Origin of the sequence: Streptomyces sp. NBC_00239, assembly GCF_036194065.1 — a bacterium.
GTDB lineage: Bacteria > Actinomycetota > Actinomycetes > Streptomycetales > Streptomycetaceae > Streptomyces.
In genome coordinates this window covers 3,267,211-3,323,021 of sequence record NZ_CP108095.1, presented here as the reverse complement: position 1 = coordinate 3,323,021, position 55,811 = coordinate 3,267,211, and the positions used below count along the sequence as shown (strand labels likewise).

Sequence of the window (55,811 nt, the reverse complement as noted above, 5' to 3'; positions counted from 1 at the left end):
GTCCGCCGGCACGGCGACGAGGGCCACGTCGCCGAGCTGGTCCTCGACCGCCCGAAGGCCATGAACGCGGTCTCCACCGCGATGGCGCGTTCCATCGGGGAGGCCTGCGCGGCGCTCTCCGCCGATTCCCTGACCCGGGTCGTGGTCGTCACCTCGACCCACGAGCGGGCCTTCTGCGTGGGCGCGGACCTCAAGGAGCGCAACTCCTTCAGCGACGCCGACCTGGTCCGCCAGCGCCCCACCGCGCGCGCCGCGTACACCGGGGTGCTGGAGCTCCCGATGCCCTCGATCGCGGCCGTCGGCGGCTTCGCGCTGGGCGGCGGCTTCGAGCTCGCGCTCTCCTGCGACCTGATCGTGGCCGACGAGAACGCCCTGGTGGGTCTGCCCGAGGTGTCCGTGGGCGTGATCCCGGGCGGCGGCGGTACGCAGCTGCTGCCGCGCCGGGTCGGTGCCGCGCGGGCCGCCGAGCTGATCTTCTCGGCGCGCCGGGTGGCGGCGGCCGAGGCGCTGTCGCTGGGGCTGGTGGACTCGCTGGTGGCGGCGGGCGGGGCGCGCGGGGCGGCGCTGGAGCTGGCGGGGTCGATCGCGGGCAATTCGCCGGTGGGCCTGCGGGCCGCCAAGAAGGCGCTGCGGCTCGGGCACGGGCTGGACCTGCGGGCGGGCCTGGAGGTCGAGGACGCGGCCTGGCGCTCGGTGGCCTTCTCGGGGGACCGGGCGGAGGGCGTCGCGGCCTTCAACGAGAAGCGCAAGCCGAACTGGCCGGGGGAGTGATCCCCGCTCCGCGCTCCTCTGCCTCCCGCTCCTGCGCGCTTTGGTGACCCGGGGTGACGTTTCTGCGACTGAATGTCGCAGAAACGTCACCAAATCGGACAAGGTTGCGTAACCTTGGGTGATGGGAGTTGACGGGCGGCTGCGGGCCGTGGTGGGTCTGGCGCAGGCCATGGCGGCGGCGCACACCCCGCGGGACAGCGTGCGGGCGGCCGCGCGCGGCGCGCGGCTGGCGATGGGCGGCTCCTTCGCCGCCATCTCGGCCTGGGAGCGCGAGCGCGGCCGGCTGAGGGTGCTGGTGAACGAGGGCGAGCGCCGGGCGGCCGAGGAGGAGTTCCCCGCCGACGAGTCGTACCCGGTGCACGACTTCCCCGAGATCACCGAGTTCCTGCACGAGCGCTGGGTGGGCGGCGGCGGGCCGCACGCCTGGGTCGAGACCGCCGCCGGCCGCGGCCACCGCTCGGGCGGGCTGCTGCGGCGTGGCCGGAGCAGCTGCGTGGTCGCCCCGGTGGTCCTGCACGGCCGGGCCTGGGGCGAGCTGTACGTGGCCCGCGAGGCGGGCGCGCCGGCGTTCGACGAGGACGACGCGGAGTTCGCCACCGTACTGGCCGCCGTGGTGGCGGCGGGGCTCGCGCAGAACGAACGGCTGGAGGAGGCCCGCCGGCTGGCCTTCACGGACCCGCTCACCGGCCTCGCCAACCGCCGGGCGGTGGACGTGTCCCTCGACGAGGCGCTGGAGCGGCACCGCGCGGAGGGGGCCGTGGTCAGCCTCGTCGTCTGCGACCTCAACGGGCTCAAGCGGGTCAACGACACCCTCGGGCACGCCACGGGCGACCGGCTGCTGGAACGATTCGGCTCGGTGCTGAGCCTGTGCGGCGCCAAACTGCCCGGCGCGCTGGCCGCCCGCCTCGGCGGCGACGAGTTCTGCCTGGTCTCGGTCGGCCCGGGCGCCGACGCCGTGGTGGCGGTCGCCGAGGAGCTGTGCGCCCGCGCCGCCGGTCTGGAGCTGGGCGAGGGGGTCGCCTGCGGGGTGGCCTCCACCGGCGATCCGATCGGACAGGTGCGCTCCTCGCGGCGGCTCTTCCGGCTGGCGGACGCGGCCCAGTACCAGGCCAAGGCCGCCCGCTCGGCGAAGCCGGTGGTCGCGGGGCGCGACCGCGCGGTGGTCCGGCTCGCCGACTCCGCACCCCCCGGAACGGCCGAACGGCGCCGGTTCCGCGGCCGCGAATGAGCCCCGGGCGGGCGTAAGGGTCAGTCACAGAACTCGCTAGTGACATGTTGGGATTCAGTCCGTAGGGTGCTGAATATGGATATGCACACTGTCGTGGTGGGGACGTCCGGGACCACTGCCGAGGACGTCATCGCCGTCGCGCGCGGCAACGCTCGGATCGAGCTGTCCGCCGAGGCCCTGGACGCGCTCGCCCGCGCCCGCGAGATCGTGGACGCCCTGGCCGCCAAGCCCGAACCCGTCTACGGGGTGTCGACCGGCTTCGGCGCTCTCGCCAGCCGCCACATCAGCCCCGAACTGCGCGCCCAGCTGCAGCGGAACATCGTCCGCAGCCACGCCGCCGGCATGGGCCCGCGCGTCGAGCGCGAGGTCGTGCGCGCGCTGATGTTCCTGCGCCTCAAGACGGTCGCCTCCGGCCACACCGGCGTGCGCCCCGAGGTCGCCCAGACCATGGCCGACGTACTCAACGCCGGAATCACCCCGGTCGTCCACGAGTACGGCTCCCTGGGCTGCTCCGGCGACCTGGCGCCGCTCTCGCACTGCGCGCTCACGCTCATGGGCGAAGGCGACGCCGAGGGTCCCGACGGCACCGTGCGCCCCGCCGGCGAGCTGCTCGCCGAGCACGGCATCGCCCCCGTCGAGCTCAGGGAGAAGGAGGGCCTCGCCCTCCTCAACGGCACCGACGGCATGCTCGGCATGCTCGTCATGGCCATCGCCGACCTGAAGAAGCTCTACACCTCCGCCGACATCACCGCGGCCCTCACCCTGGAGGCCCTGCTCGGCACCGCCAAGGTGCTCGCGCCGGAGCTGCACGCGATCCGCCCGCACCCCGGCCAGGGCGCCTCCGCCGCCAACATGGCCGCCGTCCTGGAGGGTTCCGGGCTCACCGGCCACTTCCAGGAGGAGTCCGCGCCCCGCGTGCAGGACGCGTACTCGGTGCGCTGCGCCCCGCAGGTCGCGGGCGCCGGCCGGGACACGATCGCGCACGCGGCCCTGGTCGCCTCCCGAGAGCTGGCCGCCGCCGTCGACAACCCGGTGGTGCTGCCCGACGGCCGCGTCGAGTCCAACGGCAACTTCCACGGCGCGCCCGTCGCGTACGTGCTGGACTTCCTCGCCATCGCCGCCGCCGACCTCGGCTCGATCGCCGAGCGCCGCACCGACCGGCTCCTCGACAAGAACCGCTCGCACGGCCTGCCGGCCTTCCTCGCCGACGACGCCGGCGTGGACTCGGGCCTGATGATCGCCCAGTACACGCAGGCCGCGCTGGTCAGCGAGATGAAGCGGCTCGCCGTGCCGGCCTCGGCCGACTCGATCCCGTCCTCCGCGATGCAGGAGGACCACGTGTCGATGGGCTGGTCCGCCGCCCGCAAGCTGCGCACCGCGGTCGACAACCTGACCCGCATCATCGCCATCGAGATGTACGCGGCCACCCGCGCGATCGAGCTGCGGACCGGTCTCACACCGGCCCCGGCCAGCCGGGCGGCGATCGAGGCGGCCCGCGCCGCCGGTGTCGAGGGCCCCGGCCCCGACCGCTTCCTGGCGCCCGACCTGGCCGCCGCGGACGCCTTCGTGCGCTCCGGCGGGCTGCTCGCGGCCGTCGAGCCGGTCACCGGACCGCTGGCCTAAGTCGCCGAAGCGGAAGCTGATCGGAATCAGGACAGCAGTGGCGTGAAAACGTGAACGGAAGGGGGCCGCCGCCGGGAGAACCCGGGGGCGGCCCCCTTCCGCAGGTCCGGTCACAGCATTAGCGACCCCGCGAGCGGCGGACCGAGAACGTGACGAATCCGGCCCCGATCCCCAGGCACAGCGTGCCGCCCAGGAGGTACGGCGTGGTGTCCGGGCTGCCGCTGTCGGCCAGCGCGAGCGCCGTTGCGGAACCGGCGGCAGGCGTGACGGGCGCGGCGGAGACGGCCTCGTGGGCCGTACCGGAATGCGAGGTCTCGGCATTGGCCGAGGGGACGAACCACAGAGCGGCGAGGAGAGTCCCCGCACCGATGGCGGTGAGCAGCGGGCGACGTGCGGACACGGTTCGATCCCCCTTGTGGCAGCAGCGAATTGGCCGTGTGCGCCGATGCTAATGAATAGGGGCGGGTCGTGGGAAAGCCAGGGGGTCCCGAGCCTTAGTCTCCGTCGTATGAGCACTTCAGAGTCATCACGGTACGTACGGCTTCGGGTGGATTTGGTGCTGGAGGTGATCGAGCCGGAGGCGCTGACCGGGGCCGCGATCGAGCACATCACGGCGGACGAGTTCATGCCGGACGAAGAACGCGGGCACGCCGAGTCGGCGGTACGGGAAGACGAAGCGGAAGCCCTCGCCTACCTCATCGACCCCTTCGACCTGGTCTCCGAGGTGCCCGGGGTGGAGCTCGCGCAGGCCTCCTGGAGCACCGAGCCGGTGGAATACGACCCCGAGTCCATGGAGTGGGACCTGGACGAGGAAGATGGAGCCTTCGCAGACAGCGAAGGCGACGCGGACGGCAGCACGGACGGCGGCGCGGGACCGGGACCCGATACGGGCCGGTAGCCCGCAGAAGGCCGTGGGATGGACCACATCCGAATCGGAGGTGGAACCGGTCCCGCACGTGGGAGCGTTGTCACAACGAGGCAGGGAGGTCCCTCGGGACCGCCCTGCCCGGGGATTCTCGGGGTTTCGGCAACGATGGAGATGCGTGTGAGGACGGACAGCAAGCGGCGGCGCAGGGCCCTGGCGGCGGCTTCCGCACTGCTCGGCGGCGTACTGGTGCTGACCGCGTGCAGCGGGGACGACAGCGCGGGCGGCGGGGAGCCGACGAAGAAGTCGCAGGCCGACGCCGACGCGGCGGCCGCCGCGGCCGCCTCCAAGGCCCGAATAGAGATCGCGCCCAAGGACGGTGCGACCAACGTCGGGATCAACAGCTCCACCACCGTCACCGTCGCCGACGGCACGCTGACCCTGGTCGAGATGAAGACCGCCGAGGGCGCGGCGGTCGCCGGCAAGATCTCCGCCGACGGCAAGAGCTGGAAGCCCGACGCCAAGCTCAAGCGCGCCACGAAGTACACGCTGGCCGCCACCGCGAAGGACGCCGACGGCCGCGAGGCCCACGAGAACACCTCCTTCACCACCGTCTCGCAGGACAACAGCTTCGTCGGCTCCTTCACTCCCGAGGACGGCTCGAAGGTCGGCGTCGGCATGCCGGTCTCGATCACCTTCGACAAGCCGATCAAGGACCGCAAGGCCGTCCAGTCCGCGATCACCGTGAACTCCAGCAGCGGCCAGGAGGTCGTCGGGCACTGGTTCAGCTCCCAGCGCCTGGACTTCCGCCCCGAGGAGTACTGGAAGGCCAACTCCACCGTCACGCTGAAGATGGCCCTGGACGGCGTCGAGGGCGCCCCCGGCATCTACGGCGTGCAGGAGCGCACCGCCACCTTCAACATCGGCCGCAGCCAGGTCTCCGTCGTCGACGCGAAGACCAAGCAGATGACGGTCAAGCGGGACGGACAGGTCGTCAAGACCATCCCGATCTCCGCGGGCTCCCCGGAGAACCCGACGTACAACGGTCAGATGGTGATCTCCGAGAAGTTCAAGGAGACCCGGATGAACGGCGCCACCGTCGGCTTCAAGGGCGAGGACGGCAAGGGCGAGTACGACATCAAGGACGTCCCGCACGCCATGCGGCTGTCGACCTCCGGCACCTTCATCCACGGCAACTACTGGGGCGCCGACTCCGTCTTCGGCAGCGCCAACACCAGCCACGGCTGCGTCGGCCTGAACGACACCCAGGGCGCCAACGACCCCAACACGCCCGCCGCCTGGTTCTACGACAGCTCGCTCATCGGCGACGTCGTGACCGTCGTGAACTCCCCCGACAAGGAGATCAAGCCGGACAACGGCCTCAACGGCTGGAACCTCGGCTGGGCCGACTGGAAGGCCGGCTCGGCGGTCTGATCCCGCCCGCACGGGACCACGGCAGACGCGGACGGCGGGGAACCCCGGAAGGGGTTCCCCGCCGTCCGCGTTTCCCGCCGCCGGGCGCGCGCCGCGGCCGGTGCGTCGGCGCGCCGCCGCGATCGGCCCGGCGGGAACTCGCGGGCGACGGGCCGTACGGCGTGCGTAGGGTCGCGGTATGAAGAACCCGAAGATCATCACGCTCGGAGCGCCGCCCACCGACGCCGAGGTGGACGCCTGGTACGGGCTCCTCGCCGCCGGCCACGCCCACGACCTCCCCGGGATCCCCGGCCCCAGCCGCACCGAGACCGCCGGACGCCTCCAGGTCGCCCCGGCCCGCGGCCGCGCCGTCTGCCTCGCGGTGCCCGGCGCCGACGGGTCCTTCGACGCGGTGGCCGCCCTCCTCCTGTACAGCGACCCCGGCAACGCCCACGCCGCTTTCCTCGACCTGCTCGCCGTACGCCCGCAGGCGCGCCGCCAGGGCACCGGAACCGCCCTGTGGGAGCGGGTCCGCGCGGAGCTCGCCGCCGACGGGCGCACCTCGGTCAGCACCGTCGTCGACCTCGGCGGTCCCGGCGAAGCGTTCGCCCGCGCGCTCGGCTTCGACAACGCCCTGCCGATGGCCTGGTACGTGCAGCAGGTCGACGAGGCCAAGGAGGAGCCGGCGCTCCCCGACGGCTACCGCCTGGTCTTCTGGCGCGGCATCGTGCCCGACGAGTACGCCACCGCCGCCGCGGTCGCCCACGCGGCCATGGAGGACGCGCCCAGCGGAGACCTCGACGAGCAGACCCCGCAGTGGGACGCCGAGAAGCTGCGCAGCGCCGAACGGCTGGTCCTGGACCGCGGCGGCCGGATCCTCACGGTGGCCGCGGTCGACGCGGCGGGCGACGTGGCCGCGTACACCGAGCTGGTGCTGACCGACCCGGAGACCGTACGGGCCGTCCAGTACGACACCGTGGTCGTCCCCGCCCACCGGGGCCGCGGGCTCGGCCGCGCCGTGAAGCTGGCCATGCTCGCCGAGCTGCGCGAACTGCACCCGGGGGTCCGGGAGATCGCGACGACCGTCGCCGACGACAACCTCCCCATGCGCACCGTCAACGAGCAGCTCGGCTACCGGCGCGAGCGGGCCTGCGGCTACTTCCAGCTGGGCCTGTGACGGGCGGACGGGAGCGGGGGCGCGCGCCCCGCCCCCGCCCCGTTCCCGGGTGGTGCCGTGCCGCTACGGCTGCCAGACGTAGCGGACGTCCGGCTCCTGCTCCTCGTTCGTCGCGCCGTCCGTGCGCTGGGCCGCCGTGAAGCCGTGCCGCTCGTAGAAGCGGTGCGCGGCCTCGTTGACCTGGAAGGTCCACAGCTCCAGGCCCGAGGGGGAGTGCTCCTTCGCGAGGGCCACGAACCGGTCTCCGAGCCCCTGTCCGCGCCGCTCCGGCGCCAGGTACAGCTGCTCGATCACCCCGTCCTCCAGCACCATCATCCCGGCCGCCGCGCCGTCCTCGTCGCGGGCGATCCACGTCCGTCCCGCCGGCACGATCACGTACGTGAACCAGCCGCGCACCTCGTCGTCGGTGTGCGCCCGCCGCACGGACGGCAACGCCGCGTCGTACGACCGCAGCCACACCTCCGCCACGTCGGCGGCGTCCTGCTCCAGGGCGGTGCTGAGGGTGAAGCTCATAGGCTGGCGGCCTCCGTGTCGACGCCCCACGACGCGAGCAGCCGCAGGGCGTCCGCCGAGGGCGAGCCCGGTTCGGCGTGGTAGACGACCAGAGACTGCTCCGCGTTGTCGGGCAGGGTGAGTGTCTCGAAGGACAAGGAGATCTCACCTACCAGGGGGTGACGCAACCGCTTTACGCCGTGCCCCTTGTCCGCGACCGTGTGCGCCGCCCACAGCGTCCTGAACTCCTCGTTCTTCACGGAGAGTTCGCCGACCAGCCGGGAGAGCTGCGGGTCGTCGGGGTGACAGCCCGCGTACAGCCGCAGATTGCTCACGACCTCGCACGCCCGGCACTCCCAGTCCGCGAACAGGTCGATGGTGCCCGGATCGAGGAACACCAGCCGGGCGAGGTTGCGCTGCTCGACGGGCATCGCGGCGAAATCACCGAAGACGGCCCGCGCCAGCCGGTTCCACCCGACGACGTCGAGCCGCCGCCCCACGATGTACGCCGGGACGCCCTCCATGGCGTCCAGCAGCGTCAGCAGCTCCGGCCGCACCTGTTCGGGCCGGCCGCTCGTCCGCTTGCGGCGGGCCGTGGGCTTGGCGAGGTGGGTCAGGTGGGCCCGCTCGGTGTCGTCCAGGCGCAGCGCCCGCGCGATCGCGTCCAGCACCTCCATGGACACGTTCTGGCCGTTGCCCTGTTCGAGGCGGGTGTAGTACGCCACCGACACCCCGGCGAGCAGGGCCAGCTCCTCGCGGCGCAGGCCCGGCACCCGCCGGTGCCGGCCGTGGTCGGGCAGGCCCACGTCGGCGGGGCGCAGCCGCCCGCGGCGGGAACGCAGGAACTCACCCAGTTCGGCTCGCTGATCCATGCCTCCAGTATCGCGGTGCGGCCGGGCGGACGAGGGGGCCATCCTGACCCTGCCAGGGGTAGGACCGGTGGTCGTAGGCAGAACAGGGGGCTGGGTGCCGGCCCGCGGCTGGTGCATCGTTTCGGCCATGTCCGTCACCTCAGTAGCCGCATACGCAGCCCCCGCCCCGAAGGCACCGCTGGAGCGCACCACCGTGCCCCGCCGCGCCCTGGGCGCCCACGACATCCTGATCGAGATCAAGTACGCCGGCATCTGCCACTCCGACATCCACCAGGTCCGCGACGGCTGGGGCGAGGGCATCTACCCCATGGTCCCCGGCCACGAGATCGCCGGCGTGGTCACCGAGGTCGGCCCGGCCGTGACCCGCTTCGCGGTCGGCGACCGGGCGGGCGTGGGCTGCTTCGTCGACTCCTGCCGGGAGTGCGCGTACTGCCTCGACGGCCAGGAGCAGTTCTGCACCCAGGGGATGACCGGCACGTACAACGCCCGCGGCAAGGACGGCGAGCCGACGTACGGCGGCTACTCCACGCACCTCGTGGTCGACGAGCACTACAGCGTCCGCATCCCCGACGCCCTCGGGCTGGACGTGGCCGCGCCGCTGCTGTGCGCCGGCATCACCCTGTACTCCCCGCTGCGGCACTGGCAGGCGGGCCCCGGCAAGAAGGTCGCCATCGTGGGCCTGGGCGGCCTCGGCCACATGGGCGTGAAGATCGCGGCGGCCCTCGGAGCCGAGGTCACCGTGCTGTCCCAGTCGCTGCGCAAGCAGGAGGACGGGCTGCGGCTGGGTGCCTCCCACTACTACGCCACCAGTGACGAGGCCACCTTCAGCGAGCTGGCGGGCACCTTCGACCTGGTCGTCTCGACGGTCTCGGCGCCCCTGGACCTGGACGCGTACCTGGGCCTGTTGAAGGTCGACGGCGCACTGGTGAACGTGGGCGCCCCCGAGGAGCCGGTGTCCCTGAACCTGTTCTCCGTCATCGGCGGCCGCAAGACGCTGGCCGGCTCGATGATCGGCGGCATCGCGGAGACCCAGGAGATGCTGGACTTCTGCGCGGAGCACGGGCTCGGCTCGGAGATCGAGGTGATCCGCGCCGACCAGATCAACGAGGCGTACGAGCGGGTGGTGTCGAGCGACGTCCGCTACCGCTTCGTCATCGACACCTCGACGATCTGACCGCTCGCGGCGTCGCCGGCCGGGCTGCGGGCTCAGGGCCGGGGGGTCAGGGCCGAGGGGTGCCGTCGAGGTGGTGGGCCACGTCGGCGGCGCCGCGCAGCGCGATGTCGCGCATGTCGCAGAAGTGCTCGGCCTTGTCCCCGGCCATGTACCGCCACGGCAGCGCGCCGATGTGGCCGTCGACCAGCCGGAAGTTCTCGGCGGCCTCCGTCACCCGGCCCTGCAGGAGGCAGAAGTACGCGAGCAGGTGGCGCAGTTCGGCGAGCCGCGGGTGGGCCGGGTCGGCGGCGGCGACGTCCCGCAGCGCGTCGTCGACCCGGCGGCGCATCGCCTCGGAGTCCACGTCCTCGGGCTCGCCGGCGCCGTGGCCGTCGACGTCCTCGTCCTCGTGCTCGTAAAAGGCGATCAGCGGGAACGCGGTGAGCAGGCTGCCCGCCGGGGCCGAGGCGGCCGCCCGCTCCGCGAACGACACGGCCAGCGTGCGCGAGCCGCGCCACTTCGCGCACCAGTACTGGAGCGCGGAGAAGTGCGCCTCGTAGTGGTGCGGGGCGCGGGCCGTGACCTCCGCCCAGATGCGGTCCATCTCGGCGCGCGGCGCGCCCAGGCCCAGCGCGACCCAGATGGCCGCGATGTGCGGGGTGGGGTCGGCGGGGTTCAGCTTCGCGGCCCGCTCGATGTCCGTCCGCGACTGCTCCAGCACCCGGTGGAAGCCGGCGAACTGCTCGCGGGAGGTGTGCCGGGCCCGCTTGCCGCCGCGGACCCGCCACGCCAGCACCACCGTGCTGCGGGCCCGCACCACGGCGGCGTCGGGGCAGTCCCGCCGGGTCTGCTCCCAGGACGTCAGCCAGCCGTCGTCCTCCGCGGCCCGCTCGGCCAGCAGGTAGGCGAACCAGGAGCGGCGCTCCCAGTCCTGCCCGATGGCGGCCAGCAGCGCGGCGGCGGGCTCCCAGCGCCCCTCGCGCACCGCCTCCAGCGCGGCCCGCTCGGCGGCGGGCAGCGGCGCCGCCGGCCCGGTGTCCTGGGCCCCGGCGGGCACCGACCCGGCCAGCGCCGCATCGTGGCGGTCCCCGCCCCGGGAGACCCGTACGAACTCCTTGACGAAGACCCCGCCGAGCCAGAAGAGGAAGGCGAGGGTGGGTATCGCCAGGACGGTGAGCACGATCATGAGCATGCGGAGATCGTAGAACGGCCGAAACCCGCCGTTCACCGCCCGCTCAGCGGACGCCCGCGACGGTGGCCGGGGCGGCCGCGGCGACCGGGCGGCGAAGGCGCGCCGCCTTCAGCGGACGACGAGGCCCGGGACGAACGCGGCGAGGCCGGACAGCAGGCTGCCGACACCGGCCAGCGTGACCACGGCGGCCTTGCCGTCGGAGAACAGCCCCGCGCAGAACGCGCGCAGCTGGCGGCGCAGGACGAGCATCTTCAGCTTCTGCCAGCGGTGCTGGCGGATGTGACAGCCCAGCAGCAGCCCGGACGCGTTGTTCCGGCAGCCGTCCGCCCGCCCGCGCACCGGAGCGCCGCACGACACGGGGGCCTGGAACAGGCACCACCCCAGGGTGCCCGCCGACAGCGCGATCACGACGGCCGGTCCGGCCGTGCGGTTGACCCATGCCGCGATCAGCAGCAGCCCGGCCAGCACGCCCCACCACTGGCCCAGGCCGCCGAGCGCCTTGACCTTCACCCCCGAAGTCGCCATGGGGAGGATTGTGGCCGCCGGCCGGGCCCGCCGCCATGCCGCCGTGATCACGAACTGGCCTGATCACAGCGGTCGGAAGGCGCGGGGGGCCGCCGGCGCGTCGCGTGGGACCTTCGGGATGCCCCGGGGGGTCACGTCATCACGGCGTCACGGCGTCACGGCGTCGGACAGTCGCCGGGCGGGCGGCTGCGGCCGGACCTCGGCGAGTACTACGGGGCCTCGGCGAGGCCGACGGGGCAGCTGACGCCGGTGCCGCCGATGCCGCAGTAGCCGCCGGGGTTCTTGTCGAGGTACTGCTGGTGGTGGGGTTCGGCGGGCCAGAAGGGGCGGTCGGCGGCCGGGAGGACGGACGTGGTGACGGTGCCGTGGCCGGAGGCCGTCAGGGCGCGCTGGTAGGCGTCGCGGGAGGCCTCGGCGGTCTGCTGCTGGGCGTCGGAGTGGGTGTAGACCGCCGAGCGGTACTGGGTGCCGACGTCGTTGCCCTGGCGGAAGCCCTGGGTCGGGTCGTGTGCCTCCCAGAAGACCTTCAGGAGGGTCGCGTACGGGACCACCGACGGGTCGAAGACCACCCGGACGACCTCCGTGTGGCCGGTCAGGCCCGAACAGACCTCTTCGTACGAGGGGTTCCGGGTGTAGCCGCCCTGGTAGCCGGCCAGCGTGGTCCACACGCCGGGGGTCTGCCAGAACTTGCGCTCCGCGCCCCAGAAGCAGCCGAGCCCGAAGTCCGCGACCTCCAGGTGCGCGGGGTACGGGCCGGACAGCGGGTTGCCGAGGACGGTGTGCACGGCCGGGACCGTGAACTCGGGCTCCGGGCGGCCCTTCAGGGCCTGCTCGGGGGTGGGCAGCTCGGGGGTGCGGCGGCCGTACAGCATGCGGGGCTCCTCGGGGCTCCTGGGCACAGGGGGCGGCACGTCGTACAACGTACGGCGCCGCCCCCCGATTCCCGCGGGCCGGCCGGGTCACGGCACTAGCCCGCCTGTTCCACCTGTTCCGCGGTGTAGTCGCGGACGCCGGTGTAGCGGTCCACCGGGTCGCCCGAGTACGTCCACGGGGCCTGGCCGATCCAGCCGTCGACGTGGCGGAACTGGGTGAGCGCCTCCGGGTAGCGGTCCTGCCAGTACAGGAGCCACGCCAGCAGGTGCCGGACCCGGACCACCCGCCGGTCGTCCGCGTCGCAGGCCGCGATGTCGGCGAGGGCCAGGTCGACGGCGGCGACGATCTCCGGCTTCTTGTAGAAGACGTCCGGGTCCAGGCCGCCCTCCTGCTGTTCCTGCTCGAAGTACGCGTACAGCGGGACGAAGGACAGCAGTTCGCCGGGCGCGCCCTCGCCGGCGGCCTCCTTCGCGAAGGTCAGGGCCAGCTCGTGCGAGCCGTGCCACTTGCGGCACCAGTACTGCAGGGCGCTCGTGTACGAGGTCAGCACCCGCGCGTCGCGGCGGGTGATCTCCGTCCACAGGGCGCGGTAGCGCTCGTGGCCGTAGCCCAGGCCCATCGCGACGGCCTGCTCGGCCATGTACGGGACCGGGTCGGCGGCGGGCGCCAGCCGCTGGGCGTCGTGGCAGGCGTCCGCCGCCTCGGCCAGCAGCTTGTGGAAGATCCGGAACTGCTCCTGCGTCGTCGCGGAGGCCCGCTTCGAGCCGCGCACGTCCCAGGCCACGTTGACGGAGGCGTCCGCGTGCACGAGCGCGGCGGCCGGGTCCTCGGGGGACGCCTGGCGCCAGGCCAGCAGCCACCCGTCCTCCTTCGCGGCCTCCTCCGCCAGCAGCCGCACCCGGCCCCAGCGCTCCTCCCAGTCGGTCCCGGCCGCCTCCAGCCAGGTCGCGGCCGCGCGCCAGTCGCCGTCGCGGACGGCCGCCCGTACGGCTTCCCCGGCCGGATCGGGGCGGCTGCCGTTCTCGGTGTCGAGGCGGTCGGGTGGCAGGAAGCCCAGGCGGGCGGCGGCGGCCGCCCGGGCCGCCTTGTGGTCCGGTCCGGCGCCGGCGGCCGACGTCCGCTGCTCGTTCCGCCGGCGCAGGTAGCGGTAGAGGGCGAGGGCGGCCGTCACGCCCGCCACGATGGTGAAGAGCATCAGCTTTCCTTCGTCAGGGCGGAAGAAGCGGCGGAAGAAGCGGCGGAAGAAGCGGGGGAAGGAGCAGGGGAAGGCACAGGCGTGCGGGGGGCAGCACGGGCCAGCAGGTCGCGCAGCGGGCCGGTGTCCGGGCGGTCGCCGACGGCCGCGTCCAGCGCCGGCCCGAGCCGGTCGTCGAAGCCGTCGGGCAGCCGCAGCTCGGCCTCGTCGGACCAGGACAGCAGCCAGCGGGCCGCGCCGCGGTCCGCCAGTTCCAGCACGACCAGCTGCCGCAGACCGCGGTGCAGGGCGGGGCGGACGAACTCGCGGGCCGCCCGGCCGCTCGCCGCCCGTGCCTCCTCGGACTTCGGCAGCTGCTCGGCGATCCGCCACAGCGCGCCCGCGTCGATCGCGTCGAGCATCGCGGCGGCCGTGCCCTCGCCGCCGCACTCGGCCGCCACGGCGGTGCGCAGCGTCTCGCCGGCGCGTGCCGTGTACGTGCGCATGCTCTCGTGCACCAGGTCCGGCCAGTCCACCCGGCGCAGCCCGAGGGCCTGCGGGGTGAGCACGTACTTCTCGATCTCGGCGAGCCGGGCCCCGGCGTCCGCGAGCAGCCCCAGCGCGGGACCGGCGGTCTCCGCGCCGCGGCCGTCGTAGGGCAGGGCCTCGATCCGCGCGACCCGCTCCGCGATCGGCGGGTGCGTGTCGTACGGGCCGGCGGTCTCGGTCGGCAGCGAGGTGCTCGCCTCGGCGAGGGCGTCCGGGCGCGCCTCGATCATGTGGCGCAGCCCGCCGAACACCTCGCCGGGGCGGGGCAGCAGGCCCGCGTCCACGCCGAGGGTGGCGTACGCGTCCATGTAGAAGTCGTGCGCGGCGTCCAGGGCGGGGGTGGCGCGCAGGGCGCCGGCGGTCGCGTCGCGGCCCGTGATCCGGGCGGCGGCGAGGTCGGCCGCGAACTCCTGGCGGCGGGCGTCGGAGCGGGTCGCGCGGACGTACAGCTTCGCGTACCCGGTGTAGATCTTCGCCATGGTCCGGTACGTGATTCCGGAGCCGGTGGTGTCGACGGCCTTGGCCTTCTTGCCGCGGGCGGTGCGCTTGTCGGCGCGCTTCTCCTGCCGGGCCCGCTCCTTGGCGACCGTGCTGTCGGCCTTCTCCTCGAAGTGGCCGATGGTGCGCAGGAGCCGGGCCTGGCCGCGGCCGACGAGGGCGCCGAGGCGGGTGTCGGCGTGCACGAAGTGGCCGAGCTCGTGGGCGATCACCGAGCGCAGCCGGTTCTCGTCGAGGCCGGCCATCAGGGACAGGCCGAGGTACATGCGGCGCGGACCGGGCAACAGGCCGCCCAGCCGGGCGTCCTCGGTGACGGCCGCGTTGACGCCGGCGACGAGCACGATCTCGTCGGGGGCGCGGGTGCCGACCTGTTCGGCGAGCTCGCGCACGGTCTGCCACAGGCGCGGCTCCTGTGCCTCGGTGACGCTCGGGCCGGGCGCGCCGTCGGGGTCCTTCGGCGTGCGCAGCATGAACATGCCGCGCACGATCGGGACCGCGAGCAGCACCGAGACGATGACGACCTTGACGTAGACGGGGCCCGAGGTCCACGTGACGGCGGCCCAGTCGACGGCGCCGAGGAGCGCGAGCATGAGGAGGCCGAGCAGGTGGAAGCCGGAGAGCAGGGCGAGGGCGCGCAGGGCGCGGAGCGTGGGGTTCATCAGTGGGCACCGGGCTTTCCGGCGGCTCCGGTCGCGGTTCCGGTTCCGCTTCCGCCCGGGCCCGCGGCGCCGACTCCGGCGGGCGCGGCGGGCCGGGCGGTGGCGCCGGGGCCCTTGGTGACCATCCAGGCCGCGTAGCCGCGGGCCTTGTGGAACTCCTCGACCGGGTTCTTGTCCTTGTGCCGCCACGGGTAGGCGCCGCACCACGGCCCGATCAGCCGGAACTGGTCGAGCGCGGCCTCGTACAGGCCGGCCTTGCCGAGGAAGTGGGCGAGCAGGTGGCGCAGCCGCGGCAGGTCCTCGTGCTCCTGCGGAGCCTCGTCGAGGGCGCGGGCGACCTGCGTGAGCAACTCCTTGCCCGCGTCCTTCGACACGACGGACAGGGCGCTGCCGTTGCGGGTTTCGAGCTCGTGCAGGGCGTGCAGGTACAGGCCCGCGAGCAGGCTGCCGGAGGGCGCGTACCGGACGGCCGAGGCGGCGAAGTCGAGCATGGTGTCGTCCGAGCCGTACCACTTGGCGCACCAGTACTGCATGGCCTGCCAGTGGGCGGCCGCGTGGTGCGGGGCGCGGGCGCACAGCTCCTGCCAGATCTGCTGGAACTCCCCGGCGGAGTACTGGATCCCGCGGGCGGCCGTCGTCATCACGATCCACGGGCCGGGGTGCGCGGGGTCGAGGGCGGCGGCGTCCTGCGCGACCTTCACCGCCGCCGGCAGCAGGGTGTGGAACTGCGCCATGTCCGCGTCCGGCACCTTGTGTGCGTAGGCGCTGCCCCGTACCGCCCAGGCCCGGTGGACCAGCAGGCTCGCGTGCAGGGTCGCGGCGTCGCAGCTGTCGGGCCGTTCGGCGCGCCACCGGGTCAGCCACGCGTCGTCCTCGGCGGCGATGTGCTGGAGGACTTCGAGTCGGTCCCAGCGGGCGTCCCAGTCGGTGCCGGGGGCCTCGGCGTACGCGGCGGCGGCCCGCCAGTCGCCCGACCAGGCGGCGTCGGCGACGGCCTGGCGCTCCTTGACCAGGTAGCCGGGGGCCGGCGGGCCGGAGCGCGACGGGTCGAGGGCGTCGAGCGGGGGGAGTCCGTGGGCGGCGGGGTCGAATTCTTCGCGGATCCAGGTGAACCGGCGGCCGTGGCGGACGCCTTGCGCGATCACGTAGGCCAGGAGCGCGGCGGGGATGAGGAGCAGGTACAGGAGCACGGCCGGATCCTCCCCGGCCGTGATCACTCAGCGCAACATTTTTAGCTAACGATCTGACCGGTGACCTGCACCGTCATCCCCGGGCCCGTGCCCCTTCACCCCCGGGCCGCCGACGCGCCGTCTGCCATCCGCCGTTCCCGCCGTTCCCGTCCACGCGCCGTCCGCCGTTCCCGCGCCCGGCGGCGCCGCGTCAGTGCGGGAGCGTGGCCGGGGAGCCGCCGTTCGCCTCGTAGCCCGCGACGGCCAGCGCCCGGTAGACCGCGTACTCCGCGGCCGGGTCCGCGCTGTGCGACCAGGGCAGCGCGCCCACGCACCCGTCGACGTGCCGCAGCTGCTCCATCGCCTCGGCCCAGCGCTCCGCCCGGACCAGGAAGAACAGCAGCAGGTGCCGGACGTGCGCGAGCATCGGGTCGTCCGGGCGGGCGGAGTTCACCGCGTACAGCGCCCCGTCCATCGCCCGGCTGACCACGGCGCTCTGGTAGAAGCTCTGCGAGAGCGTGATCTCGGGCAGGTGCTCGAAGACGGCGAAGAGCGGGAGCGCGGCCAGCAGCGAGCCGTGCGGGGCGCGGGCCGCGGCGGCGTGGCTGAACGCGTCCGCCTGCCGGCGGGAGCCGTGCCACTTCTCGCACCAGTAGTGAAGGGCGGCCAGGTGCGCGCCCATGTGCTGCGGGGCCCGGTCCAGGACCTTGGCCCACAGCTCGTCGAACTCCGGTTCGCCGTAGCCGAGTCCGCGCGCGACGGCGAGCTCCGTGAGGTACGGGACCGGGTCCCCGGGAGCGGGCAGCGCCGCCTCGCCGCAGGCCGTACGGGCCTCCTCCAGGATGATCCGGTGGTCGTCGGAACCGACGCCGCCCGACGCCCGCCACGCCTGCTGGACCAGGAACTCGGCGTGCACCTGCGCGCCGCCCGCGTCCTTCGGGGACTCCAGGCGCCAGGCGCGCAGCCAGGCAGCCCCGGTGCCGGGCTGCCGGGACAGCTCCAGCGCCGCCGCGCCCGCGAAGGCCTGCACCCGCTGCCAGCGGACCTCGCCCTCCTTGGGGGTGCCGGCCAGCAGCTGCGAGGCCGCCCGCCAGTCCTGTCCGCGCTGCACCACGCCGAGCACGTCCATCAGGTCCTGGTCCGGTCCCGGCACCCGGATGTCCAGCAGTTCCTGCCGTACGAAGCCGTAGTCCGCGGGGTCGGCGGCGTCCGGCGCCCCGGGGGCGACCAGGCGCAGGCCGCCGCGCCGGCGGCGCGCGTACGGTACGACGACGGCCGCCAGCATGGCCATCGCGAGCAGGAACCAGAGAATCGACATACCTCCAGCGTTCCACATCGCCGGCCGGTGCCCCCTTTCAGGCCTTAACGGGGGAATTCCCGCGCACGGCGCCGTGCAGCATCGTTTCCGCGCGCTGCCACGGCCCTAGCCTCGACCCCGCCGTCAGAGGACCCCAAACCCGTAAAAAGGGAGCATTTGCCATGCGTATGCGAAACGCTGTGACCGCCGCCGTCGGAGCCCTGGTGATCGCGGCCGCGCTGTCCGGCCCGGCATCCGCCGCGGAAGGCACCTTCACCTACCTCTACCCGGGCGGCGCGGACGACGTCGCGGTGGCCATCGAGAACCCGGCGGACGAGCGCTGTTACAACTTCGAGAAGCTTCCGGAGGGGCAGCTGCCCGTCATGGTCGCCAACGACACCACCATGATCGCCCTCGTGTACGCGGGAGAGAACTGCACGGGCGAGGCCGTCGAGCTCGCCCCCGGCGACTCCCAGGACGACGACGCGCTCGTCGCCAAGTCGGTGGTCTTCGTGATGGAGGCGCCCGTGTCCGAGCCCGCCGGGCCCGCGAAGCCCGCCCAGCCGGCCCAGCCCGCCGAGCCCGTGGACGAGGCACAGCCGGGCCAGGAGGCGGAAAACGGCCTCGAAGCCGAGGACGGCCAGGAGGCGGAGGAGGGCCAGGAGGCCGAGGACGGCCAGGGCGCCCACGACAGCCAGGACAGCCAGGAAGCCCAGGGGTCGCAGGACGCGCAGGAAGGCCGGGAGGACGAGGCCGAGGCCGAGGTGCTCCCGGCCGACGGTGACCGCGCCGCCGTCCCTGCCGCCGCCGACGTCGACGGCTTCGTGCAGGACTTCGTCCGCGCCTGGGGCTGATCCGAAGCGCTCCGCTGCTCGTGGCCGCATAGGCTCTGCCCATGAGCCACGAGCAGCAGAGTTTCGAGACCCGCGCCATTCACGCGGGCAATACGGCGGACCCGCTCACCGGCGCGGTCGTGCCCCCGATCTACCAGGTCTCCACGTACAAGCAGGACGGTGTCGGGGGGCTCCGCGGCGGCTACGAGTACAGCCGCAGCGCCAACCCGACCCGTACCGCGCTGGAGGAGAACCTGGCGGCGCTGGAGGGCGGCCGGCGCGGCCTCGCCTTCGCATCGGGCCTCGCCGCGGAGGACTGCCTCCTGCGCACGCTCCTCGCCCCCGGCGACCACGTGGTCATTCCGAACGACGCCTACGGCGGCACCTTCCGGCTGTTCGCCAAGGTGGTCTCGCGCTGGGGCGTCGAGTGGTCGGTCGCCGACACCTCGGACCCGGCCTCCGTGCGGGCGGCGCTCACCGACCGCACCAAGGCCATCTGGGTGGAGACCCCCTCCAACCCGCTCCTGGGCATCACGGACATCGCGGCGGTCGCGGACATCGCCCGCACCGCCGGCGTGAAGCTGGTCGTCGACAACACCTTCGCCTCGCCCTACCTCCAGCAGCCCCTCGCGCTGGGCGCGGACGTGGTGGTGCACTCGCTGACCAAGTACATGGGCGGCCACTCGGACGTGGTCGGCGGCGCGCTGGTGACGGCGGACGCGGCCCTCGGCGAGGAGCTCGCCTACCACCAGAACGCGATGGGCGCCGTGGCCGGTCCCTTCGACTCCTGGATCGTGCTGCGCGGCATCAAGACGCTCGCCGTGCGCATGGACCGCCACAGCGAGAACGCGACGCGGGTGGCCGACATGCTGACCCGCCACCCGAAGGTGTCCCGGGTCCTCTACCCGGGCCTGCCCGAGCACCCGGGCCACGAGGTCGCCGCGAAGCAGATGCGTTCCTTCGGCGGCATGATCTCCTTCCAGGTCGCCGGCGGCGAGGAGGCGGCGGTCGAGGTCTGCAACCGCGCGCAGCTCTTCACCCTGGGCGAGTCCCTGGGCGGCGTCGAGTCCCTGATCGAGCACCCGGGCCGGATGACCCACGCCTCGGTGGTGGGCTCCCCGCTGGAGGTCCCCGCGGACCTGGTCCGCCTGTCGGTGGGCATCGAGAACGTGGACGACCTCATCGCCGACCTGACCCAGGCGCTGGGCTGATCGTTCGGGCTGATTTTCCGCTCACCCGACCATCCGGACGGGACAGGGAGCACGCAGGGCCGTGACGCACTTCTTACGGCTTGCGTGCTCCCCCTTTTCTTCCCGAATTGTTAGGCTCGTGGTTTCGCCCACCCCAGGTGGGTCTGTATTCCCATGTACCGACGAGGAGCACCTGTGACCCAGACCAGCGAGAGCGTCACCTGGCTGACCCAGGACGCCTACGACCAGCTCAAGGCCGAGCTGGAGTACCTGTCTGGACCCGCGCGCACCGAGATCGCGGCCAAGATCGCCGCGGCTCGCGAAGAGGGCGATCTGCGGGAGAACGGCGGGTACCACGCGGCCAAGGAGGAGCAGGGCAAGCAGGAGCTCCGGGTCCGCCAGCTCACCCAGCTCCTGGAGGTCGCGCGGGTCGGCGAGGCGCCGGCCTCCGACGGCACGGTGGCCCCCGGCACCGTCGTCACCATCGCCTTCGACGGCGACCCGGACGACACGGTGACCTTCCTGCTCGCCTCGCGCGAGTACGCGTCCTCGGACATCGAGACGTACTCCCCGCAGTCCCCGCTGGGACGCGGCGTGGCCGGCAAGAAGATCGGCGACGACGCCGAGTACGAGCTGCCGAACGGCAAGAAGGCCGCCGTCAAGATCCTCGACGTCAAGCCGTACTCCGGCTGATCACCCGGCGGCTCCGGCCGACCGGCCGATCGCCCGGCGACGACACGCCCGTGCCCCCGACCGCTTCGCGCGGTCGGGGGCACGTGGATTTTGCGGGCCCGACGGTGCCCGACGGGGTCTGATGGGCCCGACGGGGTCAGGCGGTGGCCGAGCGGTACTTGCGGACCGACAGGGTCCGGAAGACCACGACGATGATCACCGACCAGAGCACGGACGCGATCACCGGGTGCTGCATCGGCCAGGCCGCCGGCGCCTCGTAGCCGGGCGGCAGATTGCCGAACAGCTCGCGCGCCGCCTGCACGGTCGCGCTGAAGGGGTTCCACTCCGCGATGTGCCGCAGGAAGGTCGGCATGTTGTCGGAGGGGACGAACGCGTTCGAGATGAACGTCAGCGGGAACAGCCAGATCAGACCGCCCGAGGTGGCCGCCTCCGGGGTCCGTACGGACAGCCCGATCAGCGCGCCGATCCAGGAGAACGCGTACCCGAGCAGGAGCAGCAGCGCGAAGCCCGCCAGGACCTCGCCAACGCTCGTGTGGGTGCGCCAACCGACCAGCAGCGCGACGATCGCGAGGACCACCAGGGTCAGCGTGGTCTGCACGAGGTCCGCGAGGGTACGGCCGGTGAGGACCGCGCCGCGGGCCATCGGCAGCGAGCGGAACCGGTCGATCAGGCCCTTGTGCATGTCGTCGGCGATGCCCGCGCCCGCCCCGGCGGTCGCGAAGGTGACCGTCTGGGCGAAGATGCCGGCCATCAGGAACTCGCGGTACGCGGCCGGCGAGGTGTTGCCGTCGACGCTGATCGAGCCGCCGAAGACGTAGCTGAACAGGACGACGAACATCACCGGCTGGATCACGCCGAAGATGATCATCTCGGGGATCCGGGACATCCGGATCAGGTTCCGCTTGGCGATGACCAGGGAGTCGCTGACGGACTGGACGACGCTGCCGCGCGGGCGCGGGGCGACGTGCCCGGTCCCGGCGCCGCCGCCGGTGCCGAGGGTGGAGGTGTCGGCGGTCACGTGGCGTCCTCCGTCCGTGCCTTGCGGCCCTTGTGTCCCTTGTCCGCCTTGTCGGCGGGCGCGCTCTCGCCGTTCTCCTCCTCCGCCACGGCCACGTGGCCGGTCAGGGAGATGAAGACGTCGTCGAGGGTCGGGCGGCGCAGGCCGATGTCGTCGATCTCGATGCCGCGCGAGTCCAGCTCGCGGATCACCTCGGCGAGCAGCTTGGCGCCGCCGGTGACCGGGACGGTGAGCTTGCGGGTGTGGTCCTCGACCGCGGTCTCGCCCTTGCCGAAGGCCGAGAGGACCTCGCGGGCGGTGGCGATGTGCTCGCGCTCGTGCACGACGACCTCGACGCGCTCGCCGCCCGTCTGGGCCTTGAGCTGGTCGGAGGTGCCGCGGGCGATGACGCGGCCGTGGTCGACCACGCAGATGTCGTGCGCCAGGTGGTCGGCCTCCTCCAGGTACTGGGTGGTGAGCAGCAGGGTGGTGCCGCCCGCGACCAGCTCCTGGATCACGTCCCACAGGCCCTGCCGGTTGCGGGGGTCGAGGCCGGTGGTCGGCTCGTCCATGAACATCACGGGCGGCCGTACGACCAGTGCGGCCGCGAGGTCGAGGCGGCGGCGCATGCCGCCGGAGTAGGTCTTGGCGGTGCGGTCGGCCGCGTCCGCCAGGTTGAAGCGCTCCAGCAGCTCGTCCGCGCGGGCCTTCGCGGCCTTGGCGTTCATCTGGTAGAGCCGGCCGACCATCTGGAGGTTCTCGCGGCCGGTCAGGTATTCGTCGACGGCGGCGAACTGGCCGGACAGGCCGATGCTGCGCCGCACTTCGTTGGGGTGCTTGAGCACGTCGATGCCGGCGACGACGGCCCGGCCGCTGTCGGGCTGGAGGAGGGTGGTCAGGACGCGCACGGTCGTGGTCTTGCCCGCGCCGTTGGGGCCTAGCAGGCCCAGCACGGTGCCCTCGGGAACATCGAGGTCCACACCGTCCAGGGCCCGTACATCACCGAAGGTCTTCACCAGACCTTCGGCGTAGATCGCGCCTGGCATAGGGGTTCTCCCTGTACATCAATCGGGTAAATCGAGTGAATCGGGTGTTTCCTACGCAAATCGTATGAGTGGAGCCGGCCTCCCGCCCGGCCGGACGGGTGAACCGGGCTGCACGGTATCGCCTCATGTCGTGCCGGACCACGGCTTTTCGGAGAGGCGGGTCGGAGGGGGCGGCGGCGCCGGCGGGCGGCGGCGGGCGGCGCCGGGGGGCCGCGATCAGCTCATGACCCGGTAGCCGGCCGCGTGCAGGGAGCGGGCGACCTCCGCGCAGTGCTCGGGCCCCTTCGTCTCCAGGTGCAGCTCCACCTCGACCTCGGTGAGTCCGAGCCGCGGGTCGGTCCGCACGTGGCTGACGTCCAGGACGTTCGCGTCCACCGTCGACAGCACCCCGAGCAGCCCGGCCAGCGCCCCCGGCCGGTCCGCCACGCGCAGCCGCAGCGACAGGTAGCGGCCCGCGGAGGCCATGCCGTGCCGCAGGATCCGCTGGAGCAGCAGCGGGTCCACGTTCCCGCCCGACAGCACGGCCACCACCGGGCCGTCCCCGTACCGCTCCGGCTCGCTGAGCAGCGCCGCGACCGTGCTGCACCCGGCCGGCTCGACCAGCAGCTTGGCCCGCTCCAGGCAGAGCAGCAGCGCCGTGGACAGCGCCTCCTCGGACACGGTCCGTACGTCGTCCAGCAGTTCGCCGATGATCCGGAACGGGACGTCGCCGGGGCGGCCCACCTTGATGCCGTCGGCCATCGTGTTCGGCGCGTCGACCGAGACCGGGTGGCCCACGGCCAGCGAGGGCGGGTACGCGGCCGCGCCCGCCGCCTGCACGCCGATGATCCGCACGTCCGGGCGCAGCGCCTTCACCGCGACCGCGATCCCGGCGGCCAGCCCGCCGCCGCCGATCCCGACCAGGATCGTGCGGACCTCCGGGCACTGCTCCAGGATCTCCAGGCCGACCGTGCCCTGCCCGGCGATGATGTCGTGGTGGTCGAAGGGGTGGATGAAGACCGCCCCGGTGCGTTCCGCGTACTCCTCGGCGGCGGCCAGCGACTCGTCGACCACCTGCCCGTGCAGGACCACCTCGGCGCCGTAGTCGCGGGTCGCCGCGACCTTCGGCAGAGGTGCGCCGACCGGCATGAACACGGTGGACCGCACGCCGAGCAGCGAGGACGCGAGGGCGACGCCCTGCGCGTGGTTGCCGGCGCTGGCCGCGACCACGCCGGCGGCGCGCTGCACCGGTGACAGGCCGGCGATCCGCACGTACGCGCCGCGCAGCTTGAAGGAGCCCGTCCGCTGGAGGTTCTCGCACTTCAGGTGCACCGGGGCCGCCACCAGTGAGGACAGGTACCGGCTGCCCTCCATCGCGGTGACCCGCGCGACGCCGGACAGCATCTTCTGGGCGCCGCGGACGTCGTCGATGATGACCGGCGCGATGGGGATCGGCAGTCCGTAACTCATACCGCCAGTCTCCCAGCCCCCCGCCCCCACGGCGCGGCCCGATCCCCTGCCCCTGCCCGGGCGGCGACATCCAGCCTCGCCGGCGTTTGAGGCGCGGGTCCGGGCGGAGCCCGGTGCCCGGCGGAGCCGGGTTGCTCTTGGGGCTCCGCCCCAAACCCCGCGCCTCAATCGCCGGCGGGGCTGGGGGTGGCGGCCCAGGGCGTCGGCGGGGCTGGGGGTGGCGGCCCAGGACGCCGGCGAGGCTGGAGGTTGCGCCGCAGGGCGTAGGCGTGAACTCCGGCGTGGTGGGGAGGGGTCGGGCCGCTGTGGGGATTGCGTCGCGGGATTGCGCACGCACGGTACGGGCCGCACCCGGGCGGCGTACTCTGTCCCCCATCCCTGTCGCCCCCTTGCATGAAGAGAGCCCCTGGCCATGCCCTCCTCCCCGGCCCATCCTGACGTGCCGGCCGACTCCGCCGCCGGCCTCCTCGACGCCCTCCAGCACCAGGTGGCGGTCTTCGCACGCCGTGCCGAGCAGACCCGGCTGGGCGGGGTCGGACAGGCCCGCAACTCGATGGACCGCGCCGCGTACCTGCTGCTCAACCGGCTGGACCTGGAAGGCCCGATGGGCGTCAAGGCGCTGGCCGCGGGCATGGGCATCGACTCGTCGACCGTGACCCGGCAGGTCGCACCGCTCGTCGACACCGGTCTGGTGAAGCGCACCTCGCACCCCGAGGACGGCCGCGCGGTGGTCCTCGCGCTGTCGCCGCGCGGCCTGGCCCGCCTGGAGGACGTACGCTCCTCGCGCCGCGAGCTGATGGCCCAGGTGACCGAGGGCTGGAGCGAGGACGAGCGGGAATCCTTCACCACGCTCCTGACCCGCTTCAACATCTCCCTCTCGGAGCGGATGGCGGCCGCGGGCGCCGACGCGACGGAGCCCGCGCAGACCTCTTGACCACGACGGCCCCGCTGCCCCCTTATGGGAAGGGTGACGGTCGGGCCGGATGATCAATCCCCGTGCTGGGACCGGGAGTTCGAGGCGTTCGTCGCCGGAGCCGCCGGTCGGCTGCTGCATGCCGCGACCCTGCTGACCACCGAGCCCGACGACGCCAACCCCGCCGCCCGCGAACTCCTCGCGGGCGCCCTGGCCCGTACGTACGCCCACTGGGACCGGCTCCGCGGCGACGATCCGTACGCCCACGCCCGCCGCGAACTGTGTGCCGCCTTCGCCCGCGCCGCCTGGCGCCACCGCCGCGGCCGGGGCGGCGTCCTCACCCGCCTCACCCCGCGGCTGCGCCTGGTACTGGTCCTGCGGCTCTACGAAGGCATGGCCGAGGAACAGATCGGCGCCCTCCTGGGCCTGCCCCCGGACCGCGTCCGGGCCCTGGCAGCCCGCGCCGCCACCCTGCTGAACCCGCGCCCGGCGACGAGGAGGGAAACGGCCCGATGACCGCCTCGAACCACCGCGAGACCGAGATCCGCCGCCTCCTGGAGGGCCCCCGGCCGCCGGTCCCGTCCGGCCTGGCGGCCCTCGCGGCCGGCCGCGGCCTGCGCCTGCTGCGCCGCCGCCGGGCACTGCACCGCGCCGGCTGGCTGCTCCTGATCGCGGCCGTCGCGGCCTTCACCGTCTGGGCCTCGATCACCCACCCGTGGGTGGTCCCGCCGTCCACGACCGCCCCGACCTTCGAGGCGCCGTGACGTGAGGGGCGCCCTGACCGGGGCCGTTCCCGTGCTGCGGGCCACGGGCCGCGGCGGGCCGGGTCAGCGGGCCTGGCAGGAGACGAGTTCGGCGGAGGTGGCGCGGGAGGTGGTCTTGAGGACGACGGTCTCGTCGAGGCGGGTCTGCTTCGCGTCGAAGGAGAAGTCCGCGCGGCCGACATCGGCGTGGTCGCGGTCCTGGGCGTTGACCGTGCACACGGCCTCGATCGCCGCGGTGTCCTTGTGGATCTCCAGCTGGATGCGGACCTCGGAGTCCGAGACCACCCGGAACGTGATGACCTGGCCGCTGACCGTCTGGCCGCCGACGTAGTCGTAGCCGATCCAGCCGACCAGGCCGAGCAGGCCGACGCCCAGCAGCGAGCCGACGATCTTGAGCTTGCGGTCGGCGCGTTCGTCCTCGGAGCGGCCGTAGCGGCCCTCGGGAAGGCTTTCGCGTACCGCGCTCATCGACCGATCCTTTCGCAGGGGCTCTTTTGTCGTGCGGACCGTGGGCCCGCGGAATTTTCCGTCCCCCGATTCGGTCACTATAGAAGCCGTCCACCCCGCCCCATCACCGAGGGATCGAGTCTTGACTGAGCAGCTTCGACTGATGGCCGTGCACGCCCACCCCGACGACGAGTCGAGCAAGGGCGCGGCCACCATGGCCAAGTACGTGTCCGAGGGGGTGGACGTGCTGGTCGTGACCTGCACGGGTGGCGAGCGCGGCTCGATCCTCAACCCCAAGCTCCAGGGCGACAAGTACATCGAGGAGAACATCCACGAGGTGCGCCGCAAGGAGATGGACGAGGCCCGGGAGATCCTGGGCGTCAAGCAGGAGTGGCTGGGATACGTCGACTCGGGCCTGCCCGAGGGCGACCCGCTGCCGCCGCTGCCCGAGGGCTGCTTCGCGCTGGAGGAGGTCGACGCGGCCGCCGGGCGGCTCGTCGCCAAGATCCGCGCGTTCCGACCGCACGTCGTCACGACGTACGACGAGAACGGCGGCTACCCGCACCCCGACCACATCATGACCCACAAGATCACGATGGTGGCCTTCGACGGTGCGGCCGACACCGAGAAGTACCCCGAGGCCGAGTTCGGGCCCGCGTACCAGCCGCAGAAGGTCTACTACAACCAGGGCTTCAACAAGCCGCGCACCCTCGCCCTGCACAACGGGCTGCTGGAGCGCGGCATGGAGTCGCCGTACGGGGAGTGGATCGAGCGCTGGAAGGAGTTCGAGCGCACCGAGCGGACGCTGACCACGTACGTGCCGTGCGGCGAGTTCTTCGAGATCCGCGACAAGGCCCTCATCGCGCACGCCACGCAGATCGACCCGGACGGCGGCTGGTTCCGGGTGCCGCTGGACATCCAGCGGGAGATCTGGCCGACCGAGGAGTACGAGCTCGCGAAGTCGCTCGTGCCGACATCCCTCCCCGAGGACGACCTCTTCGCGGGCATCCGGGAGAATGCGTAGCTATGAGCGCTACGCAGGCAGCACTGACCCAGCTCGTTCCGCTGGCCGACAGCTTCGACAAGAACAAGGTGACGCCGGGCATCCTCGGCTTCCTCGTGTTCGCGGCGCTGGCCGTCGGCGTGTGGGCCCTGATGAAGTCCATGAACCGGCACATGGGGCGCGTCGACTTCGACGAGGCGGCGACCGAGTCCGGCGCCGCCGGCCCCGCCTCGCCGGCCGCAGGCCCCCACCAGGCCTGACCCCGCCGCGCCGCCGCCCCGACCCGGGACACCCCGGGCCCCGGGGCGGCCCGGCACGCCCGCACCCCGGTCCTCAATCGCCGGACGGGCCGGATCCCGGCTCAGCACGGCATTCGGCTCAGCACGGCGGAATCCAGCCTCGCCGGCGTGTGAGGACCGGGGTGCGGGGCGGAGACCCGCGGGTCAGGCGGGGACGCCCATGATTTCCCGGGCGTGCCGGTCGGGGGTGAGGTTCAGGCGCCACGCCTGCCATCCCGCGGCCGGGTCGACCCCGCGGTCCAGGGCGACCGCATACGCGTCGAGCGCCTCGGACAACCGCCCGTCACGCAACCCGTGCGGCCGCGCCGCAAGCGCCGCGATCTCCGCCACGGCCGCCGCCACCCCCGCGTCAGGATCCGCGTACGGCAACAACGTGCAGCGCAGGAACCGCGCCCAGTCCCCGCCCCGCGCGTCGCCGTACGAGTCGAACAGCGCCACCGCCTCCTCGCACAACCCCAACGCCTGGGCGATCCGCGCGTTCCCCGCGTCGACCACCACCAGCTCCAGGCACGTCCACGCCTCGCCGTGGGCCAGCCCGATGCGGCGGAAGTCCGCCCGCGCGTCCGCCAGCAGCTGCCGCGCGAAACCCGAATTGCGCAGGCCGCCGGTCTGCACGGCCCGCACGTCGCGGGTGACCCGCCCCGAGTGGTGACGCGCGCAGGCCAGCCCGTACACGTCCCGCATCCGCGAGAACATCGTCCGGGCCCGCTCCAGCTCCCGTACCGCCTGGTCCGCGTCGCCGCGCTCCTCCAGCGCCTGCCCCAGGTAGTACAACGTCCAGGCCTCGCCGCGCGCGTCCTCCGACTCCCGGTGCCGCGACAGCGCCTCCCGCAGCCCGTCGACGGCCGCACCCGGCTCCCCGGCCACCAGCCGGGCCCGCGCCAGCTCCGTCAGCGCCCACGCCTCGGCCCGCCCGTCGCGGGTCCGCCCCGCCAGGTCCAGGGCCCGCCGCAGCTCCCGCTCCGCCCCCGGGACGTCACCGCCGCGCAGGTGCACCTGGCCCAGCTGGAAATGCGCCCAGCCCTGCCCGTGCAGCGATTCGCTCTCCTCGTGCAGCGCCAGCGACAGGGCCAGCAGCGACCGCGCCTCGGCCAGGTTCGCCCGGTCCCGCTCCACCGCCGCCAGCGCGTGCAGCGTCCACGCCCGGTCGGCCGCCAGCTCCTCCCCGGACTGCACCTCCAGCGCCTCGCGCAGCTTCGCCGCCGCCTCCGTCAGCTGACCCTGGTGGTGCAGGGTGATGCCCAGCGAGCACAGCGCCCGCGCCGCGCCCGCCGTGTGCTGCGCCTCGAAGTACAGGTCGACCACCGACGTCAGCGTCGAACGCGCCGTGTCCAGCTCGCCGAGCTGGCGGGCCGCGATGCCGGTGCGCCACTGCACCGACCGGGCCAGCAGCCCCTGCCCGCCGCCGCCCTCGCCATCGCCGCCGGCCGCCCGGCCCGCCTCCACCGCCTGGATCAGCTCGTTGATCTCGCCCAGCCGGTACAGGTCGCCGCGCAGCAGGCAGTAGTCGCACAGCGCGCCCAGCAGGTCCAGCACGGCCCGCTGGTCCACGCCCTCGGTGTGCCGCAGCGCCGCCGTGATGAAGCTCGACTCCTCGTCCAGCCAGGCCAGCGCCGCGTCCAGCGAGGCGAAGCCGTGCCCGCCGAACCGGTCCGCGCGCGTCGACGTCTTCCCGTCGACCATCCGGATCACCGCGTCCGCCAGCTGCGCGTACGTCCGGATCAGCCGCTCCTGCGCCGCCGCGATGTCGTCCCGGTCCTCCTCCGCGAGCAGCTTCGCGGCCGCGTACGAGCGCACCGAGTCGTGCAGCCGGTACCGCTCCCCGCGCACGTGGTCGACGAGCCCGGCCCGGGCCAGCCCCGCCAGCAGCCGCAGCGCGTCCCCCTCCGACCCCTCGGCCAGCGCGGCCGCGGCGGCCGCCCCCACCGACACCCGGCCGGCCAGCGACAGCCGCCGCAGCAGCTGCCGGGCGGGCTCCTGGAGGTGCGCGTACGACAGGTCCAGCGCCCGGTCCGTCACGTCGAGTGAACCCAGCCGCTCGGCGAGGTGCACCTCGAACCGGCGCGCCGTGTGCGTCCCCAGCAGCGGGCCCGTCAGGCGCAGCGCCAGCGGCAGCCCGCCGGTGAACCGGAAGATCGCCTCCAGCGCCTGCTCGTCGTACACCGACGTCTGCGCGTCCTCGACCGCCGTACGCAGCACCGCCTCGGCATCCGCGGCCGCCAGCGGCGCCACCTCCAGGTGGTGGACCCGGGCCGGGACGTCCGCGGGGAGCTCCAGCCGCTCCCGGGCCGTCACCAGCACCAGGCTGTCGGAGCGCTCCGGCAGCAGCAACCGCACCTGCTCCGCGTCCACCGCGTCGTCGAGGACCACCGTGACCGGCACGCCGCGCACGTGCTCGTGGTACAGCTCCACCAGCCGCCGCATCTGCTGCGCGGCCGACGACCGGTCGCGGAACAGCAGCTGCTCGCGGGGCGCGCCCAGCCGGTTCAGGAGGTGCAGCAGCGCCTCCCGGGTCGGCAGCGGGGTCTCGCCGCTGAGCGAGCCGCCGCGCAGGTCGACCACGCAGGCGCCCCGGTACTGGTCCCGGACCTCGTGCGCCGCCCGCACCGCGAGGGAGGTGCGGCCCGCACCGGGATCCCCGTGCAGCACCACGACCACCGGCAGGGTCTCCGTACCGGCGCGGGCCGCCTGCACCCACTGCACGATGCGGGCCAGCTCCGCCCGCCGTCCCAGGAACACCCCGTCACCGGACGGGAGTTGCCCGAAGGACTGCTCCAGCGCGCTGCGCCGGCGGGCGGCCGCGCTGCGGTCCGTGCCGCGCAGCTGCGGCCCGGTCCCGGACGGCCGGTCCGCACGCGCCGCAGGCCGCGCCGCGCCCGCCGCCCGCTGCCGGTCGAGGAACGGCCGGATCCCGCGCACCTCCAGGGCGGACAGCCACTGGAGCCGCAGCTGCTCGGTGCCGCCGGGCTGGCTCAGGGCGCCCGCCCGGCGGTGCGCGGCGGGCAGGTGGACCGCCGTCACCTTCGCCACGGTGGCCGCCGCCCCGGCGACGGCGACGACGGCCCCCGCGCCGAACGAGGACGCCGCGTCCAGGCCGAGGCAGAGGTCCGCGGCGACCGCGGCCGCCGCCGCAACGCCCGTCACCAGTACGGCCGTCGCGTTGTTCGAGCTGCGGAAGGCCGCGCCGAGCGACTGCTCGGTGGCCGCGTCCGCGTCCAGGGCCCGCGTCCAGGCCTCGTACTCCGGCCCGGCCGTCGCCGCCATCGCCTCCAGCGACGGCAGCGCGCGTGCCATCAGCGCCCCCTGCTCCACCCGGCCGCCGGACCGTCGGACCTCCTCCTCGACCGCCCGCGCGAGCGCCCGCTCCGCCTCGCCCCGATGCACGTCCCGCATCTGCATCCGCATCCCCTCCGCCGCGCCGGCCGTCCGGAGCCACCAGTTTCCTGCGGGATGCATGCAAACGCGAGGGAATCCCCCGCACGCCGGCGGGAGTTGAGCGAATTCAGAGCTTTCCGTCCCACCCGAGCGCCGTGCGCGCCTCAGCGTGAGCGGGCCGTCTCCAGCTTCGCCGGCGTTTGAGGCGCGGGGTCTGGGGCGGAGCCCCAGGACTGCAACCCGGCTGACGCCGGGAACCGGGCTCCGCCCGGACCCGCGCCTCAAACGCCGGCGAGGCTGGAAGTTGCACCCCCGGGCGTCGGCGAGGCTGGAAGTTGCGCCCCCGGGCGTCGGTGGGGCTGGAGGTTGCGCTCAGGGTGTCGGTGGGGCTGGAAGTTGCGCCCCCGGGCGTCGGTGGGGCTGGGGGTTGCACCCCCGGGCGTCGGTGGGGCTGGGGGTTGCGCTCAGGGTGTCGGTGGGGCTGGGGGTTGCGCTCAGGGTGTCGGTGGGGCTGGAGGTCGGGCACCCGGGCGTCGGTGGGGCGGTGTTGCGCCCGGGGTGTCGGCGGGGCGGACGGCTTAGATTGTCGGTATGCCGAATCGCCTCGCTGACGAGACCTCCCCGTATCTGCTCCAGCACGCGGACAACCCGGTCGACTGGTGGCCCTGGTCACCCGAGGCGTTCGCGAAGGCACGGGAGCGCGGCGTTCCGGTGCTGCTCAGCGTCGGCTATTCGAGCTGCCACTGGTGCCACGTCATGGCGCACGAGTCGTTCGAGGACGAGCGGACCGCCGCGTACATGAACGAGCACTTCGTCAACGTCAAGGTGGACCGCGAGGAGCGGCCCGACGTCGACGCCGTCTACATGGAGGCCGTGCAGGCCGCCACCGGCCAGGGCGGCTGGCCGATGACCGTCTTCCTGACCGCGGACGCCGAGCCGTTCTACTTCGGCACCTACTTCCCGCCCGAGCCCCGCCACGGCATGGCCTCCTTCCCGCAGGTGCTCGAAGGCGTGCACACCGCCTGGACCGGCCGCCGCGAGGAGGTCGCCGAGGTCGCGCAGAAGATCGTGCGGGACCTCGCCGGCCGGCAGCTCGACTACGGCAAGGCCGGGGCGCCCGGACCCGAGGAGCTGGCGCAGGCGCTGCTCGGGCTGACCCGCGACTACGACGCGGCCCGCGGCGGATTCGGCGGCGCGCCCAAGTTCCCGCCGTCCATGGCGATCGAGTTCCTGCTGCGCCACTACGCGCGCACCGGCGCCGAGGGCGCCCTCCAGATGGCCGCCGACACCTGCGAGGCGATGGCCCGCGGCGGGATCTACGACCAGCTCGGCGGCGGCTTCGCGCGCTACTCCGTGGACCGCGACTGGATCGTCCCGCACTTCGAGAAGATGCTGTACGACAACGCGCTGCTGTGCCGGGTGTACGCGCACCTGTGGCGCACCACCGGCTCCGCGCTGGCCCGCCGGGTCGCGCTGGAGACCGCCGACTTCATGGTCCGAGAACTGCGCACCCGGGAGGGCGGTTTCGCCTCTGCGCTCGACGCCGACAGCGAGGACCCGGACACCGGCGAGCACGTGGAGGGCGCCTACTACGCCTGGACCCCGGCGCAGCTGCGCGAGGTGCTCGGGGACGCCGACGGGGAGCTGGCGGCGGCCTGCTTCGGGGTGACCGAGGAGGGCACCTTCGAGCACGGCACGTCGGTGCTCCGGCTGCCGCAGGACGGGCCGGCCGCCGACGCCGCACGGCTCGACGGCATCAGGGCGCGGCTGCTCGCGGCCCGGGACGCGCGGCCCGCGCCCGGCCGCGACGACAAGATCGTGGCCGCCTGGAACGGGCTCGCGATCGCCGCGCTCGCCGAGTGCGGCGCCTACTTCGACCGCCCCGACCTGGTCGAACGCGCCACCGAGGCCGCCGACCTGCTGGTCCGCGTGCACTTCGACGCCACCGCCGGCCGCGCCCGGCTGGCCCGTACCAGCAAGGACGGCCGGGCCGGCGCCAACGCCGGCGTGCTGGAGGACTACGCGGACGTGGCCGAGGGCTTCCTCGCGCTGGCGGGCGTGACCGGGGAGGGGGTCTGGCTGGAGTTCGCCGGCTTCCTCACCGACCTGATCCTCGACCGGTTCACGGCCGAGGACGGCACGCTCTACGACACCGCGCACGATGCCGAACAGCTGATCCGCCGCCCCCAGGACCCGACCGACACCGCCGCGCCCTCCGGGTGGACGGCCGCGGCGGGCGCACTGCTCTCGTACGCGGCGCACACCGGCTCGCAGGCGCACCGCACGGCGGCCGAACGGGCGCTCGGCGTGGTGCACGCGCTGGGCCCGCGCGCCCCCCGCTTCATCGGCTGGGGGCTCGCCGTCACCGAGGCGATGCTCGACGGGCCGCGGGAGATCGCGGTGGTCGGCCACCCTGACGACCCGGCGACGGCCGCGCTGCACCGCACCGCGCTGCTCGGGCCGGCGCCCGGGGCCGTGGTGGCGGTGGGGCTGCCGGACCAGAAGGCGGGGCCGGAGGCGGAGTTCCCGCTGCTGTCCGAGCGCACGCTGGTGGACGGCAGTCCGACGGCCTACGTCTGCCGGCACTTCGTCTGCGCCCTGCCCACCACCGACCCGGCCGAACTCGCGGAGCAGCTGGGGCCGGCCCGCCCCTGAACACGCGGTACGGGTGGGCGCCGGGTCGGTCGGCCCGGCGCCCACCCGACGCGGAAGGGCCCGCTCAGTGCGAGTAGGCCGCCATCGAGATCCCCACGTAGTGCGCCACGAAGGCCGCCAGGGTCAGCGAGTGGAACACCTCGTGGAAACCGAAGAAGCGCGGCGAGGGGTCGGGGCGCTTCAGCCCGTAGATGACCCCTCCCGCGCTGTACAGCAGGCCGCCGACGATCACCAGGACGAGCACCGCGATGCCGCCGGTGCGCATGAAGTCGGGCAGGAAGAAGACCGCCGCCCAGCCCATCGCGATGTAGCAGGGCGTGTACAGCCAGCGCGGCGCGCCGACCCAGAAGACCCGGAAGGCGATGCCCGCGGCGGCCGCGATCCACACCGCCCACAGGAGGGTCCGTCCGGTGGACGGCGGCAGCAGGAGGACGGTCAGCGGGGTATAGGTCCCTGCGATGATCAGGAAAATGTTGGCGTGGTCGAGTCGACGCAGTACGGCCTCGCCGCGCGGCCCCCAGGTGCCCCGGTGGTAGATCGCGCTGACGCCGAAGAGCAGGCACGCCGTGAGGATGTAGACGCCGCACGCCACCCGTGCCCGCGTCGAGTCGGTCAACGCCATCAGGACGAGGCCTGCGACCAGCACCGCGGGGAACATCCCGGCATGCAGCCAGCCGCGCATCACCGGCTTCACGAGGGCATCTGAAGTCATGCGCTCATGCTACCTACGGGTCCGTAACTTTCGGTCTGCCTGCCGAACGTCCGCTTTACAGAAGATTGACTGGAGTGGCGATGCTCACGTGAGAGGCCCCCTGGACATATGCGCACACGCACCGGATGATCAGATGAGTGCGGTCGGCACCGGATGAGCGGAGCGCGAAGCGTCCGGGTCGCAGCCCCCACGGGGCATACACCAAACAAACCCCTCAACAAGGAGCAATCGTGGCGCGCGACAACGCGGCTCCCACCACCGTCCCGACCCAGCACCAGGAGCTCACCTCCTGGGTGAACGAGATCGCAGCCATCACCGAGCCCGACCGGATCGTCTGGTGTGACGGTTCCGAGGCCGAGTACGAGCGCCTGTGCGAGGAGCTCGTCGAGAAGGGCACCTTCAAGAAGCTGGACCCGGTCAAGCGCCCGAACTCGTACTACGCCGCCTCCGACCCCTCCGACGTCGCGCGCGTCGAGGACCGGACCTTCATCTGCTCCGAGAAGGAGGAGGACGCGGGCCCGACCAACCACTGGAAGGCCCCTTCCGAGATGAAGGAGCTCTTCGCCGGGCAGGAAGGTATCTTCCGCGGCTCCATGAAGGGCCGCACGATGTACGTCGTGCCCTTCTGCATGGGCCCCCTCGGCTCCGAGCTCTCCGCGATCGGCGTCGAGATCACCGACTCCGCCTACGTCGCGGTCGCGATGCGCACCATGACCCGCATGGGACAGCCGGTCCTGGACGAGCTCGGCACCGACGGCTTCTTCGTCAAGGCGGTCCACACCCTCGGCGCTCCGCTCGCCGAGGGCCAGGCCGACGTGCCGTGGCCGTGCAACACCACCAAGTACATCTCGCACTTCCCCGAGACCCGCGAGATCTGGTCGTACGGCTCGGGCTACGGCGGCAACGCCCTGCTCGGCAAGAAGTGCTACGCCCTGCGCATCGCGTCCGTCATGGCCCGCGACGAGGGCTGGCTCGCCGAGCACATGCTGATCCTCAAGCTCACCCCGCCGCAGGGCGAGAGCAAGTACGTCGCCGCCGCGTTCCCGTCCGCCTGTGGCAAGACCAACCTCGCCATGCTGGAGCCCACGATCTCCGGCTGGACGGTCGAGACCATCGGCGACGACATCGCCTGGATGCGCTTCGGCGAGGACGGCCGCCTCTACGCGATCAACCCCGAGGCCGGCTTCTTCGGCGTCGCCCCCGGCACCGGCGAGCACACCAACGCCAACGCCATGAAGACGATGTACGCGAACACCGTCTTCACCAACGTCGCGCTCACCGACGACGGCGACGTCTGGTGGGAGGGCATGACCGAAGAGGCGCCCGCCCACCTGATCGACTGGAAGGGCAACGACTGGACTCCGGCCTCGGAGACCCCGGCCGCCCACCCCAACGCCCGCTTCGCCGTCCCGGCCTCGCAGTGCCCGACGATCGCCCCCGAGTGGGAGGACCCCAAGGGCGTCCCGATCTCCGCGATCCTCTTCGGCGGCCGCCGCGCCTCCGCCGTGCCGCTGGTCACCGAGTCCTTCGACTGGAACCACGGCGTCTTCATCGGCTCGAACATCGCCTCCGAGAAGACCGCCGCCGCCGAGGGCAAGGTCGGCGAGCTGCGCCGCGACCCCTTCGCCATGCTGCCGTTCTGCGGCTACAACATGGGCGACTACATGGGCCACTGGGTCGACGTCGCCAAGGGCAAGGACCAGTCCAAGCTCCCGAAGATCTACTACGTGAACTGGTTCCGCAAGAACGACGCGGGCAAGTTCGTGTGGCCCGGCTTCGGCGAGAACAGCCGCGTCCTGAAGTGGATCGTCGGCCGCCTCGACGGCACCGCCGAGGGCGTCGAGACCCCCATCGGCATCCTGCCGACCGTCGCGTCCCTGGACACCGACGGCCTGGACCTGCCCGCCGCGGACCTGGACTTCCTCCTCAGCGTCGACAAGGAGGTGTGGCGCGAGGAGGCCGCCCTGGTCCCCGAGCACCTCAACACCTACGGCGACCACACTCCCAAGGAGCTGTGGGACCAGTACCACGCCCTGGTGGAGCGGCTCGGCTGACCGAGCCGCCCGTACCGGGCGAATAAGTGTGGGAGCCCCCGACCAAGCGGCCCCCACCGCTGTGGGAGCCCCCGACCAAGCGGTTCCCACCGCAGCACACGACCACCTGTCGCGTCTGTCAGGAGCGTCCGCGCTCCTCCAGATAGGTCGTGTGCGTCTGCTGACGGCGGGCCTCCCTGTCCTGGAGGCCCGCCGTCAGGCCTTCCACCTCCTCGTACAGCACCGTCAGCTGCCGCTCCAGGTGCCGTTCGGGAGCCTCCGTGCCCGGCTGCAGCCGGGTCCACCAGCGGGTCCGGTGGTACGTGTCCACGCATTCGGGCACGTCCTGGCGGATCGCCCGCGACAGCACGTGCACCGACTCCGGGTCCGTCGCGAGCAGGTCCGCGACCCAGCCGTGCGCCGGGTCGAGCAGCGCCCCGTACCGGCCCAGCAGGCCGGTGAGCCGGTCGCCCGCGGCGGCCGGCAGCTCCACCTCGCCCAGGTATTCGCACAGGGTCGCGAAGTCTTCGCGCAGCGCGTCGAACTCCTCGGCCGGATCCTCGAACTCGGGGGCCGGCAGCCGCTCCGGCGGGGCGATCAGCGCGCCCGCGCCGTACAGTCCGGCGACCACGACGGGCCAGTAGGCGCCCGCCAGGCCCGTGAAGGTGAGCGCGAGCCCTGCCACCCCGCACGCGGAGCCGGCCAGGTTCTTGCGGGACTCCAGGTAGCCCAGGACGCGTGCCGCGGTGCCTCTACTGGTAGCCACGGATCTCCTCGAAGGCGCCGTCCAGTGAACCGTTCCCGCCGGTCGCGTCGAACAGCCGGCCGCCGGTCAGCTCGGTGATGTGGGCGAGTTCCCTGCGGTCCGAGTCCCCGAAGAGCACCGCGAAGACCGGGGTTGCCCGCTGGTCGGCGGGCAGCGCCGCGTAGAAGCTGTCGAAGTGCGAGGCCGGTTCGCCCTCGGTGTTCTCCCCGTCCGTCATCAGCACGATCGAGGTGAACGCGTCGGTGCGCTCCTTGCCCAGGTGCTCGTAGGCGGCTTCCAGACTGCTGTACACGGCGGTGCCCCCGTCGGGGGTGAGCGCGTTCACGTCCCGGCGGATGGCGTCCAGGGCCGCGTCGGGGTCCCCGGGCTGCACCAGGTGCGTGTGCACGTCCTTCACCTCGGACCCGAACGGCAGGAGCGTCACCTGCTCGCGGTCCCGGAACCGTTCGCCGGGCGCCGAACTCCCGGTGCCGGCCAGCTCGGAGAGCGCGTCCCGCAGCCGTCCGATCCGGTTCTCGTCCTCCATCGAGCCGGAGGTGTCGAGCACGTACACGGTCCGCGAGGGGCGGCGCAGCTCGTTCTCGTACGAGGCGAGCAGCCCGTCGGCGACCGGGCGGGTGCCCGGGAACGGCAGTTCCCGGCGCTTGTCCGCGGCCAGGCCGGGCGCGGGGGAGACCCCGGCCGCGACCGGCCGCCGGAAGGTCTTCCCGGTGATCGCCCGCTGGGCCTCGGCGCCCCGCAGGTACGTGGTCAGGGCGCGGCCCGCCTCGCGGGCGCCGGCGGGCGCCGAACCGAGCAGGGTGAGCGGGTAGTCGGCGGTGACCACCCCGTCGCGGGGCCGGATCACGGTCAGCCCGGCCCTGTCGTCCCGGTTCATCGACATCAGCACGGACTCGTAGTTGACGAGCGCGTCCACGGTGCCGCGGCGGGTGTACGCGGAGGCCAGCCAGCCGGAGGAACCGGAGGTCAGCTTCTGCCCGGCGAAGAATTCCGTGAGCCGGGGCGCGGCCTTCTTCACGTCGGCGTCGGTGAGGGCGGCCTGGGCTCCGGAGAGGCCGGACGCCACCGAGATCAGCGCGGAGAAACCGGAGTTGGAGCGCACCGGGTCGGTCATGCCGTAGGTGAGCCTGCCGGCGGCGACGGCCGAGTGGATCGCCGACCAGGTCACCTCGGCGGGCTTCCAGCCGAGCCGGGCGACGGCGGCGGGCTTCACGCCGAGCGCGACCGGCGAGGACATCACCGGGGTCTCGGAGCCGAGCTTGCCGACCGCCTCGGGCCGCAGCCGCAGGTAGTCGTTGGAGGACAGCCAGATCGCGTCGTAGCGGCCGTCGGCCTTCCCGGAGGCGACCTGCTCTGCGGCGTCGAGGGTGCCGGTCCAGGTCAGCTTCACGGTGACGCCGGTGGCCTTGCGGGCCGCTTCGAGCACCGGTTCCATGTCGGCGAGTTCGCTGGAGGCCAGCACGCGCAGGGTGCCGTCGCGGTACGCGGTCTCCTCGGGGCCGTCGGGCTCCTCGGAGGTGCAGGCGGTGGCGGCCAGGACGGCGGCCGTGGACAGGACCAGCGCGAGGAGCCGGCGGCCCCCGGCGCGACGCCGGCCGCCGCGGTGCGGGTCGGGGCGCTGCCGGTTCGTGGGCTGCGGGTCCGTGCTCCGAGCGGCAGTGCGGTGCGGGGTCATGCGGTGCCGCCTCCTTCGAGGGCGCCGGTGGTGCGGGTGCGCGCCAGATGGGCGGAGGCGGCCTGGAGTTCGCCGGTCAGGGACTCCACGGTGGCGGCCATGTTCTCGGTGGCCTGCACCTTGAAGGTGTCGATGGCGTCGAGCGTCTTGTAGATCTGCGCGAAGGCGGTGCGCAGGGTCTCCGCGCCGACCGCGGGGTCGGCGGCGATCCGCTGGATCTCGCCGCTCTGGGTGGCGAGCATCTCGGCGTTCCCGCGGATCAGGTCCTCGGTGGTGTTGCGCAGGGTGTTGACCTGCTCGACGACCTTGCGCCGGCTGTCGAGGGCGGAGGCCAGCATGACGGCGATCCGCAGCGCGGACACGGTGGTGGTCGCGGCCCGCTCGACGCCCTTGATCAGCTCGTCGTTGTTGCGGCGTACGACGTCCATGGCCAGGTAGCCCTGGGCGCAGACGGCGAGCTGGGTCAGCAGGTCCTGGTGCTTCTGCCGGACCGGGAAGAGGACGTCGGCGCGCAGGACGTCGGCCTGCTGCGCGTCGGTGGCCCCGGTCTCGGTGATGCGCTCCTCGACGGCCGCGTCGAGGGCCTCGGTGAGGACCGCGTACTCCTGGAGCTTGCCCATGGTCTCCCAGAGCCGGGCCCGCTCGGTGTGCAGTGCCGCGTTGTCGCGGCGCAGCTCGTCCTGGCCGCCGCGCAGGGCGCCCACGATCTTGTTGAGGGTGGCCTGGGAGGAGGCGTACTTGGCGACGTGGTCGCGGAACTTGTTGCCGCCGGGGAGCTTGGAGAGGAAGCGGCGGGCGCCCTTGCCGGGGCTGTCGCGCGGGTCGAGGTCCTCGACGGTGCGGCGCAGTTCGACGAGCGAGCCGGCGACGCGGACCTGCGCGTCGGCGCCGCCGTCGGCGCCGAGCGAGCGCACGGCCCGCTCCAGCATCCGGTTGGACTGCTGGGCGGCGGTGCGGATCTCGCCGGCGCCGAGTCCGGCGATCTCCCCGATGCGGGTGGCGAACTCGGGGGAGCGGGCGTCGAGTCCGGCGAGGGTGCCGACGTACTCGCCGGCCCGCCGGGCCATCTCCTCGCGTACGCCGTCCTGGAGCGGGACCAGGCCGGCGGCCTGTTCCTTGCGGACGACGGGGACGGGCTCGGGCGCGGTCAATACGAGCTGCGGCTCGTCAGGCGTGGTCATGAGTGGCGTCCTGCCCTTCAGTTCTTGCCGGTGGCCTGCTGCGCGAGCGCCTGCAGGACGGGGAGGGTCGGCGCGGACACCTGGCGGATTCCGGCCAGCTTCCGGTTGAGGAAGGCGGAGTGCGGGGCGGTGGCGGTGAGGAACTCGGAGAAGGCGCCCTGCGGGCGGAAGCCGTGCTTGACGGCCAGCTCGCGGAGCTCCTTGTCGGTGGTGAGGAGTTCGCCGAGCCCCTCGGCCTCGTCGTTGAGGGGGACCAGGGTGTGGTCGCTGTTGACGGTGGTGTCCGGGTAGAGCACGACCATGTCGCCCGGGTCCTGGTGCTGGAGCAGCAGGGCGGCGATCTGGGACTCGTAGACGAGGATCAGCGGGTCGCCGGCGCCGCTGATGAAGTCACGGAAGGGCTCGTCGGTGCTGGGCGCGAGGGCGCCCTGGACGGAGAAGAGCTTGCGCATCAGGGGCGCGGTGGCCTTGACGGCCCGGTCGTCGGCGACGGCCCTGCTGCCGTTGGCGACGTTGGACGCGGCGGCGAGCCAGAGCGCGCCGGAGTTGGAGCTGGCGGGGTCGGTGGTCTTCACGAACACCGTGCCGGTCAGCTCGGCGTGGGCGGACGAGCCCTTGAGCTGCTGCCAGCTGCGGTCCTCGGCGGCGGCGTCGAGGTAGGCGCCCATGTCGAGGGTGCCGGTGTTCTTGCCGGTGAGGGTGACCAGTCCGTTGTCGGCGAGCACCTTGGCGGCGTTGCCGCGGGTGATGACGACGAGCGGCGAGTAGAACGGCCGGGCGGCCTGCGCCGCCTTCAGTCCCGCCTTGGCGAGGATCCGCTTGGCGGGCTCGCCGCTGCTCGGGAAGGCGAAGTCGTACTCCTTGAGGGGGAGCCGGTCCATCGCCCACGAGCCGGACGTCTCGGTCTCGACGGTGTATCCCTTGGCAGCAAGGGCTTTCACCACGTCGGGGTCCGTGAAGAACTCGCTCTTCTCCGAACCGATGATTCCGCGGACGGTCTTCGTTGCCGTGCCGCCCGTGCCCTGACCTCCGCGACCCGCGATGACGGCTGCTGCCACGCCGCCGATCAGCACGATCGCCAGGACGATTCCCAGGATGCGTCTCACGGGGGCAGCGTGCTCGCGGAAACCCACATTCCTGGCGGAGTTGAGTGAACGCCGGGTGACGAAGCAGTCCCTATTCCGAAGCCGGGCGGTGTCGTGCGGCGGTGGCTGGGAATGATCGGTCCATGTCGTACGACAGACCCGGCGCGCGCCGGGACGCGCGGCCCGGCGCGAAATCCGGGGAATGGCTGGGCTGGCAGGTCGCTCTGGTGCTGGTCGCCGCGCTGCTGGTGTTCGCGCCGTTCGTGCTCTACTCCTGGGCGGCGATCGGGCCCCGGCCGCAGCCGCGGCCGCAGGCGGCGCCGCCACCGCCCGTCGCGCAGGACGTGACGCTGACGGGCTGCCGGGTCGATCCGGCGAGCCGGCGGGTGGTCGCGGACATACGGGTCACCAGCCGGCGGGCGCAGCCGGCGCGGTACGTGGTGACCGTGGAGTTCCGCCGGGACGCCGGGAAGCCGGGGGAGTCGGGCCGGGACGCGGTGGTGGACCTGGCGCCGCGCGGGTCGGCCGGCCGTGAGGTGCGGGGCCCGGTGTGGGCGGCGGGCGTGGTCCCGTACTGCGGGGTCAGCTCGGTGGTGCTGGAGCGGGCCGTGCCGTGAGGCGGTGCTGCCGCTCGTGCGGCGGGCGCGGGCCGTGCGCGGGTCCGGGGGTCGCGCGTCGGGCCGGAAGCGGGCCGGGCCGTGCGGCGGGCGCGCGTCATGGCTCCCGGTCCGGAGCCTCCGCGGCCCCGGACCGGGGCCGTTCAGGAGGCCGCGGCGAGTTCCAGCGCGGCGGTGTGCGCGTCCATGCGCTCGGCGGCGAGGATCGCCACCGAGGTGTCGGCGCGGGAGGCGGCGACGAGCAGGGCGCGGGCTGCCGTGTCGTGGGCACGGCGGTGCAGGGTGACGGTGTTGTCGCGGGTGTGTCCGGCGTGCCGGGCCGGCGGCGCGCCGCGCAGGCGGGCGACCTGGCGGGCGATGGCCTCGGCGGGCTCGTCGAGGCCGAGCTCGTCGGTGAGCGCGAGCAGGGCGGCCAGGTGTCCGGCGAGCTGGATGTCCAGCTCCTCGCCGCGGGTGCGGTGCGGGAAGTCGGCCGTATGAGCGGCGCGGCCGGGCAGGCCGTGCCCCGGCTTGGTGCGTGTCGGCTCGTACATGGATGGCCTCCTGGCAGCGGGCAGGAGACCATCCTACATTGGATTGGTTCTAAAGTAGAGATGAGTCCAGAATCCAGGACCGCACGTCACCCGAACGCGCGGCCGGCGGGCGCGAAGGGCTGGTCCTACGGCTGTCCGTACCCGTCGAGGAACGTGCCGATCCGGGTGACGGCGTCGGCGAGGTCCTTGGCGTTGGGCAGCGTGACGATCCGGAAGTGGTCGGGCTCGGGCCAGTTGAAGCCGGTGCCGTGCACGACCATGATCTTCTCGGCCCTGAGCAGGTCGAGGACCATCTGGCGGTCGTCCTTGATCTTGTAGACTGCCGGGTCGAGCTTCGGGAAGAGGTACAGCGCGCCCTTGGGCTTCACGCAGCTGATGCCCGGGATCTGCGTCAGCAGGTCGTACGCCGTGTCCCGCTGCTCCATCAGTCGGCCGCCGGGCAGGACCAGGTCCACGATGGACTGCCGGCCGCCCAGGGCGGTGGCGATGGCGTGCTGGGAGGGCATGTTGGCGCAGAGCCGCATGTTCGCCAGGATCGTCAGGCCCTCGATGTACGACGCGGCGTTCTTCTTCGGGCCGCAGACCGCCATCCAGCCGGCCCGGTAGCCGGCGACGCGGTAGTTCTTCGAGAGCCCGTTGAAGGTCAGGCAGAGCAGGTCGGGCGCGATCGCCGCGGTGTTCGTGTGCGTGGCGCCGTCGTAGAGGATCCGGTCGTAGATCTCGTCCGAGCAGACCACCAGGTTGTGGCGGCGGGCGATGTCGGTGAGGCCGCGCAGCATCTCGTCGTCGTAGACGGCGCCGGTGGGGTTGTTCGGGTTGATGATCACCATGGCGCGGGTGCGGTCGGTGATCTTGCGCTCGATGTCGGCGAGGTCCGGCATCCAGTCGGACTGCTCGTCGCACCGGTAGTGCACGGCGGTGCCGCCGGCCAGGCTGACGGAGGCCGTCCACAGCGGGTAGTCCGGGGCCGGGACCAGCACCTCGTCGCCGTCGTCCAGCAGCGCCTGCATGGACATCTGGATCAGCTCGGAGACGCCGTTGCCGAGGTAGATGTCCTCGACGTCCAGGTCGATGCCCTTGGTCTGGTAGTGCTGCATGACCGCGCGGCGCGCGGAGAGCAGCCCCTTCGCGTCCCCGTACCCGTGGGCGCTGCCCAGGTTGCGGAGCATGTCCTCGAGGATCTCGGGCGGGCACTCGAAACCGAATGCCGCGGGGTTGCCCGTGTTCAGCTTGAGGATGCGATGACCTGCTGCTTCGAGCCGCATGGCCTCTTCGAGGACCGGGCCGCGAATTTCGTAGCAGACATTGGCGAGCTTCGTTGACTGGATCACCTGCATGACGGGAGCTTACGGGCCCGCGCGGCGGGTCGCCCAGGCTTTTGGCCCGGTCGGGGCCCGCCGCCGGGCCGGTGAAATGTCCCATTTCGCGCGAGACGGGGGTGGTGGGCGGGTCCCTCCTTCGAAAGCGGGTGCGTGTGTGTGCTCCGGCCTGCGGAATGCGTGGGTCCGCGGGCGGACCGTGGTGCCGGTGTTGCCCTCGTCACCTTCGGGAGTCCGGGCCCCGCCTTTCGGGGCTCCGCCCCGGACCCCGCGCCTCAAACGCCGGCGGGGCTGGGTGGGGCTCCGCCCCGGACCCCGCGCCTCAAACGCCGGCGGGGCTGGGTGGGGCTCCGCCCCGGACCCCGCGCCTCAAGCGTCGGCGGGGCTGGGTGGGGCTCCGCCCTTGCCCTGCGCGTCGAACGCCGGCGGGGCTGGGTTGGCGGGGCTTGGGTTTGGCGGGGCCGGGGGTGGGGGGCTTCAGGTTTTGGTTGGGGTGGAGAGGGAGTCGATCAGGGTCCGGCCGTAGTGGGTGATGCTTTCGCGGAGGAGTTCGCGGCCGCCGCCCGGTACGGCCGGGGGTTCGGTCATGAGGCGGCGCTGCTGTTCCACGACGAAGGGCCAGGACGCCATGGCGATGAGGCTGAAGAGGAGGTGCGCGGCCTCGGTGGGGGAGTCGATGCCGAGGGCGTCGCTGAACGCGGCGCTCTTGTGCACGTAGTAGGCCTGGCGCTCCTCCCGGCCCGGGAAGTCGTTCGAGCCGTAGTGCAGCCCTTCCCAAGCGAGCAGCCGCACGAGGTCGCTGTTGGCGGCGTGGTAGTCGAAGACCGCCCCGACGTAGCGGCGCATGCCCTCGATGGTGTCGGGGACGGGGACCTGGCGGCCGAGTTCCTCGTACGTGTCGCTGATGACGGCGGCGAAGAGGCCTTCCTTGTTGCCGAAGTAGGCATAGATGCGCTGCTTGTTGACGCCCGAGTGCTCGGCGATGCGGTCGACGCGCGCGCCCGCGATGCCGTGTTCGGCGAACTCCGCGCGGGCGGTGTCGATCAGCTTGCGGCGCGTGATCTGTGACTTCTGGAGGGGCATGCCCCAAGGATCCCGTATCCGCGACACCCGAGCAACCATCTAGTTGGTTCGACGTGACAAAGAACCAACTAGATGGTTGCTTCGGCTCCTCCGTCGGCCTACCTTGATCCATGTCCGCCGACGTACGAAGGGTCCGGGAGTGAGCATGACTGCAACAATCGCGCCAATTCAGACGGTATTTCTCGTAGGGGACCGGTTTGCCGGTTTCTCCGCCCAGGATGACGTCAGCACCGTCACCCAGTTCCTCGCGGACCTCCAGACCGGCACCTACGCCGAGGCCGGGGACCCCGTACTGGTCCAGGCCGCGCAGGGCGTCACCGCCTTCGAGTGGGACCTCGTCCGCGAGCAGATCCGCCGCCACGGCCTCGCCAGCCGGCTGCGCGCGCACCTGCCGGCCACCGTCCTCGCCGGCCGCGGCGAGGTGCACAAGTGCCTGGAGTCCAACGCGCTCATCGCCGACCTGCACCAGGTCGACGACGCCTTCTTCCGCGCCTCGCTGCGCGTGCACAACGACAACGAACTGCTGCTCGACCACCAGACCGGCCAGCACATCCAGGGCATGGTGGCCATCGAGGCCGCCCGCCAGATGTTCCTCGCCGTCAGCGAGCGCTACTTCGCCAGCCGGCACCCCGAGCGGAACTACTACTTCGTCATCGAGTCCATGAACACGGACTTCGAGAACTTCCTGTTCCCGCTCGACGCCACCATCGAGTACCGCATCGAGGACCAGCGCATCGACGACCCCTCGCGGCTGTCCTTCACCGTCGAGATCGGGGTGGTCCAGGCGGGCCGCCGCGCCTCCGTCACCCGGGTCGCGTTCACCGCCTTCGACAGCCACGTCATCAAGGCCAAGGAGGGCAAGCGGGCCCGCCACGCCGTCGAGCACCTCGCGCAGCGCGCCGACGCCGGTGCCGGTGTGGCCGCCCCGGCCGGGCAGGACCTCGTCGGTGTCTGAACCCCGCACGGCGGCACGGCACCCGCTGCCGCCGGCCCGGGCCGCGTTCTTCGACGTCGACGAGACGCTGATCTCGGTCAAGAGCATGTTCCGCTTCCTCGCCTTCTACCTCGCCGAACGCGGCGAGACCCCCGACGTGTACGAGCGGCTCAACGGCGAACTCACCGGCATGGCGGCCATGGGGGCGGCCCGCGAGGACGTCAACCGCGCCTACTACCGCTTCTACGCCGGCGAGTCCGCCGCGCTGCTGACCCGGCTGGGCCGGTCCTGGGCCGCCCGCGAGGCCGAGTCCGACACCTTCTGGATCCGGCCCGCCGTCGCCGAACACGGCGAACACCGGCGGCGCGGCACCCCGACCGTGCTGCTGTCCGGTTCCTTCCACGCCTGCCTCGAACCGCTCGCCGAGCGGCTCGGTGCCACCGAGGCGCACGGCTCCCGGGTCGTGGTCCGCGGCGGCCTGCTCACCGGCGAGATCCACGAGCCGATGATCGGCGCCGCCAAGGCGCGCGCCGCCCGGGCCTACACGGCCCGCCACGGCCTGGCCCCCGAGGCGTGCGTCGCGTACGGCGACCACCTCAGCGACCTGCCGCTGCTCGAAGCCGTCGGGCGCGGGGTCGTGGTCGGCGACGACCCGCGCATGGCGGAGATCGCCGCCCAGCGCGGCTGGCGCCGACTGGCCGCCCCCGCCGTCGCGCACTGACCCGCGCCCGCCGTCGCGCACTGACCCGCGCCCGCCGTCGCGCACTGACCCGCGCCCGGCCGGCACTGATCCCGTGCCGCTTCGCGTCCACCCGCGTCCACCCGCGCCGGCCCGCCCGTACGGCAGGCCGCCCGTACGGCAGGCCGCCCGTACGGCAGGCCGCCAGGACGGCCGGTGCGCCGCACCACCCACACACGCCACCGCACCACCCAGGCACTCCGCCGCACCCACTCACATCAGGAGCACCACCGTGTCCGCATCCCTCATCGTCACCTCCGAGCTCGACGTCAAGCCGGGCCACGTCGACCAGGCCATCGCGGCCTGGCTGGAGCCGGCCGCCCCGCACGGCGCCGAAGCCCGTGTCCTGTACCGCAGCCTCGGCGGCGACTCGCTGCTGGAGCTCACGGCGCTGGACGCCGTCGAGCAGGTCGAGGGCCTGCGCGCCGACTGGGCGCGGCAGTTCGAGGCGCTCGCCCCGTACGCCGCGGGCGACTTCAGCCGCGAGCTGCTCGGCTACGTCGAGGCGCCCAAGCCGGCCGCCACCCCGCTGCCGACGACTCCGTACATCCAGATGCGCCACGTCGAGGTCAAGCCCGAGCAGTACGCGGCGTACCGCGTCTGGCGCGACGAGACGATCTTCGACGTGGTCCGCACCCACGACGAGGTCGAGACCTTCCTCGCCTACCACTCGGTCCTCAGCAGCGAGCCCGGCGTGATGTTCGTGTCCGGCTTCAGCTGCGACCCGCAGGCCTACACCGACGTCTTCACCTCCCCGCGCTACCAGGAGATCGTCAAGCAGGCCGGCGACCGGTACATCACCGGTGGCGACCGCGGCCTCTACACCAAGCTGTACCAGCGGGTCTCCCGGTGACGGGCAGCCCGACGCGCAGCCGCTCGTACGACCTGAGCGTCACCACGCAGGGCCCGGCCTACCCGCCCGCCGAAGTCGTGGACGCCAACGGCGACTTCGTCGTCATCGGGCGGATCAACCGGGCGGCCGGACCGGAGTGGGGGCGGGCGGTGGTCGCCGCGGACAGCCCGCTGCCGCCGCTCGGCCAGGACCTCCCGTACACCATCGTGCGCGAGCTGCCGGACCAACTCGGGCCGCAGGAGCAGGAGATGGAGCTGTTCACGCTGCCGCTCCCGCTGCCCTGCAACAACTACCCGATGCTGTTCGCCCCCGAACAGCGGCCGGACGCCCACCAGGTGGTCCGCCCGAGCCACCCGCTCAACCGGGTGCCCATTCCCGACCTGCGCCAGGAGGACGGCCCGCGGTCCCGCGGCCCCGTCACCCTCGGCCAGTGGGTGAAGGCCCGCGGCCAGCTGGAGGTGACCGTCACCGACGACGGGCGCGGCGCGGAGTTCGCGTTCGCCTTCACCGGCCTCATCCCCGACAGCGTCTACACCGTGATGTCCCTGCGGGAGCGCGACCTCGACCCCGAGGCGCCGACCCGGCCGGGACCGCTGGGGGTGCCCAACGCCTTCTACAGCGACGAGCACGGCATGGCCCGCTACCAGGCGACCCTGCCCGACCCGTTCCCCGCGCCCGGCACCCCCGGCGCCAACCGGGTGATCAACGTGGTCGTGCTGTGGATGAGCTACCAGCAGAACTACGGCGGCGCCATCGGGCACTTCGGCCTCGGCGGGGACATCCACGCCCAGCTCAAGCTGCGCGGCCCGCACTTCCACGAATTCACCACCCACGCCTGAGCCGCCACCTCCGAGGCACCCGCCCGACGGCAGCCCACGGCACCCGAAGAAAGAACAGAACGCCATGACCAGCACGCAGCACCAGGGCCGTACGGCTCTCATCACCGGCGCGGACCGCGGCATCGGTCTCGCCCTCGCCCGCCGGCTCGGTGCGGCAGGTGCCAACCTCGTCCTCCACTCCCACAACGCGGCCGGCCTGGAAGCCGCCGTACGCGCCGAGGGCTGGGCCGAGGACCGCGTCCTCACCGCCGTCCACGACGTGGCCGACGCGTCCGCCGTCGAGCAGGCGGTGGCCGCGGCCACCGACCGCTTCGGCACGATCGACTACCTCCTGAACGTCGCCGGGATCGTGCACTTCGGCGGCGTCGCCGACTGCACCGTCGAGCAGTGGGAGCGGACCCTCCAGACCAACCTCACCGGCTACTTCCTGATGGCGCGGACCGTGCTGCCCGGCATGCGCGCCGCCGGCACCGGCACCATCGTCAACATGTCCTCCATCTGGGGGCGCCGCCCGGCACCGGCCACCCTCGCGTACTCCGTCTCCAAGTACGGCGTCGAGGGCCTCACCAAGTGCCTGGCGGAAGAGGCCCGCCCGTGGGGCGTCAAGGTCTCCAGCCTGGTCCTCGACAAGGTGGACACCGACTTCCGCGAGGGCATGGCCGCGCACGTCGACTACGACGCCGAGCAGCGGGCGCGGATGCTCAGCGCGGACGACGTCGCCGACGCGACCCTCGCCATCCTCGAAAGCTCCGGCCGCGCGCACCCCTCGTCCGTCGAGCTCGACGCGTGGCGCTGGGTCTGAGCCGCGCCCGGCTCCTTCCGCTCCGCCTCCCCGCTCACGTTCTCTCCGGTTAGGAATCCACCCTTGTCCTCCCCCCAGTCCAAGACGACCAAGGGCATCGCCGGCGGCATCACCACGGCCCTCGCCTGGGGTGGCATGTTCGCGGTCGCCCGGTCCGCGTACGACCACCTCGACCCGTTCCACCTCACCGCCGCCCGCTTCACGCTCGGCGCGCTGATCTTCCTCGTCCTGCTCGCGCTGCGGGAGGGGAAGCGGGCCTTCTCCTTCGACGGGCAGCTCGGCAAGCTGTGGCTGCTGGGCACGGTCGGCTTCGCCGGCTTCAACCTGCTCACCTACGTCGGGCTGCAGAGCATGCCCGCGCAGAGCTCCTCGCTGGTCGTGGCGACGATGCCGCTGGTGACGGTGCTCGTGCTGTGGGCCCGAACCGGCAAGGCGCCGGCGCCGGTGGCACTGGGCTTCGTGGTCCTGGCACTGCTGGGACTGACCATCGTGCTCGGGAACGGGAACCCGCTGAGCGTGTTCTCCGGCGGGCTCGGCAAGGGCGGGCTGCTCACGCTGCTCGGCGTCATCTGCTGGGTCGTGTACACGACCAGCGCCGGGCAGTTCCCCGAGTGGTCGCCGCTGCGGTACACGGCGCTGAGCTGCCTGCCGGGCACGGTCAGCATCGTGGTGATCACCGCCGTCAGCCAGGCGGCGGGCTGGGTCGGCAGCTACGGGGTGTCGGACTACGCGGACGCGTGGTGGCAGATCCTGTACGTGGCCGTGCCGGCCACGGCGGTCGCGATCCTGACGTGGAACATCGCGATCCGTAACCTCGGGCCGTCGAACGGGGTGCTGTTCATCAACCTGGTGCCGATTACCGCGTTCGTGGTGTCGGCGTTCCAGGGGCATGCGCCGACGGGGGCGGAGCTGACCGGCATCTGCCTGGTCGTGCTGTCGCTGGTCGGGGCGAATGTCGCTGCGCGGCGTCACGCGGCCCGGGTGGCAGCCGCCGCTGCCGTACCCGCTCGGGTCTGACCCGCTCCGGGGCGGTGCCCCGCCCCCCTCGGGGCTCCGCCCCGGACCCCGCGCCTCAAACGCCGGCGGGGCTGGAAGTGCGGGGCTCCGCCCCGGGCCCCGTGCCTCAAATGCCGGCGGGGCTGGATGTGCGGGGCTTCGCCCCGGGCCCCGTGCCTCAAATGCCGGCGGGGCTGGAATGGCCCCGTCTGGGCCCCGCGTCTCGCGTGTCGGTGGGGCTGGATGCGGCCGCGTCCGGGCCCGCCCGAGCCCCTGTGTCTCACGTGCCGGCGGGGCCGGGGCCGGGGCTGGTGGTTCTGCTTACTTACCTAGGGAGATTTCATGTCCACGGATGTCGCCGTCAGCACCGTCGGGGTGCTCGGGACCGGTTCGTTCCTGCCTGATCGGGTGGTGGGGAACGACGAGGTGGGGGCGCGGGCGGAGGTGGGCGCGGAGTGGATCCTCGCCAAGACCGGGATACGCAACCGGCGTTACGCCGGACCCACCGAGGCCACCTCCGACCTCGCCGCGCGGGCGGCCCGCGCCGCCCTCGACGACGCGGGGATCCGGGCCGGGCAGCTCGACTACATCGTCGTCGCCACCTCCACGCCCGACCACCCGCAGCCCGCGACCGCCGCCATCGTGCAGGACCTGATCGGCGCGGAAGGGGCCGCCGCCTTCGACGTCAACGCGGTCTGCACCGGGTTCCTGTTCGCGCTCAACGCGGCCGCCGGCATGCTGCCGAAGGGCGGCTACGGGCTCGTCATCGGAGCCGACATCTACTCGCGGATCATCGACCCCACCGACCGCCGCACCGCGATCCTGTTCGGCGACGGCGCCGGAGCCGTCGTCATCGGGCCGGTGCCCGAGCCGTACGGGCTGGTCGCCACCCGGCTGCGCACCTTCGGCGAGCAGCACCGCACCATCCGGGTGCCGGCCGGCGGCAGCAGGATGCCGGCCCGCCTCCAGCCGAGCGACGACCCGGCGCACTACTTCGCCATGCACGGCCGTGCGGTGCGGGAGTTCGTCACCGAGCAGCTGCCCCCGGCCGTCAAGGAGATCCTCGCCGTGTCGGGGCTGGCGCCGGACGATGTCCAGCACTTCGTCCCGCACCAGGCCAACGGCCAGATGCTCGCCGAGATCGCGCCGAGCCTCGGGCTCACCGCGGCCCGCCACCACCTCGTCGTCGAGGAGTACGGCAACACCGGCGCCGCCTCCGTCCCCGTCACCCTCGACGCGGCCCGCCGCGCGGGCGCGTTCCGGACCGGGGACAACCTGCTCCTCGCGGCCTTCGGCGGGGGCATGTCCATGGGGACCACCCTGCTCCGCTGGGCCTGAGGACGCCCGCCCCGCGCCCGGGCCCGGCCCTCAGCGCGGCTGCCGGCGGACCGAGCGGCCCGCCAGGACGTCCGTGCGCCGCCCGTCCCGCATCACGAACCGCCCGTCGATCAGCACGTGCGGGATCCCGTGCGGCAGCACCCGCGGCGCCTCGTACGTCGAGCCCGCCGCCACCGTCAGCGGGTCGAAGAGCACCAGGTCCGCCCGGTACCCCTCACGGACCAGCCCCCGGTCCGGCAGCCGCAGTCGGGCCGCGGGCCGGCCCGTCAGATGGGCCACGCACTCCTCCAGCGAGAGCACGCCCAGCTCGCGCACGTACCGCCCGAGGTAGTGCGGGAAGGTGCCGTACGCCCGCGGATGCGGCTTGGCGCCCTGAAGGATGCCGTCCGAGCCGCCGGTGTGCGCCGGGTGCCGCATGATCGCCCGGACGTTGTCCTCGTGGCCCACGTGCTGGAGCACCGCCGTCCCCAGCCGGTCGTCGAGGAGCAGCCGCCGGGCGCTCTCCCAGCCGTCGAGGCGCCGCCCCACGTGCCCGCCCAGCGCCGGGTCCCGGACCCCGGAGACCTCGATCGACGACCAGTCCACCGGCACCCCGTGGCACCCGTCGGCGCCGGTCACCTCCATCGCGACCCGGATCCGCTCGGCCGCCGCCGGGTCCGCGAGCCGGGCCAGCAGCGCCTGCGGACCGCCCTCGCCCGCCCACGACGGCAGCAGCGCGGCCAGCGTGGTGCAGCCCGGCGTGTACGGGTACGTGTCCAGCGAGATGTCCGCCCCGCCGGCCAGCGCCGCGTCCAGCAGCGCCAGCAGCTCGCCCGCCCGGCCCTCGTTCTCGGCGAAGTTCATCGTGGCGTGCGCCAGGTGCAGCGCGCAGCCCGCCTCCCGGGCCAGCCCGACCATCTCCGCGTACGCGGCGAGCGCGCCGCGCCCGTACGAGCGGTGGTGCGGGCAGTAGTAGCCGCCGTACCGGGCCACCACCCGGCACAGCTCGGTCAGTTCGGCGTCGCCCGCGTACATCCCGGGGGTGTAGGTGAGCCCCGAGGACATGCCGACCGCGCCCTGCTCCAGGCCCTCCGCGACCAGCTGCCGCATCCGGTCCAGCTCGGCCGCGGTCGCCGGGCGGTCGTCCCAGCCGAGCGCGTACGCCCGGACGGTGCCCTGCGGCACCAGGTAGGCGGCGTTGACGGCGACGCCCTCGTCCAGGCGGTCCAGGTATCCGCCGACCGTCCGCCAGTCCAGGTCGAGGCCGGCGCCGTCGCCGTTCCAGCCGGCGATGGCGGCCCGCACCTCGCCGAGGGTGCGCTCGTCGGCGGGCGCGTACGACAGCCCGTCCTGGCCGAGCACCTCCAGGGTGACGCCCTGGGCGGCCTTGGCGCTGTGGTCGGGGTCCTGGAGCAGCGCGAGGTCGCTGTGCGCGTGCATGTCGACGAAGCCGGGGGCCAGCGCCAGACCGGCCGCGTCCACGGTCTCCCGGCCGCCGCCCGCGATCGGGCCGCTGCGGGCGATCTCGGCGATCCGGCCCTCGTGCACCCCGACGTCCGCGGTGTACGAGGGCCCGCCGGTGCCGTCGACGACCAGCGCCCCGCGCAGCACCAGGTCCATCAGAAGAACGTGCGCACGTAGTCGGTGACCGTGCCGTCCGCCTCGACCAGCGGGATCAGCTGCCACTTCTCGAAGATCGTGCACGGGTGCGACATGCCGAGCGCGACCCAGTCGCCGACCTGCACCGCGTCCGCGGAGTCGGTCTCCAGCCAGGCGTGCTGGTCGGACAGCTTCACCACCCGGATGCCGGACACGGACCGCTCGGTGCCGTCCAGGCCGTCCCGTACGGCCGTCACCTCCGGCAGCCCGAGGTCGTAGGCGATGTCCCGCTTGCCGGCGTTCAGGAACGCCTGGCCGGGGGCCGGGCGGGAGACCACCTGCGCCCACAACCGGAACGCGGGGAGCAGCCCGCCCTCGTCGGGCACCCGGTTGAACGGGGTCAGCCGGGTGTACCAGCCGTGGTCGTGGGAGACGTACGCGCCCGAGCGCAGCAGCTTCAGCACCGGCCGGGACAGGTCGGGGAGTTCGGCGAAGACCTCGGCGACCGAGTCGAACCAGGCGCTGCCGCCCGCGCTCACCACGATCTCGTCGAGCTCAGGCCCGAACCGGCCGGCCTTGTCGAACTCGACGGCCAGCCCGGTCAGGCGCCGCAGCCAGGCCGTGACCTTCGCCGCGTCGGCGCCGGGGACCTCGGCCTCGTACCCGGCGACGCCGACCAGGCGCAGGCCCGGCGCGGCGGCCACCGCGTCCGCGATCTCCCGGCACTCGGCCTCCGTACGGGCCCCGGTGCGCGCGCCCTCGCCGCCGCCGAGCTCGACCACGACGTCCACCGGGCGGGCCGCTCCGGCGAGCGCGCGGTCCATCAGCCGCACCCCGCGCACGGAGTCCACGTAGCAGACGAAGCGGAACGAGGGGTCGGCGGCGAGTTCGGCGGCCACCCAGCGCAGGGCCGCCGGGTCGACCAGCTCGTTGGCGAGGAAGATCCGGGAGATGCCGAACGCGCGGTAGACGCGGGCCTGGTGGGGGACGGCCGCGGTGATCCCCCACGCGCCGTGCGCGAGCTGCCGCTCGAAGAGCTGCGGGGCCATGCAGGTCTTGCCGTGCGGGGCGAACGCCAGGCCGTGCCGGGAGCTGTACGTCTCCAGGGCCCGCAGGTTGTGCTCCAGCGCGGCCGCGTCGAGCGTGAGGACGGGCGTGGTGAAACCGCCCGTGAACAGGTCGCGGCCCTGCGCGGCCAGCTCGCCGACGGTCAGGGAGGCGGCCTGGGCGTCCGGCGGCAGGCCCTTGAATCGGTGATCGACCGGTTCGTGGGCGAGCGCGTGGACTGCGTCGCTGGCCATGGTTGCCTCCTGCGGTTGCGTGTGCGTGTTGCGTGATGCGCAACGGTCGTTGCGTATGCCGCCGCATGGTGTCTAACATCCCACGTGACAGCGGGTCAACGCCGGGGCGCTGCCGCGTGGTTCCGAGGCCCGCACGCGCCCCGACCGCCGGCTCGGGCCGGTTTCGCCGCGCGAGGGCGGGATGCCCGCAGGGCGACATCCAGCCCCGCCGGCGTTTGAGGCGCCGCCGGAGGCAAATCGAGCCCCGCCGGCGATTGAGGCGCGGGGTCCGGGGCGGAGCCCCGAAACGGAGGGGTGGGATGAGCCAGTCGCTCGGGAGGGCGCTCCAGACGCTGCCGCTGCTCGCCCGCGGCCCCGCCACCCTCGGCGAAGTCGCGGAAGCGCTCGGCGTCCACAAGAGCACCGCGCTGCGCCTCCTGCGCACCCTGCACGAGCACGGCCTCGTGTACCGCCAGCCCTCCGACCAGCGCTACCGCCTCGGCGCCCGGCTGTTCGCCCTCGCCGCGGAAGCCGTGGAGCACCTCGACATCCGGGAGATCGCCCACCCGCACCTGGTCGCGCTCGGCGAACGCACCGGGCACACGGTCCACCTCGCCGTCCACCAGGACGACGAGGTGCTGTACCTCGACAAGGTCGACAGCCGGTACCCGGTGCGGATGTACTCCCGGATCGGCAAGCCGGTCGCGATCACCGTCGCCGCCGTGGCGAAACTGCTGCTCGCCGACCTGCCCGGGGCCGAGCGCCGCGCGCTGGCCGAGCGGCTGGACTACCCCGCGTACACGCCGCGCTCGACCCCGGACGCGGCCGCGTTCCTGCGCGAGCTGGAGACCGTGCGCGAGCGGGGCTGGGCCACCGACTTCGGCGGGCACGAGGAAACCGTCAACTGCGTGGCCGCCCCGGTGCGCGGGCCGGACGGCCGGGCCGTCGCCGCCCTGTCGCTGTCCGCGCCGAACGTGGTGGTCGACGCCGAGGAACTGCTCGCGCTGCTGCCCCTGGTGCGCCGCACCGCCGAAGCCGTCAGCCGGGACTACTCCGGCGAACCGCCGGAGGCCGACGCCTGCGGCACCGACGAGGAGCGAGGATCACCGTGACCACCGAGAAGACCGCCATCACCCCCGACACCCACACCGCCCCGCCCGCGAAGTTCTCGCACGGCGTGCGCAAGGGCAACATCCTCCAGGTCGCCGGCCAGGTCGGCTTCCTGCCGCACGTGGACGGGCAGCCGCCCACCCCCGCCGGTCCGACGCTGCGCGAGCAGACCCTCCAGACCCTGGAGAACGTACGGTCCGTGCTCACCGCCGGCGGCGCCGGTTGGGACGACGTGATGATGATCCGCGTCTACCTGACCGACACCGGCCACTTCGCCGAGATGAACGAGATCTACAACGCGTACTTCGAGGAGCAGGGCCTCAAGGAGGCACCGGCCGCCCGTACGACCGTGTACGTGGGCCTGCCCGCCGGGCTGCTCGTCGAGATCGACGCGCTGGCCGTCCTCGGCTGACCCGCGCACGGCCCGTACGGACACGGCCGCCGGCCGCCGCCCCCCGAGGGGAGCGACGGCCGGCGTCTGCGCGCCGTACGGCCGCACGGCGGTACGGATCGGGTCCGGCTCAGGAGCAGTACTGCGCTTCCTTGCCGATGGAGCGGTACATGCAGTCCGCGTTCTCCAACAGCTGGAGCACCGCGTCCTTGTTGCGCGCGGTCTCGCGGTCGATGACCTCGTCGGGCGGGTAGAAACCGCCGCCGCCGGACTCGGGGTACATCTCGAAGGTGTACGAGAAGATCCTCTGGTTGCCCCACAGCCAGTCGTCGATCGTGCCGTCGGTGATGTACAGGTCACTCGACTGCTCGGGGGTGTAGCCGTTGCTCGCGGCCATCGCCTGGCCGATCTTCTTGTAGGCGGCCAGGTCGTCCGCGGTCAGCCCGGGAGCCGTGTCGTTGTAGGTGTAGCCGAACGGCCACAGCACCAGCTCGCTGTACGTGTGGAAGTCGATGGCCGCGGTGATCTGCTGCTTGCCGCCCACCACCCGGCTGCGGACGAAGTCCGAGACCACCTTCACCTCGGGCGCCGACTCGGCCGCCGCGCCGCGGTACGTCTCGGATCCCTTGCTGCTCGACGACCCGCCGCAGCAGCCCCACTTGTAGTTCCAGTTGCGGTTCTCGTCGGTGCCGACGTACGAGGAACCGGAGTTGGGCTGCCGGTTCTTGCGCCAGGACCGGTAGGAGCCGGACG

53 protein-coding genes (2 of these 53 only partly in view) are annotated in these 55,811 nt (G+C 73.2%); 27 read left to right on the top strand and 26 right to left on the bottom strand.

The window, feature by feature from the left end:
• From OG764_RS14430 to hutH, 3 genes are all read left to right on the top strand, one after another.
• Positions 1-771 carry the 3' portion of an enoyl-CoA hydratase/isomerase family protein gene (locus OG764_RS14430; protein WP_328973003.1) on the top strand. Its footprint begins 33 nt before the window's first position, so the window shows 771 of its 804 coding nt (coding positions 34-804); the start codon falls outside the window, past its left edge; the stop codon is at positions 769-771.
• Between the two features lie 121 nt (positions 772-892).
• Positions 893-1,999 carry a GGDEF domain-containing protein gene (locus OG764_RS14425; protein ID WP_328968836.1) on the top strand — a complete coding sequence of 369 codons (1,107 nt, stop codon included), beginning with the start codon at positions 893-895 and terminating at the stop codon, positions 1,997-1,999.
• 81 nt (positions 2,000-2,080) lie between these two features.
• Complete coding sequence (gene hutH / locus OG764_RS14420) at positions 2,081-3,622, top strand: histidine ammonia-lyase (protein WP_328973002.1); 1,542 nt, start codon at positions 2,081-2,083, stop codon at positions 3,620-3,622.
• A gap of 118 nt (positions 3,623-3,740) precedes the next feature.
• Here the strand turns inward: hutH and OG764_RS14415 are convergent, their stop codons facing one another.
• Positions 3,741-4,022, bottom strand: coding sequence for a hypothetical protein (locus OG764_RS14415; protein WP_328968835.1), 282 nt, complete (start codon positions 4,020-4,022; stop codon positions 3,741-3,743).
• Between the two features lie 108 nt (positions 4,023-4,130).
• Between OG764_RS14415 and OG764_RS14410 the strand changes: the two genes are divergently transcribed.
• The 3 genes from OG764_RS14410 (at position 4,131) to OG764_RS14400 (ending at position 7,077) form a co-directional block, all read left to right on the top strand.
• A complete protein-coding gene (locus tag OG764_RS14410) occupies positions 4,131-4,520 on the top strand; it encodes a hypothetical protein (RefSeq protein ID WP_328968834.1) in 390 nt (129 codons plus the stop codon).
• A 135-nt stretch (positions 4,521-4,655) separates the two neighbouring features.
• The gene (locus OG764_RS14405) at positions 4,656-5,921 is read left to right on the top strand and encodes a L,D-transpeptidase (protein WP_328968833.1); all 1,266 of its coding nucleotides are present in this window, start codon (positions 4,656-4,658) and stop codon (positions 5,919-5,921) included.
• Positions 5,922-6,099: 178 nt separating this feature from the next.
• Complete coding sequence (locus OG764_RS14400) at positions 6,100-7,077, top strand: GNAT family N-acetyltransferase (RefSeq protein ID WP_328968832.1); 978 nt, start codon at positions 6,100-6,102, stop codon at positions 7,075-7,077.
• A gap of 63 nt (positions 7,078-7,140) precedes the next feature.
• Here the strand turns inward: OG764_RS14400 and OG764_RS14395 are convergent, their stop codons facing one another.
• A complete protein-coding gene (locus tag OG764_RS14395; RefSeq protein WP_328968831.1) occupies positions 7,141-7,590 on the bottom strand; it encodes a GNAT family N-acetyltransferase in 450 nt (149 codons plus the stop codon).
• A complete protein-coding gene (locus OG764_RS14390) occupies positions 7,587-8,441 on the bottom strand; it encodes a helix-turn-helix transcriptional regulator (protein WP_328968830.1) in 855 nt (284 codons plus the stop codon). The genes OG764_RS14395 and OG764_RS14390 overlap by 4 nt, the downstream gene beginning before the upstream one ends.
• A 127-nt stretch (positions 8,442-8,568) precedes the next feature.
• Here OG764_RS14390 and OG764_RS14385 point away from each other — a divergent pair, with 127 nt between their 5' ends.
• Positions 8,569-9,615, top strand: coding sequence for an NAD(P)-dependent alcohol dehydrogenase (locus OG764_RS14385; RefSeq protein WP_328968829.1), 1,047 nt, complete (start codon positions 8,569-8,571; stop codon positions 9,613-9,615).
• A gap of 46 nt (positions 9,616-9,661) precedes the next feature.
• On the opposite strand, the gene OG764_RS14380 is transcribed toward OG764_RS14385, so the two are convergent.
• The 7 genes from OG764_RS14380 to OG764_RS14350 form a co-directional block, all read right to left on the bottom strand.
• Positions 9,662-10,786: a hypothetical protein gene (locus tag OG764_RS14380; protein ID WP_328968828.1), complete on the bottom strand. Its 1,125-nt coding sequence runs from the start codon at positions 10,784-10,786 to the stop codon at positions 9,662-9,664.
• Between the two features lie 108 nt (positions 10,787-10,894).
• A complete protein-coding gene (locus tag OG764_RS14375; RefSeq protein WP_328968827.1) occupies positions 10,895-11,311 on the bottom strand; it encodes a hypothetical protein in 417 nt (138 codons plus the stop codon).
• Positions 11,312-11,520: 209 nt separating this feature from the next.
• Positions 11,521-12,183: a peptide-methionine (S)-S-oxide reductase MsrA gene (msrA, locus tag OG764_RS14370; protein WP_328968826.1), complete on the bottom strand. Its 663-nt coding sequence runs from the start codon at positions 12,181-12,183 to the stop codon at positions 11,521-11,523.
• A gap of 95 nt (positions 12,184-12,278) precedes the next feature.
• Entirely contained in the window at positions 12,279-13,379 is a 1,101-nt protein-coding gene (locus tag OG764_RS14365; RefSeq protein ID WP_328968825.1) for a hypothetical protein, read from the bottom strand.
• Positions 13,379-15,064 carry a M48 family metalloprotease gene (locus OG764_RS14360; RefSeq protein WP_328968824.1) on the bottom strand — a complete coding sequence of 562 codons (1,686 nt, stop codon included), beginning with the start codon at positions 15,062-15,064 and terminating at the stop codon, positions 13,379-13,381. Before OG764_RS14360 ends, OG764_RS14365 begins: the two co-directional genes overlap by 1 nt.
• On the bottom strand, positions 15,064-16,281 hold the full coding sequence (locus OG764_RS14355) for a hypothetical protein (protein WP_328968823.1): 1,218 nt from the start codon (positions 16,279-16,281) through the stop codon (positions 15,064-15,066). Before OG764_RS14355 ends, OG764_RS14360 begins: the two co-directional genes overlap by 1 nt.
• A 163-nt stretch (positions 16,282-16,444) precedes the next feature.
• On the bottom strand, positions 16,445-17,551 hold the full coding sequence (locus tag OG764_RS14350; protein WP_328968822.1) for a hypothetical protein: 1,107 nt from the start codon (positions 17,549-17,551) through the stop codon (positions 16,445-16,447).
• A gap of 161 nt (positions 17,552-17,712) precedes the next feature.
• Between OG764_RS14350 and OG764_RS14345 the strand changes: the two genes are divergently transcribed.
• The 3 genes from OG764_RS14345 (at position 17,713) to greA (ending at position 20,246) form a co-directional block, all read left to right on the top strand.
• The gene (locus OG764_RS14345; protein WP_328968821.1) at positions 17,713-18,384 is read left to right on the top strand and encodes a hypothetical protein; all 672 of its coding nucleotides are present in this window, start codon (positions 17,713-17,715) and stop codon (positions 18,382-18,384) included.
• Positions 18,385-18,425: 41 nt separating this feature from the next.
• On the top strand, positions 18,426-19,574 hold the full coding sequence (locus tag OG764_RS14340; protein ID WP_328968820.1) for a cystathionine gamma-synthase: 1,149 nt from the start codon (positions 18,426-18,428) through the stop codon (positions 19,572-19,574).
• 174 nt (positions 19,575-19,748) lie between these two features.
• Positions 19,749-20,246, top strand: coding sequence for a transcription elongation factor GreA (gene greA / locus OG764_RS14335; RefSeq protein ID WP_328968819.1), 498 nt, complete (start codon positions 19,749-19,751; stop codon positions 20,244-20,246).
• A gap of 136 nt (positions 20,247-20,382) precedes the next feature.
• On the opposite strand, the gene OG764_RS14330 is transcribed toward greA, so the two are convergent.
• The 3 genes from OG764_RS14330 to ilvA all read right to left on the bottom strand — a co-directional run bounded on the left by OG764_RS14330 (position 20,383) and on the right by ilvA (position 23,738).
• Positions 20,383-21,264, bottom strand: coding sequence for an ABC transporter permease (locus OG764_RS14330; protein WP_328968818.1), 882 nt, complete (start codon positions 21,262-21,264; stop codon positions 20,383-20,385).
• Positions 21,261-22,289, bottom strand: coding sequence for an ATP-binding cassette domain-containing protein (locus OG764_RS14325; RefSeq protein WP_328968817.1), 1,029 nt, complete (start codon positions 22,287-22,289; stop codon positions 21,261-21,263). The genes OG764_RS14330 and OG764_RS14325 overlap by 4 nt, the downstream gene beginning before the upstream one ends.
• Before the next feature lie 216 nt (positions 22,290-22,505).
• Positions 22,506-23,738, bottom strand: coding sequence for a threonine ammonia-lyase (gene ilvA, locus OG764_RS14320; RefSeq protein ID WP_328968816.1), 1,233 nt, complete (start codon positions 23,736-23,738; stop codon positions 22,506-22,508).
• Positions 23,739-24,150: 412 nt separating this feature from the next.
• Here ilvA and OG764_RS14315 point away from each other — a divergent pair, with 412 nt between their 5' ends.
• From OG764_RS14315 to OG764_RS14305, 3 genes are read left to right on the top strand one after another with little or no spacing between them, the layout of a single operon-like run.
• The gene (locus OG764_RS14315; protein ID WP_328968815.1) at positions 24,151-24,672 is read left to right on the top strand and encodes a MarR family winged helix-turn-helix transcriptional regulator; all 522 of its coding nucleotides are present in this window, start codon (positions 24,151-24,153) and stop codon (positions 24,670-24,672) included.
• A gap of 24 nt (positions 24,673-24,696) precedes the next feature.
• A complete protein-coding gene (locus tag OG764_RS14310) occupies positions 24,697-25,167 on the top strand; it encodes a sigma factor-like helix-turn-helix DNA-binding protein (RefSeq protein WP_328968814.1) in 471 nt (156 codons plus the stop codon).
• Complete coding sequence (locus OG764_RS14305) at positions 25,164-25,415, top strand: hypothetical protein (RefSeq protein ID WP_328968813.1); 252 nt, start codon at positions 25,164-25,166, stop codon at positions 25,413-25,415. The genes OG764_RS14310 and OG764_RS14305 overlap by 4 nt, the downstream gene beginning before the upstream one ends.
• A gap of 63 nt (positions 25,416-25,478) precedes the next feature.
• On the opposite strand, the gene OG764_RS14300 is transcribed toward OG764_RS14305, so the two are convergent.
• Positions 25,479-25,883: a DUF4307 domain-containing protein gene (locus OG764_RS14300; protein ID WP_328968812.1), complete on the bottom strand. Its 405-nt coding sequence runs from the start codon at positions 25,881-25,883 to the stop codon at positions 25,479-25,481.
• 121 nt (positions 25,884-26,004) lie between these two features.
• Here OG764_RS14300 and mca point away from each other — a divergent pair, with 121 nt between their 5' ends.
• Positions 26,005-26,886 (top strand): mycothiol conjugate amidase Mca, encoded by an 882-nt coding sequence (mca, locus tag OG764_RS14295; protein ID WP_328968811.1) that lies wholly within the window; start codon positions 26,005-26,007, stop codon positions 26,884-26,886.
• Positions 26,887-26,888: 2 nt separating this feature from the next.
• Entirely contained in the window at positions 26,889-27,125 is a 237-nt protein-coding gene (locus OG764_RS14290) for a hypothetical protein (protein ID WP_328968810.1), read from the top strand.
• Positions 27,126-27,308: 183 nt separating this feature from the next.
• Here OG764_RS14290 and OG764_RS14285 read toward each other — a convergent pair whose 3' ends face one another.
• Positions 27,309-30,557 carry a tetratricopeptide repeat protein gene (locus tag OG764_RS14285; protein ID WP_328973001.1) on the bottom strand — a complete coding sequence of 1,083 codons (3,249 nt, stop codon included), beginning with the start codon at positions 30,555-30,557 and terminating at the stop codon, positions 27,309-27,311.
• Between the two features lie 573 nt (positions 30,558-31,130).
• Between OG764_RS14285 and OG764_RS14280 the strand changes: the two genes are divergently transcribed.
• Positions 31,131-33,194, top strand: a complete 2,064-nt coding sequence (locus tag OG764_RS14280; RefSeq protein ID WP_328968809.1) for a thioredoxin domain-containing protein — start codon at positions 31,131-31,133, stop codon at positions 33,192-33,194.
• Between the two features lie 64 nt (positions 33,195-33,258).
• Here OG764_RS14280 and trhA read toward each other — a convergent pair whose 3' ends face one another.
• On the bottom strand, positions 33,259-33,906 hold the full coding sequence (trhA, locus tag OG764_RS14275; RefSeq protein WP_328968808.1) for a PAQR family membrane homeostasis protein TrhA: 648 nt from the start codon (positions 33,904-33,906) through the stop codon (positions 33,259-33,261).
• A 230-nt stretch (positions 33,907-34,136) separates the two neighbouring features.
• On the opposite strand from trhA, the gene OG764_RS14270 reads away from it, so the two are divergent.
• Entirely contained in the window at positions 34,137-35,960 is a 1,824-nt protein-coding gene (locus OG764_RS14270) for a phosphoenolpyruvate carboxykinase (GTP) (RefSeq protein WP_328968807.1), read from the top strand.
• A gap of 118 nt (positions 35,961-36,078) precedes the next feature.
• Here the strand turns inward: OG764_RS14270 and OG764_RS14265 are convergent, their stop codons facing one another.
• Genes OG764_RS14265 through OG764_RS14250 form a run of 4 tightly spaced genes read right to left on the bottom strand, consistent with a single transcriptional unit; the run spans position 36,079 to position 40,667 of the window.
• Entirely contained in the window at positions 36,079-36,705 is a 627-nt protein-coding gene (locus OG764_RS14265; RefSeq protein ID WP_328968806.1) for a hypothetical protein, read from the bottom strand.
• Complete coding sequence (locus OG764_RS14260; RefSeq protein WP_328968805.1) at positions 36,692-38,380, bottom strand: substrate-binding and vWA domain-containing protein; 1,689 nt, start codon at positions 38,378-38,380, stop codon at positions 36,692-36,694. Before OG764_RS14260 ends, OG764_RS14265 begins: the two co-directional genes overlap by 14 nt.
• Positions 38,377-39,561 (bottom strand): toxic anion resistance protein, encoded by a 1,185-nt coding sequence (locus tag OG764_RS14255; RefSeq protein WP_328968804.1) that lies wholly within the window; start codon positions 39,559-39,561, stop codon positions 38,377-38,379. Before OG764_RS14255 ends, OG764_RS14260 begins: the two co-directional genes overlap by 4 nt.
• Positions 39,562-39,578: 17 nt before the next feature.
• Positions 39,579-40,667 (bottom strand): substrate-binding domain-containing protein, encoded by a 1,089-nt coding sequence (locus tag OG764_RS14250; protein WP_328968803.1) that lies wholly within the window; start codon positions 40,665-40,667, stop codon positions 39,579-39,581.
• A 122-nt stretch (positions 40,668-40,789) separates the two neighbouring features.
• On the opposite strand from OG764_RS14250, the gene OG764_RS14245 reads away from it, so the two are divergent.
• The gene (locus OG764_RS14245; protein ID WP_328968802.1) at positions 40,790-41,263 is read left to right on the top strand and encodes a hypothetical protein; all 474 of its coding nucleotides are present in this window, start codon (positions 40,790-40,792) and stop codon (positions 41,261-41,263) included.
• 143 nt (positions 41,264-41,406) lie between these two features.
• Here the strand turns inward: OG764_RS14245 and OG764_RS14240 are convergent, their stop codons facing one another.
• The 3 genes from OG764_RS14240 to OG764_RS14230 form a co-directional block, all read right to left on the bottom strand.
• A complete protein-coding gene (locus OG764_RS14240) occupies positions 41,407-41,796 on the bottom strand; it encodes an SCO4983 family protein (RefSeq protein ID WP_328968801.1) in 390 nt (129 codons plus the stop codon).
• 125 nt (positions 41,797-41,921) lie between these two features.
• Positions 41,922-43,133, bottom strand: a complete 1,212-nt coding sequence (locus OG764_RS14235) for a pyridoxal phosphate-dependent aminotransferase (protein WP_328968800.1) — start codon at positions 43,131-43,133, stop codon at positions 41,922-41,924.
• Between the two features lie 459 nt (positions 43,134-43,592).
• Positions 43,593-44,198: a TetR/AcrR family transcriptional regulator gene (locus tag OG764_RS14230; RefSeq protein WP_328968799.1), complete on the bottom strand. Its 606-nt coding sequence runs from the start codon at positions 44,196-44,198 to the stop codon at positions 43,593-43,595.
• A gap of 145 nt (positions 44,199-44,343) precedes the next feature.
• Between OG764_RS14230 and OG764_RS14225 the strand changes: the two genes are divergently transcribed.
• From OG764_RS14225 to OG764_RS14195, 7 genes are all read left to right on the top strand, one after another.
• Positions 44,344-45,153: an AfsA-related hotdog domain-containing protein gene (locus tag OG764_RS14225; RefSeq protein WP_328968798.1), complete on the top strand. Its 810-nt coding sequence runs from the start codon at positions 44,344-44,346 to the stop codon at positions 45,151-45,153.
• Entirely contained in the window at positions 45,146-45,853 is a 708-nt protein-coding gene (locus OG764_RS14220; protein WP_328968797.1) for an HAD family hydrolase, read from the top strand. Before OG764_RS14225 ends, OG764_RS14220 begins: the two co-directional genes overlap by 8 nt.
• A gap of 250 nt (positions 45,854-46,103) precedes the next feature.
• Entirely contained in the window at positions 46,104-46,724 is a 621-nt protein-coding gene (locus OG764_RS14215) for a hypothetical protein (protein ID WP_328968796.1), read from the top strand.
• The gene (locus tag OG764_RS14210; RefSeq protein ID WP_328968795.1) at positions 46,721-47,563 is read left to right on the top strand and encodes a hypothetical protein; all 843 of its coding nucleotides are present in this window, start codon (positions 46,721-46,723) and stop codon (positions 47,561-47,563) included. Before OG764_RS14215 ends, OG764_RS14210 begins: the two co-directional genes overlap by 4 nt.
• A 64-nt stretch (positions 47,564-47,627) precedes the next feature.
• A complete protein-coding gene (locus tag OG764_RS14205; RefSeq protein WP_328968794.1) occupies positions 47,628-48,365 on the top strand; it encodes an SDR family oxidoreductase in 738 nt (245 codons plus the stop codon).
• Between the two features lie 63 nt (positions 48,366-48,428).
• Positions 48,429-49,382 carry a DMT family transporter gene (locus OG764_RS14200; protein WP_328968793.1) on the top strand — a complete coding sequence of 318 codons (954 nt, stop codon included), beginning with the start codon at positions 48,429-48,431 and terminating at the stop codon, positions 49,380-49,382.
• A gap of 321 nt (positions 49,383-49,703) precedes the next feature.
• The gene (locus tag OG764_RS14195) at positions 49,704-50,699 is read left to right on the top strand and encodes a 3-oxoacyl-ACP synthase III family protein (RefSeq protein ID WP_328968792.1); all 996 of its coding nucleotides are present in this window, start codon (positions 49,704-49,706) and stop codon (positions 50,697-50,699) included.
• 30 nt (positions 50,700-50,729) lie between these two features.
• Here the strand turns inward: OG764_RS14195 and OG764_RS14190 are convergent, their stop codons facing one another.
• Positions 50,730-52,298, bottom strand: a complete 1,569-nt coding sequence (locus OG764_RS14190; protein WP_328968791.1) for an N-acyl-D-amino-acid deacylase family protein — start codon at positions 52,296-52,298, stop codon at positions 50,730-50,732.
• A complete protein-coding gene (locus OG764_RS14185; RefSeq protein WP_328968790.1) occupies positions 52,298-53,578 on the bottom strand; it encodes an amino acid deaminase in 1,281 nt (426 codons plus the stop codon). The genes OG764_RS14190 and OG764_RS14185 overlap by 1 nt, the downstream gene beginning before the upstream one ends.
• Before the next feature lie 299 nt (positions 53,579-53,877).
• On the opposite strand from OG764_RS14185, the gene OG764_RS14180 reads away from it, so the two are divergent.
• A complete protein-coding gene (locus tag OG764_RS14180) occupies positions 53,878-54,669 on the top strand; it encodes an IclR family transcriptional regulator (RefSeq protein ID WP_328968789.1) in 792 nt (263 codons plus the stop codon).
• On the top strand, positions 54,666-55,079 hold the full coding sequence (locus OG764_RS14175; RefSeq protein WP_328968788.1) for a RidA family protein: 414 nt from the start codon (positions 54,666-54,668) through the stop codon (positions 55,077-55,079). Before OG764_RS14180 ends, OG764_RS14175 begins: the two co-directional genes overlap by 4 nt.
• 109 nt (positions 55,080-55,188) lie before the next feature.
• Here OG764_RS14175 and OG764_RS14170 read toward each other — a convergent pair whose 3' ends face one another.
• Positions 55,189-55,811, bottom strand: the final stretch of a protein-coding gene (locus tag OG764_RS14170) for a M14 family metallopeptidase (protein ID WP_328968787.1). 721 nt of this gene lie beyond the right edge of the window; the window shows 623 of its 1,344 coding nt (coding positions 722-1,344); its start codon lies beyond the right edge, outside the window; it ends in the stop codon at positions 55,189-55,191.

Coding starts and splice junctions, on each gene's coding strand:
- OG764_RS14425 (WP_328968836.1), top strand. CDS start 893: ATGGGAGTTGACGGGCGGCTGCGGGCCGTGGTGGGTCTGGCGCAGGCC.
- hutH (WP_328973002.1), top strand. CDS start 2,081: ATGCACACTGTCGTGGTGGGGACGTCCGGGACCACTGCCGAGGACGTC.
- OG764_RS14410 (WP_328968834.1), top strand. CDS start 4,131: ATGAGCACTTCAGAGTCATCACGGTACGTACGGCTTCGGGTGGATTTG.
- OG764_RS14405 (WP_328968833.1), top strand. CDS start 4,656: ATGGAGATGCGTGTGAGGACGGACAGCAAGCGGCGGCGCAGGGCCCTG.
- OG764_RS14400 (WP_328968832.1), top strand. CDS start 6,100: ATGAAGAACCCGAAGATCATCACGCTCGGAGCGCCGCCCACCGACGCC.
- OG764_RS14395 (WP_328968831.1), bottom strand. CDS start 7,590: ATGAGCTTCACCCTCAGCACCGCCCTGGAGCAGGACGCCGCCGACGTG.
- OG764_RS14390 (WP_328968830.1), bottom strand. CDS start 8,441: ATGGATCAGCGAGCCGAACTGGGTGAGTTCCTGCGTTCCCGCCGCGGG.
- OG764_RS14385 (WP_328968829.1), top strand. CDS start 8,569: ATGTCCGTCACCTCAGTAGCCGCATACGCAGCCCCCGCCCCGAAGGCA.
- OG764_RS14380 (WP_328968828.1), bottom strand. CDS start 10,786: ATGCTCATGATCGTGCTCACCGTCCTGGCGATACCCACCCTCGCCTTC.
- OG764_RS14375 (WP_328968827.1), bottom strand. CDS start 11,311: ATGGCGACTTCGGGGGTGAAGGTCAAGGCGCTCGGCGGCCTGGGCCAG.
- msrA (WP_328968826.1), bottom strand. CDS start 12,183: ATGCTGTACGGCCGCCGCACCCCCGAGCTGCCCACCCCCGAGCAGGCC.
- OG764_RS14365 (WP_328968825.1), bottom strand. CDS start 13,379: ATGCTCTTCACCATCGTGGCGGGCGTGACGGCCGCCCTCGCCCTCTAC.
- OG764_RS14360 (WP_328968824.1), bottom strand. CDS start 15,064: ATGAACCCCACGCTCCGCGCCCTGCGCGCCCTCGCCCTGCTCTCCGGC.
- OG764_RS14350 (WP_328968822.1), bottom strand. CDS start 17,551: ATGTCGATTCTCTGGTTCCTGCTCGCGATGGCCATGCTGGCGGCCGTC.
- OG764_RS14345 (WP_328968821.1), top strand. CDS start 17,713: ATGCGTATGCGAAACGCTGTGACCGCCGCCGTCGGAGCCCTGGTGATC.
- OG764_RS14340 (WP_328968820.1), top strand. CDS start 18,426: ATGAGCCACGAGCAGCAGAGTTTCGAGACCCGCGCCATTCACGCGGGC.
- OG764_RS14325 (WP_328968817.1), bottom strand. CDS start 22,289: ATGCCAGGCGCGATCTACGCCGAAGGTCTGGTGAAGACCTTCGGTGAT.
- ilvA (WP_328968816.1), bottom strand. CDS start 23,738: ATGAGTTACGGACTGCCGATCCCCATCGCGCCGGTCATCATCGACGAC.
- OG764_RS14315 (WP_328968815.1), top strand. CDS start 24,151: ATGCCCTCCTCCCCGGCCCATCCTGACGTGCCGGCCGACTCCGCCGCC.
- OG764_RS14310 (WP_328968814.1), top strand. CDS start 24,697: ATGGGAAGGGTGACGGTCGGGCCGGATGATCAATCCCCGTGCTGGGAC.
- OG764_RS14305 (WP_328968813.1), top strand. CDS start 25,164: ATGACCGCCTCGAACCACCGCGAGACCGAGATCCGCCGCCTCCTGGAG.
- OG764_RS14300 (WP_328968812.1), bottom strand. CDS start 25,883: ATGAGCGCGGTACGCGAAAGCCTTCCCGAGGGCCGCTACGGCCGCTCC.
- OG764_RS14290 (WP_328968810.1), top strand. CDS start 26,889: ATGAGCGCTACGCAGGCAGCACTGACCCAGCTCGTTCCGCTGGCCGAC.
- OG764_RS14285 (WP_328973001.1), bottom strand. CDS start 30,557: ATGCGGGACGTGCATCGGGGCGAGGCGGAGCGGGCGCTCGCGCGGGCG.
- OG764_RS14280 (WP_328968809.1), top strand. CDS start 31,131: ATGCCGAATCGCCTCGCTGACGAGACCTCCCCGTATCTGCTCCAGCAC.
- trhA (WP_328968808.1), bottom strand. CDS start 33,906: ATGACTTCAGATGCCCTCGTGAAGCCGGTGATGCGCGGCTGGCTGCAT.
- OG764_RS14260 (WP_328968805.1), bottom strand. CDS start 38,380: ATGACCCCGCACCGCACTGCCGCTCGGAGCACGGACCCGCAGCCCACG.
- OG764_RS14255 (WP_328968804.1), bottom strand. CDS start 39,561: ATGACCACGCCTGACGAGCCGCAGCTCGTATTGACCGCGCCCGAGCCC.
- OG764_RS14245 (WP_328968802.1), top strand. CDS start 40,790: ATGTCGTACGACAGACCCGGCGCGCGCCGGGACGCGCGGCCCGGCGCG.
- OG764_RS14240 (WP_328968801.1), bottom strand. CDS start 41,796: ATGTACGAGCCGACACGCACCAAGCCGGGGCACGGCCTGCCCGGCCGC.
- OG764_RS14235 (WP_328968800.1), bottom strand. CDS start 43,133: ATGCAGGTGATCCAGTCAACGAAGCTCGCCAATGTCTGCTACGAAATT.
- OG764_RS14230 (WP_328968799.1), bottom strand. CDS start 44,198: ATGCCCCTCCAGAAGTCACAGATCACGCGCCGCAAGCTGATCGACACC.
- OG764_RS14225 (WP_328968798.1), top strand. CDS start 44,344: ATGACTGCAACAATCGCGCCAATTCAGACGGTATTTCTCGTAGGGGAC.
- OG764_RS14205 (WP_328968794.1), top strand. CDS start 47,628: ATGACCAGCACGCAGCACCAGGGCCGTACGGCTCTCATCACCGGCGCG.
- OG764_RS14195 (WP_328968792.1), top strand. CDS start 49,704: ATGTCCACGGATGTCGCCGTCAGCACCGTCGGGGTGCTCGGGACCGGT.
- OG764_RS14190 (WP_328968791.1), bottom strand. CDS start 52,298: ATGGACCTGGTGCTGCGCGGGGCGCTGGTCGTCGACGGCACCGGCGGG.
- OG764_RS14185 (WP_328968790.1), bottom strand. CDS start 53,578: ATGGCCAGCGACGCAGTCCACGCGCTCGCCCACGAACCGGTCGATCAC.
- OG764_RS14180 (WP_328968789.1), top strand. CDS start 53,878: ATGAGCCAGTCGCTCGGGAGGGCGCTCCAGACGCTGCCGCTGCTCGCC.